The following is a 57,671-nucleotide window of genomic DNA, read 5'->3' as shown; positions in this document are numbered from 1 at the left end:
CGAGCGCCAGACAGGCATCCCCATTTGCGAGCGCATTGATATATTCCGATGAGTGGAATTTTTTAATGTAGGGGCGAATTTGCTTAAAGGCCTCTTCCACCTTCGCAAGATCTTTATCATCGGTTGATTCAGGTGGAAGCCCCAAATAGCGCAATACAATCGGGAAAGTTTCACTGGGAGAATCCACCATATAGATCCCGCAGCTCGCTAATTTTTCCGCATATTTGGGATTAAACATCAGCTCGAGCGAATCGGTCGGCGCATCGGGCACTAATGCGTTAATTTTATTCTCATCGTAGGCAATGCCCGTCGTTCCCCACATATAGGGCACGGAATATTCATTCACCCCTTCGAGCTCTTCTAGTTTATCGTGCACGTAAGGCCAGATATTTTTATAATTCGAGAGTTTTGCGGGGTCAATCTTATGCAAACGGTTTGCTTGAATCATATATTTCACCGTATATTCCGAAGGAACAACGATGTCATACCCTGAGTTTCCGGTTAAGGTTTTAGCCAATAACACCTCGTTGCTATCGAAGGTGTCATAGATCACTTTGATGCCGGTTTGTGCAGTAAATTCATCGATCAATTCGGGGTCGATATAATCGGTCCAGTTATAGACTCGAACTTCCTTTGCCGAAACTCCTGCCGTACCCACAAGAGCGGTCAAAAGTGCCGCGCTTAATAATTTCTTCATGATTATTTCCTCTCACGTGACAAAAAAACGACTAACTCCATTATAGAATTAATCGTTTTAAAAGCTTTATTCTTTTACGATTATCGCGATTGTGCGATAAATTTAGTCTAACTGCAACCTAAATATCGTGAAATATCGAGATTAGTCTGCTTTGTAGACGTCGTGGCATGATTTACATGTGCCACCAAGTTTACCAAGTTGTGGACGTAATGTTTTAAGATCCGCCGCTGCGTCAACCATCGCTGCTGCTTCGGTTTGGAACGCCGTCATTTTTTTATCGAAATCAGCACGATCTCGGTTGATTGCAGTTTTTACATTACTGCTCTCATAGGTGCCGTCGATGAAGGTTTCTGATGAAGCGATTGCCATCATATTTAAGCGCTCTGCCGCAAGTTTCGCTTTATCTGCGTCAAATGCGATATCGCCTTTTGCCATGCCTGAAAGAACGCCCATTTGACCGCTAACCACGCCAAAAATGCTTTGACGATAGTAGGTGACTTGGTCTGCGTCCACTTCTGCGTGAACAAATCCTGCTAATCCCATGCCTAACATGGCTACTAATGCTAAACGTTTCATTTTTCTATTACTCCTTTTGCTTTAAAAATACAGCGGATCACATTATATCATTTTATAAACTATAATGCCTCTCCAGACTTACGCTCAATACTCACCGTATTATCGCATAAAATTTATTTTTTGTTTCTAAAGGTTATTAAAAAGATCAGAATTGAAACAATCCCATAGCTCGCCGTTTTAAAACTAAAGCCCGCTTCGCTTTCAAGTCCAAGGCAGAAGAAAACGAGAAATACGACACCAATCATCCCAGAGATTAACCGGAGTGATTCACTGCGTCGCGCCGCTTCATATTTCTCCCACTCCCCTTCCGAGAGCACCACTTTCGCCTCTCCTTTAACCAGCTCGCGAAGCGCCACATTGGCGTTTTGCATCACCTCAGGAAATTGCTCAATCCAATTGGGGATATCCCGCTTATAGCGCATCGCAGTGGCTTTAATCCCGCGTTTTTCTTTAACAAAATTGACTAAAAACGGTTTTGCCGTCTCCCAAAGATCAAGCTCAGGATAGAGTTTTCGTCCTACACCTTCAACGGCAAAGAGCGTCTTTTGTAGGAGCATCAATTGCGGTTGCATCTCCATCTTAAACCGGCGCGCCGTCTGAAAGAGTGAGAGCAAAAAGGCCCCAAACGAGATATCTTTAAGGGGTTTATTGAAAATTGGCTCACAGAGCGAGCGAATCACCGCCTCAAAATCATTCACCGGCGTATCGGCGGGAACCCAACCGGATTCCACATGGAGTTCCGCAACGCGAAGATAATCTCGATTAAAAAAGGCTAAAAAGTTACTGGCAAGGTAGTGTTGATCACGCTCGTTGAGCGTACCGATAATGCCAAAATCGAGCGCAATGTAGGTAGGGTCTTTCGGATTGGTGACATCGACAAAGATGTTCCCGGGATGCATATCCGCATGGAAAAAACTGTGCACAAAGACTTGGGTAAAGAAGATCTCGACACTGCGTTTTGCAAGAAGGGGAATATCAACCCCAAGCGCTTTAAGCGTCTCCACTTCACCCACAGGAACACCACTAATGCGCTCCATCACCATCACATTTTTACGGGTGTAATCCCAATAAATTTCGGGCACATAGAGGATTTCAGAATCCTTAAAGTTTTGACGAAGTTGCGTGCCGTTTGCCGCTTCAATCGTTAAATCAAGCTCATTTAAAATAGTGCGTGAATACTCTTCAACCACCTCAATCGGGCGCAGTCGTTTGCCATCTTTATAGTAACGCTCAAGCAAATAAGCGAGCGTCTCCATGAGCTGAATATCACGCATGATCACTTTGCGAATATTCGGGCGCACCACTTTTACCACCACGCGCTTCCCATTTTTTAACACCGCGCCATGGACCTGAGCGATGGAAGCTGCTGCCATCGGTTCTTCTTCAAACTCTAAAAAGAGCTCTTCCACCGGCGCTTTAAGCGATGATTCAATAATCTCGCGGGCTTTTTTGCTATCAAATGGCGGCACCTGATCTTGCAGTTTAACCAGCTCATCGACAACCGCCTCATCTAAAAGGTCATACCGCGTTGAAAGGGCTTGCCCAAGCTTAATAAAGGTCGGGCCCAACGATTCAATCGCAAGGCGAATTCGCACTGGTAACGACTCATTTTTATACCCATTAAAGAGCTGCAATAACGGTTTTAAAAAACCAAAATAGCGGAGAATGGGGAGGGCAAAGAATGGGTCGTAGAGTCCATATCGAAGAAGAACCCACCAAATCTTTACCATGCGCAACCAGCGTGAAATCATGCTCTATCCTTTATTTATACTCAGATCGGCGCTTAACCTCGATCCAGTTTGAATCGGGTATCCCGAGCTTAAGCGCTTTTGACTCTCTTAATAGACAAATCCGCGATGCACCGCGACAATTCCGCCCGTTAAGTTTTTATAATCCACCTCATCAAAACCCGCTTCAAGCATCATCGCTTTAAGCTCTTCTTGGCCAGGATGCATCCGGATCGATTCCGTTAAATAACGATAGCTCGCTTCATCATCGGCGATCAATTTTCCCATTTTAGGAATGATATTAAATGAGTAGAAATCATAGAGCGATCCAAGACCGGGAACCGTTGGTTTAGAAAATTCTAGTATTACCGCTCGCCCACCGGGTTTAAGCACACGTTTCATCTCTTTGAGTGCCGCTAATTTATCGGTGACGTTGCGCAGACCAAAGCCGATAGTGACAATATCAAAAGTATTATCTTCAAAGGGAATGTGTTCGGCGTTGATCTGTTTAAATTCAACGTTTTCAACAATGCCTTTATTGATAAGGCGTTTGCGCCCCTCTTCGAGCATTGAGCTATTAATATCCGAAAGCACCACACGCCCTTTTGGCCCAACACGGCGACTTAACAAAATAGTTAAATCTCCCGTTCCGCCGGCAAGATCGAGCACTTGATCGCCCCGTTTTGCGGCTGCCAATTGCATGGTAGTGTTTTTCCATAAGCGATGAATTCCAAAACTCATCACGTCATTCATGACATTATATTTGCTCGCAACGGAGTGAAACACTTCGGCAACGCGCTCTTCTTTTTGGTCTTTATCGATGGTTTCGTATCCAAAATGGGTCTTTTCTTCAGACATAGCTCTCTTCCTTCCGCATATTTACGATATAGCTAAGTATCATAACAAAATTTGAATAATTCAGGCGATTAATCCCCGAGATTAATTGCGCAATAATTGATAGACGCCCGCCGTATCGGGCAGGCAATTAAACCAAAATTGGAACGCATAGGCCGCTTGCTCAATCAGCATTCCAATGCCATCAAACACCGCTTTCCCGCCCTTTTCAAGGAGATATTCCATAAAAACTGTGGGCTCATCGGAATACATCAGATCATACCCGATCGTATCACCCCCAATTGCGCCTTTCGGAAGCGGGGTAAACGTATTGGATAGCGAGCTACTCGTTGCATTAATGATCACATCAAAGGCTCGCTCTCCAAGCATCTCATCTTGCCACGAGGTTGCAGTTAACACACGCTGATATGTCGCATCATGAGCATAATACTCATTCACCAATTGTTCTGCCCGCGAGACGGTTCGATTCACTAACACAACCGCTTCTGGCAATTCATCTAAAATTGGTTTTAATGCGCCACGAGTTGCCCCGCCTGCACCTAAAATTAAGATCCGTTTTCCCGATAAGATCGAGCCTTTTGCTTTTAGATCGCGCACAAGTCCAATACCATCGGTATTGTGCCCCCAAAGTTTTCCATCACGAAAATGTAGAGTATTGACCGCGCCCGCAAGTTTCGCTTCACTCGTTAAATGATCGCACGCTAAGATAACCCCCTCTTTATGAGGAACGGTAACATTCGCCCCCACAATTTTCCCCGTTTCAAAGGCATGTCGCACCGTTTCAACGAGCGTTTCAGGCGGAACATCCCAAAGATCGTACTCTAGATCAATCCCATTTTCCTTACCAAACACCCCGTGAATCGCCGGTGATTTCGAGTGACTCACCGGATGTCCAAAGAGCGCTAACATCTGTGTCATATCCATTCCTACCAATTATTGTCCGCGTAAAAAGAGTTTATCGAGATCGCCCATACCAAGGGATGTCCAGGTCGGCCGGCCATGATTGCATTGATCGGCGCGATAGGTGCGCTCCATATCCCGGAGTAACGCATTCATCTCCGGCAGCGTCAAACGGCGGTGGTGACGAATCGCACTGTGGCACGCCATCGTCGATAAAATCTCATTCATATGATCTTCAATTTTTTTGCTCGAGCCATAATTTTCAAAATCAGCAAGCACATCGGCCACCAATCGCTCGATCGCTTTGGCATTCATTAGACTTGCCGGCACTTCTCGAATCACTAAACTATCGTGACTGAGCACCTCAACAAGCAATCCCAATTTTAATAATTCTTCCCCAAACTCCTCCACCATCGCAATCTCTCGCGACGAGGCTTCCATCGTTTTTGGAATCAGGAGCGCTTGCCGCACAATGGGCTCACCGGTATGAATCGCCGATTTAAACCGCTCATAAATAATCCGTTCGTGAGCGGCATGCATATCAACGAGCACTAAACCATCGCGATTTTCAGCCAAAATATAGGCCTCATGCAATTGCCCAAGCGCGTAGCCTAAAGGGGCCTCATCGGGATTAAGCTCGAGTTTTTCGCTCGTCTCATCTTCATAATCATTGAGATTCTCAGGGCGATTCCCCTCTTCAATCACTTCACCCGATTCAGGATCAAATCGTAACGACAATCCGCGATCACCCTGCAATACTTCACGCGCACCGCCAATCGCCTCATACACATTGATCGGATTTTGTGACGGCAACTCTCGGCGTGATCCGAACGACAAGCCAATCTGACGATGAGAACTGTCCTCTTCAATGGGCCCGCGCGGGCGAGAGAGCGCTATCGTTTCCGCTACTTCTTGCTCAAGATCACCAATCACCTCCGGCTTTGAGATCACATGATGGAGCGTACGAAATAAAAAGTCGTGTACCATGCGCGATTCACGAAAGCGTACCTCATGTTTTGCCGGATGGGCATTGACATCCACCGCACTCGGATCGAGCGTTAAATAGACAATAAAGGAGGGGAATTTATCCCCATACATTACATCGCGATAAGCCTGACGAATCGCGTGCGCCACAAGCCGATCTTTCACCATGCGTCCATTAACATAGACAAATTGCCAATTGGCATTATTGCGATGAAAAGTTGGTTTCGCGATCCAGCCCGAAAGCGTCAGGGTACGAGGATCGGAGTATTCATTGGGATAAAATTCTTGGCTATGCTCAAAATGAAAGCTCGCCTCTAAAAAATCTCGACTAAAAATCGCTTCAATCCGCGCTTCTTTAGAGGCCATATCATTGGCAATCAGGCTTTCAAAAACGGCGCGCCCGTTATGAATTAAGGTAAACCCAATATCAAATCGAACGAGCGCTAAGCGTTTAACGAGCTCATCAATATGCCCAAATTCGGTGCGTTCGGTGCGTAAAAACTTCCGCCGTGCGGGGACATTGTAAAAAAGATCGTGCACTTCAACGGTGGTTCCATCTAAATGCGAAGCCGGCATCGGTTCGTTCACCTCATCACGCCCCTCACCTGTCACCGTAAAAGCATAATCCGCCTCACGGGTTTTTGAGGTGATCCGAAGTCGCGAAACCGCCGCAATGCTCGGAAGTGCCTCACCACGAAAACCAAGGCTTGTCACCTCAACAAGATCATTTACCGATCGAATTTTACTCGTGGCGTGACTTGAGAGCGCAAGGCTTAAATCCTCTTGATCAATTCCGCACCCATTATCGCGCACTAAAATCTGCTCAATGCCGCCCGATTTAATATCAATGGTAATGGCGGTTGCGCCCGCATCGATACTATTTTCCACCAGCTCTTTCACAATCGATGCCGGCCGTTCCACCACCTCGCCAGCGGCAATTTGGTTAATCACATGCGGGGGGAGTTTTGCAATCTTCATCTTTTTCCATCCATAAAAAAACGCCTGACCAAGCAGGCGTCTTCTCATTATCTGATTAGTAGAGACTTGAGGTAAGTTTCTTCACTAACGGCTCAACCGGCATATTCGGTTCTTTCGGCGTAATTTCAATCAAGGTTTGATTGTTACCCTGCTCCGTTAACACCACGCTATAGGTATCATAGACCGTCGTTTTCTTGAAGAAGCCTTTCGTTTTTGCCGCGCGGAGAACAGTATAGGTTCGCGCACCACGATCAAGCTCATCGACTCTAAAGTCTGCCCCATCATCAAAGAGGTTGCCCACTTGTAACCATACTGAATTATAAGGACGATTGATGGTAAAGCGGTTATCGGCAAGGGTCTCAATATTGAGTGTGCCTTGTGCTTTCACCTCAGCCCCTTCAGTACCACCTAATTTTACCATTAAGCGTGATAAAAATTCAGCTTCAAGTTCAGGATCGCGTGGGCGCTCAACCCAAGTATGATATTGGTCATCATAACCCGACGCTTTATCTTTCAGCCCATAATGGGTGACATGCACCAATACTCGATCGCCCTCACGCTCTAAACGGAGTTTAAACTTATCACGCGTTGGCGATGAGAAGAGCTGATCGGCAATGCCCGACATCAATTTACGCAAGAATGTTTCAGGCACATCGGCGCGATTACTCATCCATTTACTCTCAAGCGTACCTGCTTCAGGGTTGGAGTTTTCCACCTCTAAACCAAGCTCTTGGAAGAGTTGTACCGATTGCGTCCAAACAAATTCAGCTGGGAGTTTCGCTGAAATCCAACGATTCTCTCCTGCACGAACGAGCTTCACATCCGCTGAATTGGGCAGAACATTGACCCCAGCCGTTTTGCTCTTACCGTGATTTTTATTGTATTCACTCAACACATTCGTTGCGTAATTTGCATCACGGGTGCGGTTTGCTAAATTAGGCGGCAACTCAAGTGGATTCGCTTGTTGTGCTTTCGTATAGTTTAAACGGTCGCGCGCTTGAATATCGCTTGTTGAACACGCTGAGAGGACAAATCCGCCCACGATCAGCGCCGTAACAATCTTAGTTTTAGACATATAAATCGATACCTATTGATTAATAATTCGGCCAATTATACCAGTAATTTGTCAAAATGATTAAATTAACGAAACTTTGCGTAACGCCTCTTCCACCGTTAGATGAAATTGCTTATCAAGCGGTACTAACGGTAAACGGATACCTGGCTGGATTTTACCCATGCGTTGCAGTGCCCATTTAACTGGAATCGGATTGGCTTGTAAGAAAAGTACGTGATGAAGCTCCGCAATCTCTTTGTCGAGCGCTAACGCTTTTTCACGATCACCTTCCAATGCTGCATGAATCATATTATGCATTTGCAGCGGCGCAATGTTTGCCGTTACTGAGATAACGCCTTTCGCACCCGCTAAAACGGACTCAGCGGCCAACCCATCTTCTCCTGAGAAAACAGCAATTTTATCACCAACACGGCGAACTAATTGCTCAACGCGTTCCAATGTGCTCGCCTCTTTAATCGCGACGATATTATCAAATTCACAGAGACGCTCAACAGTTTCAGGCAAGAGATCACAGCCACAGCGGCTTGGAACGTTATAGAGAATTTGGGGGATATCCACGGTTTCGGCAATTAAACGATAGTGCTGATAGAGCCCTTCTTGAGGTGGACGGTTATAGTATGGCGTCACTAAAAGACAGGCTTCTGCACCATCTTCTGCTGCCCAATGGGTTAAGCGAATCGCCTCTTCGGTAGAGTTTCCACCGGTTCCGGCAATAATAGGAATCCGTCCGTTAGCGAAAGCGACCATGCGCTTCACCACATCACGATGCTCATCAAAGTTGATGGTTGCCGATTCTCCGGTCGTACCGACAGCAACGATCGCATCGGTCTTGTTCTCAACGTGAAACTCAACGAGTTTTTCTAAGGTATCGTAATCGATACGGCCGTCGGGAAACATCGGGGTGACAATTGCGACTATACTTCCACTATACATAAAATGACTCCTCAAAATGATTGTCGTTTTTCAGTTAATTTCTGTTTAATTTACCTAAGTTCTTAACGTAACACAACACTTACCGGTGCGTGATCCGATGGGCGCTCATTCGCGCGAACATTGAGATAGACCTTCGTCTCCATCACCCGCGCACTCACCCGTGGGGACAAGAGCAGATGATCAATTCGGATTCCATGATTTTTATCAAAGCCTTGACTGCGGTAATCCCACCAGGTGAATTGCCCTTTTGGCTCAGCAAAAATGCGTAACCCATCGGTAAGTCCAAGCGCTAGTAATTCATTAAAGGCTGCACGCTCTTCATCGGTACATAAGATGCGATCTTTCCACGCTTTGGGGTTATGAACGTCATCATCCGTGGGGGCAATATTAAAATCCCCCAACACCACGACCGATTCATGCGCCTCAAGCTCTGTTTTTAGATAGGCTGTAAGCGCTTTTAGCCAAGCGAGTTTATAGCTGTATTTATCTGATTTAGGATCTTGCCCATTCACAACGTAGAGATTAATCACCCGAATGCCGTCGATGGTTCCCGCGATAACGCGTTTTTCATCATCTTCAAATCCGGGTAGATCATAACTCACATCGGTAATTTCAGAACGACTCACGAGCGCGACGCCATTATAAGTAGGCTGCCCATTTACCGCGACATGATACCCCGCCGCTTTAAGCTCATCATAGGGGAATTTATCGGTATCGCATTTAAGCTCTTGCAGCCCTGCGACATCGATTTTGCTCTCCTCTAGCCACTCCAGCAATTGAGGTAAACGAACCGTTATTGAATTAAGATTCCACGTTGCAATTTCCATTAAAACTCTTTTTGATCCTTATTAATTTAGTGTGATGCGCGCCAGCGTTTAGCCTTCGTGCGATGGCATCAGTTTATCATTTAATAGCTCGTAAACGGTGAATATATCTTTATCGCCACGACCTGAAAGATTGACAATTAAGGTCTGCTCTTTATCAGGGTTTTCACGCACCAGTTTAAGGGCGTACGCCAATGCATGCGATGATTCAAGCGCGGGAATAATCCCTTCATGCTCTGAAAGCTCTTGGAACGCCGATAACGCTTCCGCATCATCAATCGCCACATATTTTGCACGGCCGATCGACTGTAAATAGGCGTGTTCAGGCCCAGCTGACGGGAAATCAAGTCCCGCGGCAACGGAATAGGATTCCCCTACCTCGCCTGCATCATTAAGCATTAACGGCGCGCGCATACCAAAATAGACACCCGGAGTACCGGTTTGAATCGCCGCACCATGTTTACCCGTCTCAACGCCCAACCCACCAGGCTCAACGCCAATTAACGCAACCGATTCATCATCAACAAACTCAGTAAAGGCGCCAATCGCATTTGAACCGCCGCCCACACATGCAATCACGGCATCCGGAAGACGCCCCTCTTTTTCCATAATTTGGCGCTTCATCTCTTCGCCAATAATTTTTTGAAACTCTTTAACCATAAGGGGATAAGGATGCGGACCGGCCGCCGTTCCTAACAGGTAATGCGTCGTTTTATACTCTTTAGCATAGACGCGAAGCGCCTCATCACAGGCTGCTTTAAGGGTCGCCTCTCCGTGCGTGACCGGAATCACTTCCGCCCCCATCAGACGCATACGAAAGACGTTCGGCTTTTGACGCTCAATATCTTTTGCACCCATATAGATACGGCATTTTAAACCCAAAAGTGCGCAACCTAATGCCGTTGCGACACCGTGCTGACCTGCACCCGTCTCCGCGATAATCTCTTTTTTGCCCATGCGTTTTGCAAGGAGCACCTGCCCTAATACCTGATTGGTTTTGTGTGCACCGCCGTGTAACAGATCTTCCCGTTTGAGATAGATTTTCGCCTTCGTGCCTTCCGTTAAATTTCGGCAAAGCGTCAAAGGGGTTGGACGACCGGCATAATCAGTTAATAGCTCATAAAGCTCTTTTTGAAAGCTCTCATCGTGACGAATCTCAGCATACGCCTTCTCTAACGCCAATAACGCAACTTCCAAATCTTCCGGCACATACATTCCGCCAAACTCGCCAAAATAGGCAGGCAAACAGGTTTTAACCTCACTCACTCAACTCTCTCCTCATCATATATTTGATTTTCGCATCTCTCAGGCCGAACCGAATCGCCCATGAGAAATCAATCCATTGATCATCATAGAGTTTTAGCCATATCTCGTCAATCACTCCGCATGCATTTCGCCCGTTTAATTCAAATTTACGCTAATTTATGGGCAATTTAAGAACAATTCGGCTAAAGGTTATTCAAAGAAACGTGGCTTCTTTTATTTTCTTTATAAATCGCACCCAACTCTTCAAAAAAATTAATAAAAAAGGCGTGAAAAAGTGAGGGACAAAATCAGCGCGCCCAATGTTTGAGATTTCCCATTTTTTAGCCCTTTGAATGTTTCACGAATTGAAAGCGATGATTCACCGCTATTTATGTGGGGTTTAACTACTTTTTAATTATCTGAAAAAGAAGCTTTTTTCGCCTTTTAAAGGAATCAATACTATTTTTCTGAAAGAGTACATTTATCGAGAAAACTCCTCTATAATAGATAGCTTGATATGATTTTTACATTCTTCAAGGCAACCTGCCATTGAAGAGGCTTTTTATTGTGCTCAAGGAGAATACATGCCTGCTTATAGTATCAGCTCTGTTCTGACTAAAATAATGGATAATGAGATTAAATTTGTAGACTTACGCTTTACAGATTTACAGGGACAGCAACACCACTTTACCATTCCAGCACAGCAGGTTGACCAAGATTTTTTCGAACAGGGACGCATGTTTGACGGCTCAAGTTTTGCCGGTTGGAAGCACACAGAAAACTCCGATATGATCTTAATGCCCGATCCTAGATCCGCCATTATCGATCCTTTTCTTGAGCATAAAACCTTAATTTTAACCTGTAACGTGATCGAACCTGATACCTTAAAAAGCTATCAGCGCGACCCACGTTCTGTTGCCCTTCGCGCCGAGGAGTATCTTAAATCAACGAGCATTGCCGATATCGCAAACTTAGGCCCTGAAAATGAGTTCTTTGTTTTTGATGCGATCGAATTTAGCAATAAGCCGAACAATTTAAGCGTACGCCTTCATTCCTCTGAAAGCATGTGGGAAACCGGCCTTGAAAATGGCGGACTTGGACATCGCTCGGCGTGGCAAAAAGGGTATTCACCGCTGCCTCCCCGCGACAAACTCCACGATCTTCGCAGTGAAATGTGTGAAATGATCGAAGCGATGGGGATTAAAGTTGAGATCCATCATCGTGAAGTGGCCTCTGCAGGCCAATGTGAAATTGGTGTTGCCTTCAATTCGCTCCTTCAAAAAGCGGACGAAGTGCAAACGTTTAAATATGCAATTAAAAATACCGCGCTCCAATTTGGAAAAACCGCTACCTTTATGCCAAAACCCTATCATGGTGAAAGCGGCTCGGGAATGCACATTCACATATCGCTTGTTAAAGATGGCGTAAACCTTTTTACCGGTGATCAGTATGGTGGTCTTTCTCAAACGGCGCTCTATTTTATTGGCGGCATCATCGAGCACGCCCGCAGTTTAAATGCCTTTACCAATGCATCAACCAATAGCTATAAACGCTTAGTGCCTCATTATGAAGCACCAGTGATGCTCGCTTATTCATGCAAAAATAGAACCGCATCGATCCGCATTCCGCACATCCCCAATCCCAAAGCGCGCCGTATTGAAGTGCGCTTCCCCGACTCAACGGCCAATCCTTATTTAGCCTTTTCAGCCGTTTTAATGGCGGGCCTTGATGGGATTGAAAATAAGATTGAACCGGGCCCTGCGCTCGATAAAAACTTATACGATCTTTCTGCCGCTGAATTTTTAGCGATGCCGAAAGTCTGCGCAAACTTAGATGAAGCGCTGAAAGCGTTAGAAACCGATCATCACTATCTCTTAAAAGGCAATGTCTTTGATGAGGATATGATCCATGCTTATATCGCACTAAAACGAGATGAAGTACGTCGCGTCAATGAAACGCCCCATCCCGTTGAGTATGAGCTCTATTATTCGCTCTAGCCCTAAAATACTTAAATACACTCTTAACGCAAAAAAACCCAATGAACATTGCATCATTGGGTTTTTTATAACTTGGATTTCAAAACTTAGAAACTCTAAAATAGACGCTTGGGAGATGAGCACAAATCCTTTAGAAAGCAAAAATAAAACACTACTTAAAACCAGTAATGCTTTAATTGCCCATAGATAAAAGCATAAAATAATCGTTTGCCTAATTACCTACACTAAAAATCAAAATACCGTAGACTTACGCGTTTGTATCATTATTTATGAATAAAAACGTTTAAGCTTCCGTACTGTTGATTACTTGCTCGGCTTGAATCTTCTCATACACCTCTTCACGAAAAATTGAAATCTCCTTCGGTGCTTCAATACCGACACGAATTTGGTTTCCTTTAATCTCAAGGATTACCACTTCAATATTATCGTCAATGATGAGTTTCTCGCCAACCTTCCTTGTGAGTATCAACATGATCACAATCTCCCAATAAACATAAATTCGCCAATACCTCATTCATATAAGGCACTGATATATTAAGACAATCAAGCACTTAATAACAACGAGAGCGCTCCATTTTCCTTAACTACATGACGTAGATCACTCTTTTTTTTGCTTTAACGCTGTTTTCTTCTTTGCCTCGTTGAGTCGCCAGGCCGCTATTTTTTTATGATCCCCAGAAAACAGGACTTCGGGAACCGTTAGATTATTAATGACGCGGGGGCGCGTGTAATGTGGATGGTCCAATAAACCCTCCACACTAAACGAATCGTTTTCGTGCGACTCATGATTCGATAAAGCACCAGGGATTAATCGCACCAACCCATCGAGTACAACGGATGCCGCCAATTCTCCTCCTGAAAGGACATAATCCCCAATCGACAACTCCATGTCAATCTCTGTGTCAATAATTCTTTGATCAATCCCTTCATATCGGCCACACAAAATGACTAAATGATCCGCACCTACATGCTCGCGCAAAAAGGCTTGGGAGAGAGTTTCCCCTTGAGGCGAAAGGAAAATTCGTTTCCCTCGACTCCCGCGAAACGCGGTAATATCATCCAATGTCGCTTTAAGTGGCTCATACATCATCACCATGCCCGGCCCGCCACCAAAAGGACGCGCGTCCACCGTATGGTGACGATCCGAGGTGTAACTCCGAGGATTCCAAAACTTAATCTTAAAGAGATCATTTTGATACGCCCGCCCCACAACACCATATTCCAGCGTGGGTTCGATAATTTCTGGCAGCAGTGAAATGATATCAATCGTTAAGGTCACGCCTCATCCTCGCTCCAATCAACGATCATTTCGCCCGCATCATAATCCACATCCAATACAACCTCGCCATACGCATAGGGAATATAAGTTGGCGCACCTTTTTCGTCTTTGACTACGAGCACATCATTTGCGCCCGTTTCCATCATAGAGTCGATTTTACCGAAGATTACGCCCGATTCGTTGCGAACAGTTAACCCCATAAGGTCAACCCAATAAAACTCGCCCTCGGGGAGCTCAGGCATTTGTGAGCGATATACCGCTAGAGGTGCACCTAACAAAGATTCCACCAGATTACGATCTTCATACGCTTTAAAGAGAAAGAGGATATTTTTTCCATGCTCTCGCCCCTCTTTCACCTCAATCGTCTCCCACTCTTTACCTTTTTTAATTAAAAAGCTTGAATAGGCTAAAATCGCCTCGCGTGGACGTGTTTCAGAAAAGACTTTTACAAAGCCTCGAACCCCGTGAAAGCCGTTGACCTTCCCAATTTCTATAATTTTATCTTTTTCCATAATCCCATAAAAAAGCCACCTTGCTGAAGGGCAAAGTGGCTAATCTTATCAATTCTAATAAAAATTAAGCTTGAGCAGCTGCTTTTTTAAACTCATCTAACAATGAAGTTACACGTGAAGAAGGTTGCGCACCTACGCCTACCCAGTAATCGATACGATCTGTATCGATCGCTAAACGCTGCTCTCCACCTTTTGCGATTGGGTTGAAGTAACCTACACGCTCAATGTAACGGCTAGTAGCAGCGCGTCTGCTATCTGCCACAACGATTTGATAGAAAGGGCGTTTTTTAGAGCCTCCACGAGCTAAACGAATTGTAACCATAAAACCTGAAATCCTATATCTTCTAAAATAAATAATGAATTATTTTTTATATTGTTAGAGACACGTTTAAATATAAAAATCTATAATCCCGTAATTCTACTGCATCTAAAGTAAAATGTAAAATTAATTCCATGCAGGGCTAAAGTAATTCACCGGTGACTCGAGCGCATCCTCAAAGGTGACGAACTCATAAGCACTGGAATCTTTAACCAATTCTCGAATTAACATGTTATTCATCATATGGCCTGCTTTATAGCCAACGAATTTACCTAAAATCGGATACCCGAGCTGGTAAAGGTCGCCGACGGCATCAAGTACTTTATGACGAACAAACTCATCTTGATAACGCAATCCATCTTTGTTTAAGATGCGATAATCATCAACAACGATTGCATTATCAACACTTCCACCTAATGCAAGATTAAGCTCACGCATCTTTTCAAGATCACGCATAAAACCGAATGTGCGCGCGCGGGAAATCTCTTCAATAAAATATTGGCTGGAGAATTCACACACATGGCGCGGCGCAGTTTGATCTAATACCGGATGATTGAAATCGATGGTAAAGTCGAGCATAAAGCCATCGTGAGGGAGCAATTTTGCAAATTTATCCTCATGACGATACTCAACCGCCTTTTTAATCTTAATAAAGCGTTTTGGCGCATCCTGCTCAACGATTCCTGCTGATTGCAATAGATACACAAACGGCGCTGAACTACCATCCATGATGGGCACTTCTGGCGCACTCACTTCGATTAAAATATTATCAATTCCAAGACCGCAAAGAGCTGCCATCACATGCTCAACTGTCGAGATATTTGCCTCGGGCATCTCGTCCGTTGAGATCGTGGTTGCAAGCTGAGTGCTGACAACGGAGGTCGCGCTTACTTTAATTCCAGGAGCTCCTGAAATATCGCTACGTCTAAACACAATCCCGTGATCAGCGCCTGCAGGATAAAAGGTCAAATAGACTTTTTTCCCTGAATGGAGGCCGATCCCTGTTGATTTAATAACCTCTTTAATTGTGCGTTGTTTTAACATCTTCATCCTATTTTTAACTAACTTAAATCGATTCCTCGATTCAATTCCTGCTTGGGTCAATCCGTATCCGTTTTTCCGTAAAGCGTCTACACGATTAGTCTGATTGACGGCGTAAAAATGCAGGAATATCTAAAATATCTGTAAAGAGCTGATCTTGCGTACGGCTCTTTTCACGCGGCGCTTTTTCAACCCGCTCGGTTACGGAGGTTGTGGCACTCTCTTTGGTATTTCGGCGTGCGCGACCTGCAGGTGCATTAAAACGCCCTAAACCAGTTGCGATAATGGTTACGCGAAGCTCATCACCAAGCTCTTCATCAATGGCCGCCCCAATAATAATGGTCGGATCGTCATTGACAAACTCACGGATCATACCACCAATTTCATAATACTCACCAATGGCAAGACCAGGACCACCCGTGATGTTAACTAAGATACCTTTCGCACCTGAAAGATCGATATCATCAAGTAATGGAGATGAGATCGCCTCTTGCGTTGCTTCACGGGCACGGTTATCACCGCTTGATACCCCAACGCCCATCATGGCCATACCTTGCTGGCTCATAACGGTCTTCACGTCGTTAAAGTCGAGGTTAATCATCCCCTCTTGAACGATGCTTTCAGTGATGCCTTGAACCGCGTTATAAAGCACATTATTCGCTGCTTTAAACGCATCGATTAAACTGGCGCCTTTTCCTAATACCGTCATAAGACGTTCGTTAGGAATCGTAATGAGAGAATCCACATGATCTGCGAGCACTTTTAACCCTTCGTTAGCGGCTGCATCACGCGCTTCGAAAGCAAAAGGACGCGAAACAACGGCCACCGTTAAGATGCCAAGCTCACGCGCAATCTCTGCAATGACAGGGGCTGCACCTGTTCCGGTACCGCCTCCCATACCTGCTGCGATAAAGACCATATTCGCGCCGTCTAATACTTCGCGTAAACGATCTGAATCTTCAAGTGCCGCATTTCGTCCAACTTCAGGATCTGCTCCTGCGCCAAGGCCTTTTGTTAAATCCGCACCGAGCTGAACTAAAATTTCAGCCTTCGTCTTATTTAAAGCCTGCGCATCAGTATTCGCAGCAATGAAAGAAACGCCTTCCATTCCTGATTCAACCATATGAGTCACAGCGTTACCGCCCGCTCCACCTACACCAATGATTTTAATAATAGGTCTTTGATCAGAATAATCTTGATGCAGTTCAAATTTGGACATGTTTAACCCTCATTAAAGAATTTGTTAACTAGTATAATAGTACTTTTTTAAAAAGTTTTTTTGATAAATGAGTACATCTTACTAAAAATCCCTTGCTTTGACACGGTATTTTGGATCTTTTTTTGCCACGACTCATGATGATGGTGAAATGCTAAGAGCCCAAAGATAGCAGAATATTCAGGCCCTTCCAGTTCCTCGATATTTCCATCGATATTCCGTGCCGTCCCAACCCGTGCTGGCACCTGAAATACTCGCTCTGCCAATGCCTCAACGCCGTGCACATTCGCCGAGCCACCTGTGAGAACCACTTTCACCACTTTTGAACCATAGAGAAAGTCGATCTTTTTCGCTTCGAGCTTTTTCTTAATCATCTCGAAAATCTCGTCATAACGTGCCTCGATAATCTGCGCAAGCTCTTGACGGCGCATATTCCGACCATCGCTTTGATTTGAGATCACGGGTAATTCGATCATCTCATCGGTACTAATATGCTCCGACATGCATGATCCATATTCCACTTTAATCATCTCTGCCACATTTGATTGCAGGCGTTTTGCAAGGGCAATATCGAGCGTCACTCGATCACCTGCAAGCGGAAGCGATTCTGTGTAGATCACCGCGCCTTTCGAATAAACGGTGATATCCGTCGTTCCACTTCCCATATCGATCAAGCATACACCAAGTTCTTTTTCATCGTCGGTTAAGACTGAAAAACTTGACGCAAGTCCCTGAAATACGACGCTATCGAGATTACGCCCGCAGCTTTGAAAACAGTTGGTAATGTTTTGAATCGCATTTTCTGCCGCATCAACCACATAGACATTCGCCTCTAAACGCACCCCGGACATTCCAAGTGGATTTTTAATACCATCTTGGTTATCAATTTTATAGGTCGATGGGAGCACATGGATAACGCGCTGTTCTTTTGGCAGAGGGACTGCACCCGCTGTATCGAGCACCGCATAGAGATCGCGCTCACTCACCGCATGGCTTTTCCCGCCGCGAATCGAGGCACTTCCATGGGAGGTTTCACCGTGAATATGCTTGCCCGCAATGGTTGAAGAGAGGGAATAAATTTCACATTTTGACTCTTTCTCAATCGCTTTAATGGCTTTATTAATGGTTTTAATAAGAGGCTCAATCTCGGAAATGGTGCCCTCACGCACGCAACGAATTTTTTCAGTCGCGGAAGCGCGAATATGGAGTGTATCATCGATATACTCTCCCACTGCCGCAACTAATTTACTGCTGCCAATATCAATTCCTACTACAAATGAACGTTCTGATACATCGGTCATCTTCTAAAACCAGCCTCATTCTATTTCCTCTGCTTTTTATGAGTAATCGCAAAGGAGCTATTATTATAATGAAAATTTATCTGAGATATTCGACTAAAATCCCGTTGCAACTGCTCCGGATATTTATCGATAAAGAGTGCAAATTTTTCGTCAAACCCTTCTGTCCCGAACAGAAGCCGAACATCCTCTTTCAATAGTATAGTCCATGCTTCGCGTTCATCAAACTTTAAGCGCGATAAATGTAATCCCACTCGGTTAAGTGCCGCGTTAATCTCCAGCGCTTTTTGAACAATTTTAGCACGATTTTTATAATTTGATTCAATCGCAATAAAATCAAATTTATCGATATTCTTGGGCTTAAAAAGATTCCCCTCAAGGTCGACAAGTTGATCGTTCCACCGCGCAACAGGCTCTTCCTCAGTGATCTCAACCTCAAGCTCGTTATACCATTTTCGCTTAACGCTTGCCTCTTTAACCCATGGATTCGCTTGTAATTTTTCTTGCAATTCGCCAACATTAACCGTTAAAAAATTTTCAAACTCAAGGGCCTGACCGATAGAAACTTTCACCTCATCGACATCTAAATAGTGCAGATCATTTTTCCAGGTAATGTGAACCCGATTAATGGAAAACAGCGAACTATTTGGGCGAATATATTGCCACGCAAAAAATGGCCCAACGAGCACGAGCGCAAGCAAAAAGAGCACAAACATGAGCTTAAGGCGCTTTTTTAGATATGCAAGCGCCGCACCCCAATCGAAACTCTCTTTTAATTTAACGCCACGCCGCTCTTTTCGGCGGGCACGCCACGACTTTTTGGCGGGTTTTTCCGCTTTCGCTGCCCCCGCCTTTTTTCGTCGTTTTATCGTCTCTTCACTCGGTCTACGCATAATGCTCTATTTTAAACTCTAACTCTGCCAATCCCCTTGCCGGGTCGAGAGCTATTATAGTGAGGTTTCTAAAATCAGCCAGCATAAATCTTCAAAACTTAATCCCGCCTCTTTGGCCGCAAGAGGTACAAGCGAATGCTCGGTCATGCCGGGAACGGTATTGATTTCTAATAGCCACGGATTATTCTCTTTATCGACGACAAAATCAATGCGCCCCCACCCCGAACCATCAAGGGCGGTAAACGCATCTTCAGAGAGACGTCTAAAGAGCATCTCATCTTCCTCATCTAATCCCGATGGGCAGAAATAACGCGTATCATCACGGAGATATTTCGCCTCATAATCATAAAACGCAAGATCGGTCTCCATACGGATAATCGGAAGCGCTTTATCCCCTAAAATCGCGCAGGTATACTCGCCGTTCCCTTCAATCCAATTCTCCGCAAACACCGGCGAATCATAACCGCCCGCTTTTTCCCACGCCGCAACAAGATCGCTATCGTAATCCACGCGACTTACCCCTATGCTTGAGCCCTCTTCAGAAGGTTTAATTGCAAGCGGATAATTGAGCTCATCGCGAAGCTTTTCAACGGTTTCAAGATCGGTTAACAGATAGGAATCGAGCACCGGTAGCCCTTCTGATTTCCAGATCTGTTTAGTTTTTAATTTATTCATGCCGACACTTGAGGTTAAAACGCCGCTGCCGGTATAGGGGATTTTAAGATATTCAAGCGCGCCTTGAATCACGCCATCTTCCCCACCCCGCCCGTGAAGCGCGATAAAGACACGATCAAATCGCTCTTCAATCAAATACGAAAGAAGGTCCACTTTTTGCGTATCCACACCGTGCGCATCAATGCCTTTCGCCTGAAGCGCCGCTAAAATTGCTTCCGCCGACCAGATTGAGACCTCACGCTCTGAAGAGTCGCCACCATAGACAACCGCCACTTTCCCAAACGCTTTGGGATCGGTTACTTTTTTAACAAACATGATTTAAAACTCCTCACCTTTATAGAAATTCGCTGCAATATTACCAATATTTCCCGCGCCCATCATCACAATTAAATCATCCGGGGTCGCCACTTTTTGATATTCCGTACGAATATTATCGATCGAGCCTACAAAGAGCGGCTTTGAGCCCCCTTTTGCAATCACAGCTTTGGTAAGCGCTTCACCGGTTGCGTGCTCACGCACTTTTTCATGTACCGAGTAAACATCAGTAATTAAGACATTATCAATGCCACTTAATACCTCAACAAACTCATCAAAGAGCTCTTCGGTACGGGAATAACGGTGGGGCTGAAACGCCACTACCACGCGTTTTTCAGGATACGCCGTTGTCAGCGCATCATAGACCGCGCGAATTTCCGTTGGGTGATGACCATAATCTTCCATGACAAGGGCTTCACCACCTGCTTTAAAGCGAACTGGGCGATGCATCTGGAAGCGGCGACCAATCCCTTTAAAACGCATCAAGGCACGACGAATCGCCGGTTGTGGCACGCCTAAATCGGTGGCAATCGCAATCGCGGCCAAACTATTTAACACGCTATGACGCCCTGGAAGCGCGACTTTAAACTCACTCACGCCCGTTGGCATTTTAACGGTAAAACAGCTCATCATGCCTTCCGATTTATATTCAATCAGCTGATAATCCGCCCCTTCTGCTTCCCCATAGGTGAGGATCGGGCGATGAATGCGCGGAATTAAATTACGCACCTCTTCATCATCAAGGCAAAGTACCGCAAGCCCGTAAAATGGCAGATGATGAAGGAAATCCACAAAGGTTTGGCGTAACTTTTCAAAGTCATTGCCATAAGTGCTCATATGGTCGCGATCAATATTAGTGATGATCGCCGACATCGGATGAAGATGAAGGAATGAGGCATCCGATTCATCCGCTTCCGCGACGAGATATTGCCCAAGCCCCAAACGCGCATTGGCATTTGAGCTATTTAAACGCCCGCCAATCACATAGGTCGGGTCCATGCCCGCCTCATCTAAAATCGAGGCTAAAAGACTTGTCGTCGTGGTTTTTCCGTGGGTTCCCGCTACCGCAATTCCAAAACGAAAACGCATCAATTCACCGAGCATCATCGCGCGCGGGACAATGGGAATGTGCTCCGCTTTTGCCTGAACCACTTCCGGATTATCCTCTTTGACCGCCGTTGACGTTACCACCACATCGGCGCCACTGACATGCTCGCCATCGTGCCCAATCCAAACCAGTGCCCCAAGCTCAATTAAGTGCTCAACTACCGGCGAGGCGGCAATATCAGAGCCGGTCACTTCATATCCAAGATTAATAAGGACCTCTGCGATCCCACACATGCCCGAACCGCCAATTCCGACAAAGTGAATACGATTGATGCGACGCATGCTGTTAGGAGATAGATAAATTGTCTGATTCATGCCTATTTTATAACCTTTTGAATAATTGTTACGATCGTGTTGGTAGCCTCTTTTTTCGCTAAAGACTCACTTTTTCCCGCCATCTCAACAGCGGTTTCACGCGTAAATTGATTAATTGTGTCTGCTAGATCGGCGCTCGTTAAATCACGCTCTTGCACTAAAAATGCAGCGCCCGCTTCAAATGCACCGCGACAGTTTTCCGTCTGATGATCATCCACCGCATAGGGAAATGGCACGAAAAAGCTCGCCACATTCACCGCTAATACCTCAGCAACTGTCAGCGCACCGGCACGGCAAATCACAAGATCGGCCCACTCATACGCGGACTTCATATCATCAATAAACGCTACAGGACGATAAAGACCATCAAGCCCTGCGCTCTCTTTTAATTCTGCATAATGTTCGATCCAATTTTTGCCCACTTGATGGTAGATTTCCACCGGACGATCGATCGATCCGATGGCCTCAAAAACGATCTCATTAAGGCGCTTTGCCCCTTGAGACCCCCCGATGATCAAAAGCCGAAGCGGCGCATTGCCACGCGCAGCATAACGCTCTTGATAGGGTTTGATCTCAAGTAATTCTTTACGAACGGGATTACCCACCACTTCCACATTCGGAAGCGCAACGGGAAAGCCCGATAAGGTTTTTGTACTAAATTTCGATAAGAGTTTATTGACCATCCCCGCCACTGCATTTTGCTCGTGGATAATCACAGGAATCCCCAATAATTTTGCGGCAATGCCGCCAGGCGCCGCCGCATAACCGCCAAATCCCACCACACATTTTGGCTTCACTTTTTGTAAAAAGCGCATCGCATTCCAAACGGCGCGAGTTAATTGAAATGGGAGCTTAATCCAACCGAATACCCCATTTCCACGTAAGCCTTTAATTGGCACCGAATGGAGCGGAATTCCGGCGTTTGGCACCAGCGTCGTCTCAAGTCCATAGGCACCAAGCCAATGGATTTCGTACCCTTTTGCCTCTAAAGATTTCGCCACCGCAAGCCCCGGAAAAATATGTCCACCCGTTCCGCCGGCCATAATTACAATTGTATCAGCCATGATGTGGCACTCCTTTAAAATCTGCCGAGGAAAGCTCAACCGAAGAGAGTTCCATCTCATCAGGGGATTGTGAAATAAGCGGCTCTTTTAGACGCGCCGCTTCTTTTGCCGCAAGTGCCGCCTCTTTTTCAGCTTGCTTGGCCGCTTTCTGCGCCTCTTTTTCTCTATATTTTAAGTAATTTTGATATTGAAGTGACTGTGTGTCAATGTCTATTCTAAAAAGAATACTCACCGCAATAATCATCATAACCATGCTCGATCCGCCATAACTCACAAGCGGGAGCGTCAACCCTTTTGTGGGCAATAGTCCTAGCGTCACGCCCATATGAGTAAAGGCTTGGAGCGTCACAAGTGTCCCGATTCCATAAGCAAGATACGCCGCAAAACGAAGTTCTAAACGCTCTGCTCGATTACCAATATGATAGGCACGATTTAAAAAGAGGAGATAGAGCCCGATCAAGACCACCACGCCAAAAAAGCCTAGCTCTTCTGCGTAGATCGAAAAAATAAAGTCCGTATGCGATTCGGGCAGATAACCAAGTTTTTGCACGCTCTCACCAATGCCAACGCCGCCAAGTTTTCCGCGGCCGATAGCGATAAGCGAATTGATAAGCTGATAGCCTTGGTTATACATATCTTGCCAAGGGTCCAAAAAGACCGCGAGACGAGCTTTACGATACGGAGAACTATAGAGCGCCGCTACCATAAGCCCAAGGGTAATCGCGAGCATTAAGCCAAAGCGCCACAGTGAAACGCCGGCGATAAAAATCATCGTTAAACCGACGGCTAAAATAATCGTGGTTGACCCAAAGTCGGGCTCTAACAGCAGGAAAAACCCAAACGCACCGAGCACAAAAAGCGGCGCAACTAACGCCATCGTGGAGGTTTTAAGCGTCGCATGATGGCGATGCAAGTAACTGGCGATATAGATAATGCAGAATACTTTGGCCATCTCAGCGGGCTGGACGTTCATAAATTTCATCGGAATCCAGCGCATTGCCCCGTTAATCTCTCGCCCAATGCCGGGAATCAAGACCAATATAAGGAACACAAAAGTGAGCATAATTAAGAGCGGCGTGATACGGTACCACGTTTCAAGGGGGACTTTAAAGGTCAGATAGGCCATCAAAATACCGCCCCCGATATAGATTCCTTGGCGGATGCTGTAATGATAGATGCCGACATCGTACGAACGCGCCACATAGGCCGACGATGAGGTGACCATCAGCATGCTAATGCAGAGCAGCAATACCACCACTACCGATAGCCACGGATCAAAAGTAATCCGGATTCTTTTCTCGTCGTTCAAACTCGCCCCCTTCGTTTTATAGCGCGTTAACTAACTCAATAAAATGATCGCCACGCGCCTCAAAGCCTTTAAATTGATCAAAGCTCGCGCACGCCGGTGAGAAAAGTACCACATCGCCCGAAGTTGCTTCTTGATCAATTTTTTCCACAGCACGCGCTAGCGTTTCGACATATTCATGTGGAATTTCTTTCGGAATATGGGAAATAATAGCAGAGATCTCCGTTCCAATTAAGTAGACTTTTTTAATGGAATCATCAAGCTCAGGAGTTAAGGTAGAAAAATCCTGCCCTTTCGTCACGCCGCCTAAAATTAACCATTTCGGTTCCGCAAAGCCTGAGATCGCCGCTTCCGTTGACGGGATGTTGGTCGCTTTTGAGTCGTTATAGTAGCGAACGCCATTTTTTTCACGGGCTAAAACGCAGCGGTGTGGAAGAGGTTCATAGGTCTCTAAGCCTCGTTCGATCGCGGTGTGCGCAAGATTAAGTGCATCACAAATTGCAACGCTCGACACCATATTTAAAATATTATGAAAGCCCCCAAGACGGCTCTGCCCATAGCCCACAATCGGCATTGCTTGAGTGCGTTTAATAATCACTTTACGCGCAATATCGGCGTAATAATTGCTTTGAGGATCTTCTAGAGAAAATGTTTGGTAAGAAAACCCTGCTTTTTCGCAATATTCGATCGCCGCAGGACAATCGCTCGGAACAATGGAGATCTCTGACTGATCGAGCAGCGTCAATTTAGTATCTTGATAGGCTTTAAAATTGGGATAGCGGTCAAGATGATCGGGCGCAATGTTTAAAATTATGCCAACGCTTGCCTGTAAACTGTAAGTGGTTTCAAGCTGAAAACTTGAAAGTTCGAGGACAAATACCGGCTTTTCTACATTGGCAACGCTCTGATCTTCCTCATATTGCATCCAAAGATTTAACGCAGGCTCACCTAAATTGCCGCCCATATAGAGCGAGCGCCCAGCCTCTTTAACAATATTGCCCACCATGGTGGTCACCGTACTTTTGCCATTCGTTCCTGTAATTCCGATAATCGGATCGTCAACCAAACGTGCAAAAATCTCAATGTCGCCGCCGGTTTGCTCTTTTGGCAGACGTGCTAGCGCATTTTGAAGCGCCTCTGTTGCAAGCGGAACGCCGGGACTTATCCAGAGATAATCACATTGATCAAGCATCACTTCATCAAATCCACCAACGGCAACGCGATCGGCAATCGCTTCAATATCAGCATGATTGGGAGGGGTTTGACGGCTATCGATCGCCCAGAGGGTTTTGACACCCAATTTGCGCAATGCTTTCACCATGGAAAGCCCGGTAATACCGAATCCAACGACTAAATGCGTCGCCTCTCTCTTAATCTCAGGTGTAGCCACATTCATCCCAATCTACCTCGCAAAACGTAAAAAAGCTCTGTGCAGTACAGAGCTTTTCTATTATCTCATTTTTTAGAATCTTTTTTTAGCTTCTTTTACTTATTCTTCGTCAACTGCCGGAGCCGTTCCTGGCTGACGTTTCGCATCAAGCGCTTTCTCTTTCTGTTTCACTAAGAGACGCTCCACTTTATTAGCTAAATCATCGATCGATGCATACATATCTTCCGACACCGATTCTGCGTGGATATCTTTCGCTTTAGCAATATGTAAACTTACCTCTGCTGTTTGGCGCTTATTCTCCGTCGATAATACGATATGAACCTTAGTAATATTATCACTATGACGCTCTAATTTAGAGAAACGCTCTTCAACATAGTTACGAAGCGCTTCGGTTAATTCCAAACCATTTCCTGTTAAGCTTACATTCATAGTTATCTCCTTTATTGATATAAGATCAGGGGCTTTTAGTTTTATGCTTAGCAACCCCTGAAACGCTAAAGAATCTTTACAATTAACAATCTTTTTAAAGTATCTTCACGTTAACATGTTTTTATAAAAATTCCACCTCTTTTTATGCGCGTTGACAGCTTTCACAATAAAAAGTTGATCGCTGTGTGATTACTGTTCGAATAATAGGCGCATCGCAGTTCGGGCAAGGTTTCCCCTCCCGTCCATAAACCAATAATTCTTGCGCAAAATAACCCGGTGTTCCATCAGGTTTTGAGAAATCTTTCAGCGTTGTACCGCCCTGTTCAATCGCTTTTTCCAAGACCTTTTTGATGTTTCCTAGCAATGTTTCCTGCTCTTCTTTCGTCAGCGATCGGGCTTCCCTGTGGGGATTAATTTTAGAGAGAAAGAGCGATTCATTGGCGTAAATATTTCCAACGCCCACCACCATTTTTTGATCCATCAACACCGTTTTAATCGCCCGTTTACGACCCTTAAGTAGTCCTGAAAAATAGGCGAGATTAAACGCATCACTCAGTGGCTCTGGCGCAAGCTGATTCAAATAATCGGGCATCTCATCAATTCCATAAGTTCGCGCAAACCCAAAACGCCGAGCATCGTTATAAAAGAGCGCTTTGCCACTCTCAAGGTGGATAATGAGATGATCATGCTTACGCGGCGGGAAATCAGAATCAAAAACACTGATCGCCCCTGACATCCCTAAATGCACGACAAGCCTGTAATTATCCGTCTCAATCAAAAGGTATTTTGCCCGGCGCGATACCGTTTGTACTGTTTCTCCTTCAAGTGCATGAATCTCCTCTCCCACCGGATAGCGCAGCCGACCATTACGCACCTCAATCCGCGCAATTTTGTTCCCCAAAAGATAGGGTGAGACACCTCGCTTAACGGTTTCCACTTCTGGCAGTTCTGGCATAACGCTCCTCTTAAAATCTGTGATAAACTTAACGCTTTCAATTATACAGTAATTTTACGAGTAGCTATGCGTTTACCGATTGTTTCCATTTCCCGCCTGATGGCGCTCTTTTCCTACATTGCGCTCTTCTTTTTTCTTGTCTATCTCATCGTGGGTAACGTGATTTATCCTGAACTGCCGCGCGGTCCGCTTGTGATTGGTCTGTTAGTGCCGCTTCTATTTCCATCAAGAGGCATTTTACGCGCGCAACGCTATACACACGCCTGGACCAGCTTTCTTTCGCTCTTATATTTTGTCGTTGCGACCGATCTTTGGAGCAGTGGCGAGCATGGTGTCTCGAGCGTCATTTTTCTCTTAACAATTCTGCTCTTTTCCGGCTGCGTTCTCTATTCGCGCTATAGCCCACTCCCCTTCCGAGAAGGCCGAGTAGGATTTGGTAAACGCGCAAATTCAGAGAATACCCCTCAAAAATAACCCACCACCCAATCAATACTCTATTCCATTGAGACGCTTGCCGAATCGACCCTAATCTTTACGAATACCGATTAAGGCAGACGGCGAGCGTAACGCTTTGTCACAAAGACCATCAATCCGCTCACGCCCAATAAGATTAAAATCCACATGCCATCGCCCAATTTAGCGTAGGCAGTTAATCCCGTCATTGGCTGAAATTCTCCGACTAATGCATCGGTTTCAAACTGAGGCAATACGCCCAATATTTTCCCTTGATGATCGATTATTGCAGTCACGCCGGTATTCGTGGCCCGAATCATAGGACGCGCCAATTCAATGCTACGCGCACGAGCGATTTGCAGATGTTGCCACGGGCCAATCGATTCGCCAAACCACGCATCATTACTCACATTAATTAAAAATTCGCTCTGCCCCGCTTGATAGCGGAGCATATCGCCAAAAACGGCCTCATAACAGATCGAAGCGCTCCCTTTTGCCTCAGTCGAACGGAACTGAAACGGCGCTTGCTCTTTTTGCCCCGCCTCAAGGTCGCTATAGGGAATCTCTACCCAATCATTAAAATGACTTAAAATCCCGCGAAACGGAATATATTCGCCAAATGGAAGCAGTCGATATTTTTCATAAAAATGATCCGTTTGATCACTCTTTCCATAATGCACCAGCCCATTCCGAAAGCGTTCCTTTAACCGGTCTCCGGTAAAAATCCCGCTGATAATATCGGCATTATCGAGCTCCGCTAACCGGTGAAAATGCGCACTCACACCATCGCGCCCATCATAAACAATCGGAATCGCTGTCTCCGGCATCACAATGAGATCGACGCGATCGGACACTTTGGCAATAAGGTCAAAATAGGTGTCGAGCGTGTGATAGATAAAATCGTCATGAAACTTCGCGTCTTGAGAAATATTCCCCTGCAATAACCCCGCGCGAACCGGCTTCCCACTCGGCTCAATCGGCTCACCAATCCACTCATAGGTAATCCCGACAATTCCTGCGAGCAATAAACCATAGAGAAGCGGAAAGCGGAGAAGTGTTTCGCATCCAGAAAGCTGAACCTGACGCGCGAGCACGATCTTCATTGCAAACTGTAAAACAAACAGAACAAGAATCCCCGCCACAAAATAGACCCAAAAACTGCTTAAAAGGGCTCCCATCGTTGAAAATAGAAACGGCGCAAAGGGCATCTCCGTCAAACTGTATCCTAGCGCAAGCCACGGAAAGCCAGTAAAGAGATGCGCACGCACTAATTCAAGCAAAACGCCCACAACCGGAAAGAGAAAGCCATAAGTCATTACTAAACCGAGCTTGCTTCGCCCCACAATCCACGCCAGCACGCCGTAATAGAGCGCAAGATAGAGCGCAAGGAGCATCGCCATCCCCATCGATAGCCCAAGCGACGCGCCCCCAAATTGATGCAGACTAATATGAACCCATGCAATCCCAAACGCGAAAAAGCCAAAACCAAAGCCACTGCCGAGCATAAAGGCACGTTTACCCTGCTCACCGCGAAGCAGCAGTAAAAAGAGCGCAAGCAACACCGGCACGCCATAGCCCCAATTAAAGGGGGCAAATCCAAGCGTCATTAAGCCGCCCAAACCAAGGGCCACCAAGAGTTTTAAGAAAAAGAGTCGCTTTGGCATTCAATGCTCCTGTAGGAAATAGAAAAGAGCCTGCAGGCTACGCTAGCCCAAGCTCACGGTAAATTTCATTCACTATGATACGATATTTCCCCGCCGGCAACGTATCGCCATAAAAAAGATTAGGATTTTTACCGGGATCGATAACGTGCGTATGTTTGCGATTGGTGAGATAACTGATGGTGAGATCATATTTCGGATCGCGCAAAATCAGACAGCCCGTCCAACCGGTATGCCCATAGGCCTCGCTTGAGGCATAATCGCCGCACATATAGCCCATATCCGCCCCATTAAGACGCCAACCGACGCCAAAGGTCGAATCGAGCCTATTCGGCGTTAAAAACTGCTCAATGACGCGATTGGAGAAATAATCATTATTGCCCCGCATAAGCGCCATCAATTTTAACAGCGCATCGCTATTAGCAAAAAGACCCGCGTGCCCTGAAATCCCATCCATGCAGTGAAAGCCTTTTTCATCCTGCACCTCACCATAGATCACCTCTTGACGAATATTGGGAAAGTCGATCACACCATCCCGACGATTCCCCGCAAGCTCTGTCGCGGCAATGTTATCGCGCATCGCTGCATTTTCAAGTGGCCGGTAATCGATGGAATCCTCAATCCCAAGCGGTGTCCAAAAAGTTTTTTTCAAATAATGCTGCAGTGACTCCCCGGCAATCCGCTCAAACAGAAATGTCAGCAGCATAAAATCCACATCGGAATAGAGCGCTGTCGTTTTTGGCGGATGCACGAGAGGCGTGAGCAAGAGTTTTTGTAAAAACTGAGACCGATCCTGACAATAGAGCGTTTCACTGTAGGTAGGATCGTAAAAAAGGGGATTCGGTCCAAATCCGGCGCTGTGAGTTAAAAGGTCATAGAGCGTAATCGCCTCTTTTTCTCTCGGGAGGATAAGCCCCTGCTCTCTCTCTTCTGTAAGTAGATCAAAAAGCGAGCAATCAAGATTGCATTTCCCCTTTGTCAGGAGCGATTGATAGCCAAATGCCAGACTAAATACCTTCGTGAGCGATGCGATATCGTAATGCGTCATTAAATTTGCACAATTATTAGCCGGAATGAAGGTTCGATGCCCGAAGGCCTTTTGGTAGATTCTGCTACTTTTGTGCTCAATTGCGATTTGAGCACTCGGAAATCCGTCTTTTATCGAATCTTTGATGATTTTTTCTAAATTTGCGAAACCCATCTGTTTTAGCCTATTTTGCACCGGTCGAGCTCTTCATAATAAGCGACAAAAAAGACCAAACCTAGCACTTGCGCAATCTTTGAGCGAAAATAGATTTGACCAAACGGCGAAAAAGCTGTTTAATACTCTACATCAACAGCGGCTCGATAGCTCAGTCGGTAGAGCAGCGGATTGAAAATCCGCGTGTCGGCAGTTCGATTCTGCCTCGAGCCACCACCTTTAAAAAGCACTATTCCACACGGTCTAGTGCTTTTTTCTTATCTATCGAAAATACCCCCTCCTTCCTTGATCTTAGCCAACCTTTCCCCTCTTATCGCCACTCCAAACAGTCTCATTTGATATTAATCAATTTATTAATCCTTGAATTTGGCATGATTCCTTTAGAAGCCAAGGGGTTGAAGAGCTTGACAAGTTCTAGCCCTATAGCAAAAAGTTCGAATTGATCCTTCACATTCAAATAGGAGAACTCATATGGTCGCGTCGAGTGATTTTCTGGTAGTAGTAGCAAGCGCATTAGGATTAGTCTTTATGTTCGGTATGGCCGGATTCCTGACTTACTTCTTCCTTAAAAAAGCAAAAGAAGAAGAGGAACGTAAAAGTAAATAATTTTTCCGCATCTGTGATCATCGATCTCTTGAGCTAAAAGCTGTGCATGATAACTACACTTAGCCTGCACCCCTCTCGCTTTTAAAGCTCACAATCTATTTTCCCCTCGTATCATGATTCACCAGTGCACCGCTTGTAAAATGTATATGTATATTGCTTAAATAACTTAAATGGGCGTTCTGCCAAAAAAGCCTTCGAGACACGTTAAAAAGTTTCGAAGGCTTTTTTTATGTTCCTTCCATTTCCCCTACCTCTGACCCCAGCCTCTCTCTTTTCTACCTCGTTCTGAGCCGTCTCAGAGCTTTTTACGCGCACAAAAAAAGGAGAGCTACTCACTCTCCTTTATAAACAATTTAACGCGTCACAGCGCTTAGATTCGCGGTGAAGGCTTTTATAGACTCTAAGTAGAGACTATTCGTCTTTTAAACTAGCCTCATAGGCATCCCACGCCGCCCATTCATCGTCTACTTCGCTCACTTCCGTTGGATCCGCTAGAAAATAGACCCAGCGTCCCTTTTCGATCGCTTCAATCTCAAGGAGACGCTCCGCCACTTTTTTCGGCACGATGGGAAAATCATATCCATCCCGATCATTACGGCAGATCGCAAGCTTTCCTTCCGCGAGCATTTTGCTCTGCTCAGGCGTGACAGTGACAAAACGCACCTTTTTCCCATCAGAGCTAAAGTTAAAGCGCTCAGAGCTCTCAGAACGCTTATCCTTCGCATTATCGACGCGTTCAGTATCGATTAGGCGTCTTGCTTCAATTCGAGCCGCTTTACGCGCCTCATCTTCCCGAATCTCACGATTTTTCTCACGATCCATCGCGCGCTTCGCTTCATCAAATGCTTTTAGCTCTTCCTGACGTCTCTTCTTCTCGGTCTCAAGCTCTGCCCGCACCGACTTATCTCGATGGGATTGGTGCTTGCGACGCTTCTTATCCGAAACGATCTTTTTTGCCTTATCTTTTGAAATAAGACCCGCTTTGAGTAATTGATCCTGAAGTGACACCTTATCAATCCTTTATGTTACTAGTATAAAATTCGGCACTTAAGTGTACCATCGATCTCTTTCATCGCTTCATAGAGCTTGAGCGCCGCATCTTCACAGCCTGATACATCAAGTACGACATACCCCATCTCAGCGGAAGTTTGGAGGTATTGCGCATTGATATTTAAATCAAGTTTTGAAACATGCTGATTCACCTCATGCAAAATGCCTGGGCGGTTTTTATGCACGTGTAAAATACGATTGCTGCCTGGCTGTTTTGGAAGCGATACTTCGGGGAAGTTCACCGCTGAAAGCGTTGATCCATTATCTGAATAGAGCACGAGTTTCGAGGCCACTTCAATCCCGATATTTTTCTGCGCTTCAACCGTTGATCCCCCAATGTGCGGGGTTAAAATTACGTTTTGTAATTTACGTAGCGGTGAGATAAATTCATCGTTATTGGATTTTGGCTCAACGGGGAATACGTCGATCGCCGCCCCTGAGATATGCCCTTTTTCGATAAATTCCGCAAGCGCATCAAGGTCAACGACCGTTCCACGCGATGCGTTAATTAAGACCGAGCTCTGCTTCATAAACGCAAGGCGTTCACGGCTCATTAAGTTTTTCGTGGTCGCATCTTCAGGAACGTGAAGCGTCACAATATCCGACTCTTCAAGAAGGCGATTTAATGAGCTCGCAGGTTGAGCATTTCCGAGCGCTAATTTCGATTCGATATCGTAATAGATTACATGCATACCGAAGCTTTCCGCTAAGATCCCCACCTGCGTACCGATGTGACCGTACCCGATGATACCCAAGGTTTTACCGCGCACCTCGAAGGAGTCTTTCGCTGATTTCATCCAGCCGCCTTCATGACACATGTAGTTTTTGTAAGGAATACCACGTTTGAGCATGATCATCTCAGCGATCACAAGTTCAGCCACCGAGCGAGTGTTGGAGTACGGCGCGTTAAATACCGGAATCGCACGGCGCTCCGCTTCCACTAAATTCACTTGGTTGGTTCCAATACAGAAACAGCCCACCGCCATCAATTTCTCAGCGTGTGCAAGCACCTCTTCCGTTAACTGAGTACGCGAGCGAATCCCTAGAATGTGCGCGTCTTTGATCGCTTCGAGAAGCTCTGCGCCTTCAAGCGCTTTCGGGTGATATTCGATGTTCGAGTAGCCCTCTTTTTCAAAATATTTTACCGCTTCTTGATGCACACCTTCTAATAATACAACCTTAATTTCGCTCTTAGGGAATGATGTTTTTTTCATTGTAACTCTAATCCTTACTTCGTTAACTCAGTCGTCATATATGCTTTTAGATCTTCAATGCTGTTATCGAGCACTTTGAAGCGTTGAGGTAGCGACTCAATTGCCTCAACTAATGAAAGATCAAAGGGCGCGTTGGGAATCGCCGTTTTAATCGTTTCATAAAACTTTATTGGTTTAGCTGTCTCAAGACAGACTTGGGTCGTGCCATCTAAATATTGCGCGCCCACATAGACCCCATCGGCCGTATGCGGATCAATGAGCTCACCTGAATCTTTATAGATACGGCGAATCGTCTCTAAACGGTTCTCATGATCGCTCTCACCCGACTCAATATTCCAAGCAGTGCGATCTGCCCAAAGCGCATCTTCGGTCAAATCAAAATAGCCTTGCTCGTCAATGGCGTCCCAAAGCGCTTTCGTTTTTTCGGCACCCGCAATCAGATAGATAAAGCGCTCAAAGTTACTTGCTTTCGCGATATCCATCGAGGGACTTGAGGTGAGATGCACCTCTTTTGAAGCGCGCGGTTTATAGATCCCCGTTTTGAAAAACTCATCGAGGACATTATTTTCATTGGTGGCTAGAATCAATTTACGGATCGGAAGCCCCATATGACGCGCCATAATTCCCGCAAAAATATTGCCAAAGTTCCCCGATGGAATGACAAAATCAACCGGCTCACCGATCGACTCAGCATTCATGAAATAGCCACGGAAATAGTAGATAATTTGCGCCAAAATACGGGCAAAGTTAATGGAGTTGACCGCGCCGAGTTTATTGTCGGCTTTAAAGGTCGCATCGTTATTGAGCGCTTTAACTAAATCTTGGCAATCATCAAACACGCCTTTGACTGCGATATTGAAGATATTCTCATCTTGAACGGAATACATCTGCGCCGTTTGGAAGGCACTCATTCGCTCAAAAGGACTTAACATAAAGACGTTAATGCGATTTTTACCTTTCATCGCATGGATCGCGCTTGAACCCGTATCGCCCGAGGTTGCTCCTAAAATATTGAGGGTTTTATTCTCGCGCTCTAAAACATAGGGGAAAAGCTCGCCCAAAAACTGCATCGCCATATCTTTAAAGGCAAAGGTTGGGCCGTTTGAGATCTCAAGAACGCGTACCTCGCCCCCAATTGATTTATTGGTGATGATGGAATCGGTCCCGAAATTTTCTTTATTGTAGGCACGATCCATCAATCCTTTTAGATCATCCGCGGGAATATCGGTGCAATAGAGCGATGCAATCTCAAATGCTAAATCAGCATAGCGCAATGAGCTCCATACCTGTAAGGTTTCGCCATCAATGCTTGGAATGGTTTCTGGCATCGACAAACCGCCGTCAACGCATAATCCCTCTAAAACAACATCACAAAAACTCTTCGGCTCGGCGCCACCACGGGTGCTGATATATTTCATGCTAATCACTTATCCTCTATTAATCCCTTGAATGATTCGTCTCATACGAATCTAAATCGATATAACCATGGGGAATCCACTCATCTCCCACAAGCACCGCCGTGACAAAGCCAAAACGATGTTTTACCGGGAGCCAGTAGACCGCTCTCTCATCCAACTTATTCTTATCAATATACGCTGTTAGCGCACTTTTTAAAAGCGTGTCATCCATCTCTTGATAGCTCACTTTTCGTGCAGAAATAGTCTCTTTAAACTCTTCAATCGGGGTGTAATATTCAGGAACATTACTCACATCAAGCCCCGATACTGTCAAATCAAAGAGCGTATCACTTGAGATCGATGCTAAATCCACCGCGCCATAGACAGGCCCTGTCAATGATAGGCGATCAAACGGCGCTTGATCCCCAAGCATTTCAGGCTCAATTTCATTGGCAACATAGACATCATAGCGATCTTGCGCAAACACGATAAATACCGGGCGCGACTCATAGAGTACCCATAGCCCATACCCCATAAAGGCGAGCTGAAAGGCTAAAATCGTCGTCGCATCGACAATGCGCTCTTTAAGGCTTTTATGAGATTTATAAACAATTCCCATACAAAGTGGGCCGACGATCAGGTCGATAATCACAATCTTAATAAAAAGATCATACCCGCCCAGTGCTTTTGACCAAATGCTCGGATACCAGAGCGTTAAAATCACCAGCGCAAAGAGTGAAACCAGCAGAATACTAAAGAGGAAATGAATTCCAAATGCTTTGAAATTGAACTTCATTTTAGCTAATCCTTTATCGCGTCATAAAGTGTCTAATTTTACACTAAACCCTCTAAAAAAATAAGCATCCGTTCAATATTGAACCGACTTTCTATAGAAAAGCTCTATATATTGCCCGTTTAAGGGAATCATAATTCAATCGGGCTCAAGCAAAATTATGGGTTTTGCTAGTGATTCTCAAAAAATCCTCGTACAATATGAGCCATTCTACCTGCGCCATTCGTGCGCATTGACGATCGTTCGATCCATTCAGACTACGACACCACACAAAAAAGGAACCGTATGAAAAAGCCTGCGACTGAATATCAAAAAGGGATATTACTCGTCATCGCCTGTTACACCATTTGGGGAAGCTTTCCGCTCTATTGGTATCCGCTACAGGGGATGGATGCCTATCAAATTATGGCGCAGCGCGTTCTCTGGTCGTTCCTATTTCTGCTTGGCGTTGTCACCTTTACCGGACAGATTAAAGTAGTGCTCCATGGGCTCACCAATCGGCGAATTTTCGTCACCTTTTTAGGCGCCTCCTTCTTTATCTTTTTTAACTGGCTCACCTACCTCTGGGCGATCAGCAATAATCACGTGCTCGATGCGAGCCTTGGGTACTATATGAATCCCCTTGTGAGTATTTTTCTCGGGCGAATTTTCTTAAAAGAGTATCTCAGTCGCCCGCAATATATCGCCATCGGCATTGCAACGCTTGGCGTGCTTTGGCTTGCGATTTTAGGCAAATCCATTCCAATTGTTGCGATTATTCTTGCCACATCCTTTGGGTTTTACGGACTGATTAAACGGGTCGCGTCACTGCCAACCATTCCCGGGCTCACGCTGGAAACGCTCTTTATGATGCCCTACTCGATCGTCTATCTTGCAATCGTCATCAACAAAGGCGAACTGCAACTCTTTAATCTCGATACCATTCCCCTACTGGTTCTGCTCTTTTCAGGGGCGGTGACCACCATTCCGCTTGTCCTATTTTCCGAAGGCGCGCGCCGAATCCCGCTCTCACTTGTGGGAATTTTTCAATATATCTCGCCCACCTTCCAACTGTTAATGGGAATTTTCCTCTTTAAAGAGACTTTTTCGACGAACCGCTTTGTTGGCTTTGCGCTGGTGTGGGTGGCGATTGCGGTATTTCTCTATGGCGAATGGCGTAAAAAACACCCAAAAGGCGGAAAAGCTACCCTATAAACAATCTACCGCTTATTAAAAAGCCCGCTCTTAAAAAAGATGCGGGCTTTTTATTGTGCTGATCGATCTTATCTCAATGACTCAATCGAGTAATGATTCAATTATATAAATCGATCCGGCTCTTTTAAGGTTTGCAGTTTAAGGCCACTTAGATGTATGAGCGCAAAGTACCCCGCAACCGCCACAACAACCACACCCATCATCACACCAAAGCGCATCATTAATCCTGCCTCAAACCAAAAAGCGCTGAACGATGCGACCCACATTAATCCCGCAATTAAAAGTAAATTCGCCGGTAAAATCGCTAAACTTCTAAAGCGCATCAGCCCACTGAAGTTGTGAATGCCTTGGGAGACAATCCCCATCATGAGTAATCCTGCATTGACCCACGCCGCAATGGCTGACGAAAGCGCAAGCCCCGCATGCTGAAGATGCTGTACCAAGATAAATTGCAAAATAATATTGGTGGCGATCGCAATGAGACTATATTTGACCGGCGTTTTCGTGTCTTGCCGTGAGAAAAATACCGGCGCTAACACTCGAATCAAAAAGAAGGCGGGAATACTGAGCGCGTAGGTCACCAAACTGCGAGAGGCCATCATCACATCATTAACGGTAAAAGCGCCACGCATAAAGAGAAGCGCAAGGAGGGGTTCGGCCAAAATCACAAGCGCAATTGTCGCGGGTAAACCGATCACAAGCGCAAGGGTTAAACCCCAATCAATCGTCTGCCCGAGGCTTTTATAATCCTCTTTCGCATTGAGCTGTGACAGGCGCGGAAGTACCACCGTACCAAGCGCAACGGCAAAAGTCCCAATGGCAAACTCAACCAAACGATCAGAATAATAGAGCCAGGTAATGCTCCCTGTTTCCAGACGAGAGGCGAGCTGAGTATTGATCAAAATATTGATCTGACTGCTCGAGGAACCAATAATCGCTGGGATCATCAAAAACATCACCGTGCGCACGCCTTTCGATTTAAATGCCACTCGCGGACGAGCAATAAGACCCTCCCGATAAACCGCATAAAATACCGTGAGTAACTGCACAATCCCCGCTAAAAAGACCGCATATCCGAGCACATAGATTGGCTCATCGGCAAGCGAGCTTAAAAACGCTCCGCCAATTAAACAGATATTGAGCAAAATGGGCACGCCTGCCGGCACCGCAAACTTATCGAGCGCATTGAGCGTACTTGAATACATCGCCGTCATACAGATAAAAAAGAGATATGGGAGCATCCATTTAAGCAGATTATTGGTGATCTCAAACACGTACGCATCGCTCATAAAGCCCGATGCAAAGAGCATCACCACAAGCGGAGAAGCAAGCACGCCCACCACCGCAATCAGCAATAAAACAATCCCGAGCGTCCCACTAATCTCCGCTAAAAAAAGCTTTAATTCCGCGCGCTCTTTTTTAATGCGATATTCACTAAAGACCGGCACAAAGGCTTGGTTAAACGCCCCCTCCCCAAAAAAACGGCGAAAGAGATTCGGGATCCGAAACGCGACACTAAAGGCATCCATATAGAGCGACGCGCCGAAAAAGCTCGCAAAGACAATGTCGCGCACAAGCCCCATAATGCGAGAGAGAAAGGTAAACGCGCTCACGGTAAAGAGTGAGCGAAAGAGAGATTTTTTCATACTGAATTGATATCTTTAGCGTGGATCTATCCTGACGCCAACCGAGCGACAATCAGGCATATAAAACAATAACGCCCTATTTTATCCTAAAGCGCCCCGCTTCGCCGAATCGATCACACAAAAGTCTGATATCGCCCGCCGATTTTTGCCAAAATCAATTTGGGAATCCTTTTTCAAGTGCCCATAAAAAAGCCTTGAACCCACGAGCGTCGCGGATCAAGGCTTCTGTTATACATTTTATCGGCTGATTGAATCAATCAAACCATTTTGAAAACTTACTTATTTACGCTCGCTGAGCTCTTCCATTTTCGCACGAAGTTTTTGACCCGCGCGGAAAGTGACTACACGACGTGCAGAAATTGGAATCTCTTCCCCAGTTTTTGGGTTACGACCAGGACGTTCAGCTTTATCACGTAATTCAAAGCTTCCGAAACCTGATAATTTTACAGGCTCACCCGAGGCGAGTGATTCACGAATTTCTTCGAAAAATGCTTCAACAAACTCTTTTGCGTCTTCGCGTTGAGCGTTAAAGTTGTGATATAAATTTTCAGTTAAATCGGCTTTTGTTACCGTTGTCATAATAAAATCCTTTTAATAGACAAATATTAAATTAAACCTATTGACGCAATTGAACGTCTAATTTTCCTAAATCATTCAAGATCGATTCAATTATAGTATCGATTTCTGAATCTTTGAGATTTTCTTTAAGATTTTGAAATACTAGGCTATATGCCACATTTCTCGTCTCATTGACTTCCCCTTTTTCAGCCCCTTGGTAATGGTCAAACAAGTTGACCGAACGAAGAAGTGGCTGACCGCTCTGCATCATTGAATCCACAAGATTTGCGTGCGACACGTTATTGGGAACCACTAACGCTAAGTCACGACGTGAACTTGGGAATTTCGACAACTCACTAAAGGTTGGTGTTGCAGACACTTTAAGTGCGTTAAAGTTTAGCTCAAAAACAAAAACATCGGTATTTAAATCGAGTGCTTTTGAGACTGTTGGATGAAGTTTACCCAAATATCCTACAACGGTTCCTGCATTTGTCAAGATTTGTGCAGATTGACCGGGGTGTAAGATGCTGTTTTCAGAGGCTTCAAAACGAAAATCCTGAACCCCTGTACGATTTAACAGCGCTTCAACATCGCCTTTAAGATCGAAGAAATCCAGTTTACGCGCAGGCTCGCCCCACTGTTTCTCAAAGGCTTCCCCACAGATCGCGCCAGCTAAATGAAGCTCTTGCTCCACATTTTCAAGCGTGCCGTTATAGGTTAAGCCCGATTCAAAGAAACGTAGACGGGTATGTTGACGTTTTAAGTTATGCTCCATCGCTCCTAAAACCCCCGGAAGAAGCGTAGTACGCATCACCGATAGATCACTTGAGATCGGGTTTTTAAGTGCAATCGGCGTACTGCCCGGCGCTAAAATTTCTTGCCATTTCGGGCTTACGAAACTCATCGCAATCACTTCATGATAATCGCGCGCCACTAAAATATTTTTAAAATCTTTTAACGGCACTTCATTTTCAGGCACACGGCGCATCGAGATTTTCGATTGCATATCAAAACAGACCGGCACATCGTTATAACCGCTTAAACGCGCGATCTCTTCAATGAGGTCTTCTTCAATTTCGATATCAAAGCGATAGCTTGGTGCCGTAAAAATAAGATAGTCATCGGCCACCTCAGACAGATCGCCAATTCGCTCTAAATAAGTAACAATCTCTTCTTTTGAGAACGCTTTACCAATGATTTTTTCAACGCGCGCAAAACGCACCTTGATCGGATTGCGTTTAGGCAGCGCATCGATCGCTTCAAAACGGCTAATTTTACCCGCTTTACCGCCGGCAAATTCCACTAAAAGCGCAGTGGCACGTTCAAGGGCTTTTTCCGCTAAGGCAAAATCAACGCCACGCTCAAAACGGTGCGATGCATCGGTATGAAGACCGTAGTTACGCGCACGTCCTGCGATGGTCACGGGATTAAACCACGCTGATTCTAAGAATACATCCGTTGTCTCATCACCGCATTCGCTGTTTTTACCGCCCATAATTCCGGCAATCGCCACAACTTTTTTCTCATCGGCAATCACTAAGGTATCGTCTTTAAGTTCGGCTTTATCATCATTGATCAGCGTTAAGGTTTCCCCAGCTTTCGCACGACGAACAGTGATATCCCCTTCAAGCTTATTAACATCAAAGGCGTGAAGCGGTTGACCAAGCTCTAAAAGAACGTAGTTCGTTACATCGACTAAAATTCCGTGCGGACGAATGCCACAACGACGTAGACGCTCACTCATCCAAAGCGGCGTTTCTGCATTTGGATTAAGATCGCGGACGATTCGACCAATGTAGCGCGGGCAATCATTGTCATTCTCAACAGTGATATTTTTCACCTCATCAAATGATACCTCTACCGGCGTAATCTCTTTTTGAATGATGGACTGTGCTGAGATCGCTGCAACATCGCGCGCGATCCCTAAAATGCTGAGGCAATCACCGCGGTTGGGCGTTAAATCCACATCCACAATACGATCGTCTAAATCATACAATTCTCTAAAGCAAGTGCCGACTTTTACCGCAGGATCAAGCGCCATTAAACCTGAACCATCTTCGTCAACGCCTAGCTCTTTTGATGAGCAGAGCATCCCATTTGATGGAACGCCACGAAGTTTTGCCGCTTTAATTTTAAAGCCGCCCGGAAGCACGGCTCCCACAACTGCCGTTGGTACTTTCATTCCAACCGCTACGTTTGGCGCACCGCACACAATTTGAAGAAGCTCATCTTCGCCCACATCGACCGTCGTCACACGGAGACGGTCTGCGTCAGGATGCGGCTCAACGGTTTTAACTTCACCCACCACCACTTGAGTAAATTCGGGCGCAGCCAGCTCTTCCGCTTCGACTTCTAACCCCGCCATTGTGAGGCGATCGGCTAATTGATCTGGAAGGGTGGCAACCCACTCTTTTAACCAAGAAACTGATATTTTCATATTTTTGCCTATATATTTTTGTCGTTAAAGGAGATTAATCGAAAAGGATCATCTATCTAAATTGCGTTAAGAAGCGCATGTCGTTCTCATAGTAGAGACGCAGGTCATTGACGCCATAACGGAGCATTGCTAAACGCTCAATCCCCATACCAAATGCAAAGCCTTGGTACGCTTCAGGATCGATATTTACTGCTTTAAAGACATTGGGATGAACCATACCGCAGCCTAAAACTTCTAACCAACCGGTATTTTTACAGACGCGACAACCATCGCCGTTACAGATCACACATTCAATATCCACTTCCGCTGAGGGTTCTGTGAATGGGAAGAATGAGGGTCTGAAGCGAAGTTTAAGATCTTTCTCAAAGAAAGCCTGCATAAACTCCGTTAAAATTCCTTTTAAACTCGCAAACGTCACATCTTTATTGACCACTAAGCCTTCCACTTGATGGAACATCGGGCTGTGGGTTACGTCGGAGTCACAGCGATAGACGCGACCATATCCGATCATTTGAATCGGCGGTTTTTGCTCTTCCATCACGTGAATTTGAGTGTTTGAGGTGTGCGTTCTAAGAAGCATGTGATCATCAAAATAGAACGTATCGAACATCGCACGCGCAGGGTGATGCTCGGGAATATTGAGCGCCTCAAAGTTATAAAAATCGCTCTCAATTTCAGGCCCTTGAACAATATCAAATCCTAAGGATCCAAAAAATTCATGAATACGCATCATGGTGCGGGTGATCGGGTGAAGCGATCCGATCTCACTGCGGCGACCGGGTTGCGTGATATCAACCGTCTCCGCTTTCAGTTTTTCGTTTAATTCAGCGGTTTCTAACGCTTGCTTTTTCGCTTCTAATGCATCGATAAGCGCTGTACGAACGCGATTGATCTCGGCCCCGCGTGTTTTACGCTCTGATGGATCGAGTTTTCCGAGTTCAGCCATAAGTCCGCTAATTTTACCTTTACGACCAAAATTAGCGACGCGAATCTCCTCGATGGTTTTAAGCGAGTCAGCGGCGTTAATCTCACCGAGTGTGCTCTCTAATATATTATCTAAATTCATTCATCAACTACCTATCAAAAGTAACCACAAATCAACCACAAATAAAAAAGGAAAAGAAGCATAGTGCACCTTTTCCTTTCTAATAATACGGCTATAAAACCTAAAAGGTTTAAGCTAGTGCTGCTTTAGCTTGGTTTGCTAAAACCTCAAAGCCCGCCTTATCATGAACAGCCATGTCCGCAAGAACTTTACGGTCAATTTCGATGTTCGCTTTCTTAAGACCGTTGATGAAACGGCTGTATGAAAGACCACATTCGCGTGCTGCCGCATTAATACGTACGATCCAAAGTGAACGGAAGTTACGTTTGTTTTGACGGCGGTCACGATATGCGTATTGACCTGCTTTGATTACTGCTTGATGTGCTGCACGGATTGTACGTGAGCGTGCACCATAGTAACCTTTTGCTTTCTTTAAAATCTTTTTGTGACGTGCTTTGGTAATAGTACCACGTTTAACTCTTGCCATTTCTTACTTCTCCTCAACTTATGCGTACGGCATTAATCTGCTAATTGACTTTTTGTCCGCAGCGGAAACCAATTTATCTGCACGTAAATGTCTTTTACGTTTAGTTGATTTCTTTGTGAGGATATGACTTCTGTGTGAAGAATGGCGCTTAAAGTTACCGCCGCCATTTTTGGCAAAGCGCTTTTTCGCACTACTATTCGTTTTTAATTTTGGCATAATAATCCACTCGCATTCAAAATTACATTAATAAAAATTTGGGTTATTTAGTTGGCGCTAGAACCATCACCATTTGACGTCCTTCAAGACGCGGGCGCTGTTCAACGACACCATACTCTTTAAGATCTTCTTCTACGCGTAGAAGAAGTTCCATACCCAACTCTTGGTGAGCCATTTCACGCCCTCTAAAACGAAGCGTTACTTTTGCTTTATCACCATCTTTTAGGAAACGTATCAGGTTGCGTAGTTTTACCTGATAATCCCCTTCATCCGTCGCAGGACGGAATTTTACTTCTTTGATCTGTGTTTGACGCTGGCGTTTACGTGCTTCAGCGGCCTTTTTCTGCTGCTCGAACTTGAATTTACCATAGTTCATAATGCGGCATACGGGCGGTCTCGCGTTGGGCGACACCTCCACTAAATCAAGCCCATCATTATAAGCCATGTCGAGCGCATCTGCAAGACTTACGATGCCTTTTTGTTCGCCCGCTTCATCAATTAAGCGTACTTCACGTGATGAGATTGCTTCATTGATTCGGTGTTCGTTTTGATTACTGATAACTCATTTCTCCTATTGGTTAATGTTAATCATCAAAGTTACGTTAAATTTATAATAATCTCTAATTATACTGATTCTTGTTTAAATATTCTACAAATTCATTAATCTGCATGGTACTTAAATCTTGACCTTCACGTGTACGAACCGCCACTAAGCCGAGCTCATCCTCGCGCGCACCCACCACAACGATGTATGGAATGCGGCCTACGGTTGCTTCACGAATCTTATAACCGATCTTTTCATTACGGGTATCAAGCTTAACGCGGAAGCCTCGATTTCGAAGTGTTTCTGCCACTTGCGTTGCATACTCATCTTGATGATTGGTGATGGTGGTCACAATCACTTGTTCAGGCGCGAGCCAGAGCGGGAATGATCCTGCGTGATGCTCAATCAAGATCCCGATGAAACGCTCAAAAGAACCTAAAATTGCGCGGTGAAGCATAACCGGTGTTTTACGGGTATTGTCTTCATCCACAAAACTTGCGCCAAGGCGCTCAGGAAGTACGAAGTCTAACTGAATCGTACCCACTTGCCATGAACGGCCGATCGCATCTTTGATGTGATATTCCACTTTAGGACCATAAAACGCCCCTTCGCCTGGAAGCTCTTCCCAAGCGATGCCTGCAGCGTTTAATGCACTGCGTAGACCTGATTCTGCGTGGTTCCAGATCTCATCGGATCCTGCACGCTGCTCTGGGCGAAGCGATAATTTAATGCTGATATCAGTAAAGCCGAAATGTTTGTAAACGCTCATTGCAAACGCATGGAAACGGCGGACTTCATCAACGATCTGATCATCACGACAGAAGATATGCGCATCATCTTGAACGAATCCGCGTACGCGCATTAATCCGTGAAGTGCTCCTGATGGCTCGTTACGATGGCACGATCCAAACTCCGCTAAACGTAGCGGTAAGTCACGATAGGAGTGAAGACCATGATTAAATACTTCAATGTGACATGGGCAGTTCATCGGTTTTACCGCGTAATCACGATTTTCAGACGCGGTGGTGAACATATTCTCTTTATAGTTTGCCCAGTGCCCTGAACGCTCCCAAAGTGAACGGTCCGCAATCATGGGTGTGCGAATTTCAAGGTAACCCTCTTCTTTTTGACGCTCACGCATATATTGCTCAACCACTTGCCAAATGGTCCAACCTTTCGGATGCCAGAACACCATACCTGGTGCTTCTTCTTGTAAATGGAAGAGATTTTGCGCACGACCAATACGGCGATGGTCACGTTTTACCGCTTCTTCAACGCGTTTTAGATGCTCTTTTAATTCTTTATCACTATTAAATGCTACCGCGTAGATACGGGTTAACATTTTATTGTTTGAATCCCCGCGCCAATACGCTCCGGCAACGTTCGTTAACGCAAAGGCGATGTTCGCTTTTTTCACATTGGGAAGATGCGGACCAAAGCAGAGGTCCATAAAGATATCCTCGCCATTATTGCCTTGACGATAGAGCGAGATTTCCGTTTGATCTTCTGGCGCACGCTCAATGATATCGGCTTTGTAGATTTCGCCTTTATTGAGGAAATAATCGATCGCGGCTTGTCGCTCCCACATTTCGCGGGTGACATCTAAACCTTCTTTAATGATCTCACGCATGCGCTTTTCAATCGCAGGAAGATCTTCAGGAACGATCGGCTCTTCAAAATCCACGTCATAATAAAACCCGTGCTCAATCGTTGGTCCGATCGCAAGTTTTGCCGTCGGATAGAGATCTTTGACTGCCCGCGCTAAAATTTGAGCGGCTAACGTATGACGAATAATATCAAGACCCGCTTCGTCTCGTCCCGTCAGTACACGGAAATCCACATCGGTCGTAATGGTGTGTGATAAATCCTTATCCACGCCGTCCACTACAATCCCGACCGCTGCTTTCGCAAGGCCTGGCCCAATATCATTCACAATATCAAAACCAGTGACATCACCGTCGTATTTACGCTCACTACCATCTGGTAATTTAACTATAGGCATTCAATTACTCCAATCATCAAATTTGCTTATTTCTTATTTAAATGCAGCCAAACCTTAATTATAGAGCCAACTGCTTTAGATCACAAACCCAATATTGTGCTTATTTATAGAGAATAAACGATAAATGATCGCAAGCCGTGATACGCTTAACTATTCACTCAACTCTATGTATAAAGTCATCTCTTCGAACTAAAGCCTAGGTTCTTTACCTAAATCACTACATATTTTATAAAAATTATATTAGAATATAGAAATAATTTCGTTGAAATGTTAACTTACTCAAGATTAACAGTATGAAAATCATAATTTTTTAGGAGATAAGAAAGCTGTGCGTTTCAATTATAAAACTCTACTAGGAATCGGTCTTTCTACGCTGCTTTTGTCTAGCGTACAAGCCAAAGAAATCCCCTTGGATAATCCCCTCCCTGCGAACTTTGTGCCTAGCGCAGAAATCGGCCTCGAGCTTGCTAGAACCACCTGTGGAACTTGTCACGGCCTTCAAGGAGATGGAATTATTCGCGACAAAGAAGGCAATCCTCGTTTAAATAAAGCGGGCGAGCCAATGTCAATGGGCCCAACCTTCCCACGTCTAGCAGGACAACATCCTGAATATATCCTCCAGCAGTTACGTTCACTACAGATTTCTCACATGGATCCTGAGCGTGCAAAAAAAGAGGGAATCTACCGCGTTGAAGTGCAAATGATGCCATACGTATCAATGCCAATGATGGGCGGTAAAATGCTCGACTCTGAAATGGCAGCACACATCGCTGCATGGTTCTCATCACAAAAACCTGTGCTTGCCGATGCAGCAAAAACTCCTAGCAACGAATTTGAAACACGCATCGACTACCTCTATCGTGGTGGTGACGTTAACCGTAACATCCCCGCGTGTTCATCATGCCATAGCCCATCAGGAATGGGGAACGGCCCTGCAAAATATCCAATGATCGCAGGCCAATATGCGCAATACACCGAAAAACAACTCTTCGCATTTAAAAATAGCCGCGCTGAAAAAGCGGTTCGTAGCAACGACCCAGAGCGCATGATGCGCGATATCGCCGAGCGCTTAACTGATGAAGAGATTAAAGGGTTAGCAAAATATATTGAAACTCTCCAAATCAAACGCCCAACGATTCGTCAAGCGAACAACTAAATCGCCCTTGAATCCATTGGACGCTTCGCTTTAATTGAGAGCGCTAGCTATGCGAACAATCTATAAATCCCCTATTTGAACGATAATCCTAAAAGGTCGTATACTGTTCAACTAGGGGTTTTTATTTTCCCCTCCGTAATAACTAAAAGAGGATCGAACTGACTATGAAACGACTACTATTTTCGTTTGTTGCACTTTTAACCTTAGTGACGCAAGTCGCAACGGCTCAATCGACCGATGCCACCTTGTACGAAACCCTTTCAAACAAAGCCCCCCTTCTTGAAGGTGAAGCGAATAAAGTGGAAGTGGTCTTGGTATTTTCCTACACCTGTGGCACCTGCTATCGCTTAGACCCCTATATCGAAAAATGGGCGAAAGTGAATGAAGAGAAGGTCAATTATGTTCGCCTTCCCTATCCCGGGCCACGCACCAGTGAGCTCTACGCAAAAACCTATTATGCCTTTGAAGCAATGGATAAAGTTGAGCCCTATCACTCTGCATTTTTTGACGCGATCTTCAACGACAATCAGCGCTTTATCAAAAAAGAAGCCATTGCCGATTATTTCGCCAAAAAATATGACATGGACAAAAAAGCGTTCTTAGCGGGCTACGATTCATTTGCTACCAATCTTAAATTTAAGCGCTCTGCGGAATATATGAGTAAATATTATCGCGTTAACTACACCCCTGCGGTGATTGTAAACGGTGAATATGTTCTCGATATCGAAAAAGCGAATCGCTTAAATAATGCGAATGTCTCACCGTTTGATCAATTTATTATGGTACTTGATGGTCTCGTAAAACAGCTCTCCGAGAAAGACGCTGATACCAACAGTGACACTAACGCTAACGCTGACGAAAAATAACGTTTTACCAGTGAAACATCAAAGGGATGGGATTTAACACCGTCCCTTTTTTATTTCAATTTTTTGAGCCCTTTTGTTCAGGCGCGCCATTCTGTACAATGGTAAATCGCTTTTTAATTTTCGAAAACGAGGCCTTATGACATCATCTCTCTTTTTTGAGCCGAACTTCGATCCTGTCATGCTGAAGATCGGTCCGCTCGCCATTCATTGGTACGGATTTATGTACATTCTCGCGCTCTTTGTGATTATTGCTGTCGGGTCATATCGCGCAAAGCAACCTGATTCCGGCTGGAAAAAGAGCGAAGTGAGCGATCTAGCCTTCTATCTCTTTTTAGGCGCGGTGCTTGGCGGACGTATTGGCTACACGCTTTTTTATCAATTTGAGACCTTTATTCACAACCCGCTCTACCTGCTTGGCATTACTGAAAATGGATTGTCATGGGCAGGCATGAGCTTTCATGGCGGGCTGTTAGGGGTGATTATTGCCGCCCTTTTCGCAACGCGGAAATTTAAAAAATCCTTTGCCGAGATTGCCGATTTTATCGCCCCGCTTGCGCCGATTGGCTTGTTGCTTGGCCGGTTAGGCAACTTTATTAATAGTGAATTATGGGGAAAGCCCACCGATCAAACTTGGGGATTTCTCTTTCACACTGCGCCCGATTATCTCTACGGAATCTATCGCCACCCATCGATGCTCTATGAGGCGGCCTTAGAAGGTTTTGCTCTCTTTCTTATTTTATGGATCTACACCCGTAGACCGCGCCCGGCGTTCGCGCCTTCCGCACTCTTTTTAATGGGCTATGGCATTTTCCGTTTTATCGTGGAATTTTACCGCGAACCCGATGCCCATCTTGGCTATCTTGCCGGCGATTGGCTCACTATGGGCATGATTCTCTGCATCCCGATGATTCTCGGCGGTGCGCTTCTATTTATCTATGCATATCGAGGAAAACACGATGCAGCAATATCTTGATCTTATCAAAAAAGTGCGCGACGAAGGGACCTTCAAGGACGATCGCACCGGAACTGGCACCTATTCGATCTTTGGTCATCAGATGCGCTTCAACCTGCAAGAGGGTTTTCCCCTTGTTACCACGAAAAAACTTCATCTGCGCTCCATTATTTATGAGCTATTATGGTTTTTAAACGGCGATACCAACGTGCAATATCTCCAAGATAATGGCGTACGGATCTGGAATGAATGGGCTGACGAAGCGGGGAACTTAGGCCCGGTGTACGGCGCGCAGTGGCGCAGCTGGCCTACCCGTGATGGAAAAACGATCGACCAGATCGCCAATCTCATTCACGAGATAAAACACACCCCCGATTCCCGCCGCCTTATTGTCAGTGCGTGGAATGTGGGCGAGCTTGCTAATATGGCGCTTCCACCGTGCCATCTTCTGTTTCAATTTTACGTTGCCGATGGCAAACTCTCGTGCCAACTCTATCAACGCTCTGCCGATCTCTTTTTGGGCGTGCCCTTTAATATCGCGAGCTACTCACTCTTAACCCATATGGTCGCCCATGTGACTGGCTTAGAGGTGGGTGATTTTATCTGGACCGGGGGCGATTGCCATCTCTATAGCAATCATTTAGAGCAGGTGGATCTTCAGCTCTCTCGCTCACCCCGCGCGCTGCCGAAACTTAAAATCGATACGCAAGCGACCGATATTTTTAGCTTTGAATTTGAGGATTTTGTCATCGAAGAGTACGATCCTCACCCTGCCATTCGCGCTCAAGTAGCCGTATAAATCATCATGATCGACGAAAATAATCTTGTACACGCCTACACCGATGGCGCCTGCAGTGGAAACCCTGGCCCAGGCGGTTGGGGCGTTCTATTAAAATATCGAGGGCATGAAAAAGAGCTCTCAGGCTTTGCCCCTGAAACCACCAACAATCGCATGGAACTTATGGCCGCCATTATGGCGCTCGAAGCGCTCAATCGCCCTTGTCATGTGGCTCTTTCTACCGATTCCCGCTACGTTCAGCAAGGCATCTTAAATTGGGTGCAAAACTGGATTAAAAAGGGCTGGAAAACGGCGAGCAATAAACCGGTGAGCAATCAAGATCTATGGCAACGCCTATTAGAGGCCGAAAAACGCCATCTATCGGTGGATTGGCGCTGGGTTAAAGGCCATGCTGGCCATCCTGAAAATGAACGGGCCGACGATCTCGCGACCGGCGCAATCGCACAAGCTCGTAGCGAACAATAGCGAAAAAAGGAGAGATTCATGAGTAGACAAATTGTGCTCGATACGGAAACCACAGGGTTTGATCACGCAACTGGTGATCGTATTGTGGAGATCGGTTGCATCGAGATGATCGACCGCCAAATCACCGACAATCATTACCATGTCTATATTAATCCTGAGCGAGATATGCCGGAAGAGGCGTTTAAAGTTCATGGGTTGAGCGATGAGTTTTTACGCGACAAGCCTCTCTTTGAAGCGGTTGGACAATCCTTTCTAGATTACGTCAATGGAGATGAACTGATCATTCATAACGCCGCGTTTGACGTGGGATTCCTCGATTTTGAGCTTGAGCGCATGGGCCTTCCGCCAGTGAGTAAAACCTCGAGCGTTATCGATACCTTAATTATGGCGCGCGATATGTATCCCGGGCAACGTAATACTCTTGACGCACTCTGTCGCCGTTTAGATGTGAACAACTCCAATCGTGTGCTTCACGGCGCTCTGATTGACTCGGAGCTTCTCGCGCAAGTCTATCTAAAGATGACGGGCGGTCAGGAATCGCTGTTGCTCTTTGATGATGGTAGCCAAAAAGAGAGCGATGCCGATGAGGATCTTTTAATGGCAACGGCGAAAAAGGTTTCCGGCGGTACACGAGTGATCTACGCCAACACTGAAGAGCTTGCAGCCCACGAAGCCTTTTTTAATAAAGATTAATACTCCCACATTTAAAACATGCTCACACAAAAACGCCCCGATTGACTCGAGGCGTTTTTTTATTAACTAAACCTTAATTTATTTAAGATACTTCTCCGGAACGATGATGGTGCGGACATGATCTTTATGGCGTTTATAATTGGGGTTATAAAACTCAATCGACGGCTGTTCAATGGAGAATTCACTCACAATCGCTGAGAGTTGCGTCGGCTTTAACACTTCAATTTTCACCAATTTAGAGACATTACGGCGTGGGACTTTTAAACGACTCTCTTCTTGCGCTAAACGCGATAGTGCGAGCACTTTGGGAATATAGGCTTGGGTAATTCGCGGAAGGGAGAGTGACCAAAAGTCGGTTTTTTTACCCTCCCTTTCATTGCGTTTCATGGCACGAAGCACCCGCCCTTCTCCGGCGTTATAGGCGGCAATCGCCAGTAACCAATCCCCATCAAAGCGGTTATGCAGATATTCTAAATAATTGAGCGCCCCTTGCGTTGAACGCTCGATATCGTAACGCCCATCAAAGACCCGCGTTACAGGAACGCCAAAGGTTTTCGCCGTTGCTTCACCCATCTGCCATAAACCGACGTGCGTACCACGATTTGATGCATTGGGGCGATAACTGCTCTCAACGAGCGGAATAAAGGCCAGCTCAAGTGGCATGCCACGGGATTTCACTTCATTTAAGACGTAATTAAAGATCACTAAACGATCTTCGTCTAAATGACTAAAGATGGAGACGCTATGTTTGCGATAATTCTCCATATGACTTTTAACATGACGATGCTCACGCTCTTCTAACGAGAGTCCATCTGCTAAAATATCGGTCAGCAATAGAGGCGCTTTATCACGCCCACCCGCGTAAACCATCTGCGGGATGACGGCCATCACAATAAAGAGAATAAATAACAGTGATTGCCGAATCGATCTAATGCTATAATGACACTTTGGCAAAAATAGATTCATTGAAAAAACAATTTGTAGTAATTAATCAGTCATTATAGCAATACCCAATGAATTTATTAATAAAATTCCATTATCAATTCAATTAATTTAATGGACAACTCGGTGTAAATATAGCAAAATCCGATTATGCAAAAGACAAATCATTCACTGCTCTTAATCAACGGGCCGAACTTAAACCTTCTGGGAATGCGAGAACCCGAGACCTACGGTAACGATACTCTTGCGTCCATCGAATCCCGTTTGACCGATCTTTCAGTGCGTAATAATTATTCAATTTTATGCATGCAGAGCAACCGTGAATATGAAATTATTGAGGCGATTCACCAAGCGAAACAGGACGGTGTTCGCGCAATTATTATCAACCCTGGTGCCTTTACTCATACCAGCATCGCCATTCGAGATGCATTTTTAGGCACCGATATCCCCTTCGTCGAAATTCATATCTCCAATATTTATCAACGTGAGCCCTTCCGACACCGCTCCTATCTTTCCGATATTGCAGCGGGCGTTATTATTGGTTGTGGCACATTTGGATATGAACTCGCACTCATGAAGGCGATCGATTTAATCAAAGAATAGTTCGTTACAATACGGTACAATTACAGAGTCAATTTTAAGGAGTAGACTGTTTATGGATATCAAAAAAATACAAAAACTCATTGAATTATTAGACGATTCAAGCGTCGCAGAGATCGAAATCACGGAAGGTGAAGAATCTCTCCGCATCAGCCGTACCCCTAAAGAGGGCACCTTTGTTCAAGGGAACATGCCCCAAATGATGATGCCGCAAATGATGATGCAACAGATGCCTCAAATGCAAGCACCTCAAGCAGCTCCACAATCCGCGCCTGCTGCAGATGTAGCGGCCGATCCCGATGCACTTCCTGCGGGGAAAGTGATCCGTTCACCAATGGTTGGAACGTTCTACACCGCAGCATCTCCTACCTCAGACCCATTCACCGGCGTTGGTCAAGACGTTAAAGTGGGCGATGTGGTTTGTATCGTAGAAGCGATGAAAATGTTTAACCAAATCGAGAGCGAAATCTCAGGTAAAGTGGCTCAGATCTTAGTTGCGAACGGCGAACCCGTTGAATACGATCAACCACTTATGATCCTTGAATAAGGAGCGTATCGATGCTTAAAAAAGTTCTGATTGCGAATCGCGGTGAAATCGCGCTTCGTATCCTAAGAGCCTGTAAGGAGCTCGGCATCAAAACTGTTGCCGTCCACTCCACAGGCGATAAAGATCTCAAACATGTGCGTTTAGCCGACGAATCTGTCTGTATCGGCCCATCGTCACCGGTTGAGAGCTATCTTAATATTCCTCGCATTATTTCTGCCGCGGAACTGACCGAAAGTGATGGAATTCACCCCGGTTATGGCTTCCTTGCAGAAGATGCCAATTTTGCCGAACAAGTGGAAACCTCTGGGTTTGTCTTTATCGGCCCTCGCCCTGAAACAATCCGCATTATGGGTGATAAAGTTTCAGCGAAAAAAGCGATGATCGAATCCGGCGTTCCTTGCGTTCCCGGGTCTGAAGAAGCGCTTGGCGATAATGATAAAGAGAACCTCAAACTCGCTGAAGAAGTGGGTTATCCGGTGATTATCAAAGCCTCCGGCGGAGGTGGCGGACGCGGTATGCGTGTCGTTCACTCAAAAGAAGAGCTCATTAAATCGATCTCTTTAACCAAATCGGAAGCGAAAGCGGCGTTCAACAATGACATGGTTTACATGGAAAAATACCTTGAAAACCCCCGTCACGTTGAGATTCAAGTCTTAGCCGATGGTCAAGGAAATGCGATCTATCTCGGTGAGCGTGACTGTTCATTGCAACGTCGTCACCAAAAAGTGCTTGAAGAAGCCACAGCGCCTGGCATCACTCAAGAAGAGCGTGAACGCATTGGTGAAGCGTGCGTTGAAGCGTGTAAGCGCATCAATTATCGCGGTGCGGGAACCTTTGAATTCCTCTATGAAAATGGCGAATTCTACTTCATCGAGATGAATACTCGTATCCAAGTTGAGCACCCAGTAACGGAAATGTTAACCGGTGTCGACCTTGTGCGTGAACAGCTTAAAATTGCGAGCGGTCAAAAACTCTCAATTTCACAAGAAGATATTCACTTCACAGGGCATGCGATCGAGTGCCGTATCAATGCGGAAGATCCGAACACTTTTATCCCTTCACCGGGTTTAATCACCACTTATCATCCCCCAGGCGGTCCTGGAATTCGTATCGATACCCACATCTATGCGGGCTATACAGTTCCTCCGTTCTATGATTCGATGATCGCAAAAATTATTGCGCACGGCCCTACCCGTGAGATGGCGATTGCTCGTCTTAAAAACGCGCTCAATGAGCTCGTAATCGAAGGGATTAAAACAAACGCTGATCTTCACTTACGCATTTTAGAAGATAAAAAATTCTTAGAGGGTGGCGTAAATATCCACTACCTCGAAAAAATGCTTAAAAACTAAGATCGCATTTAATAGCGTTTAGCATTTAGTAAGCGTAAACAGAAAAACCCCAAGTTGACTCAAGTTCACTTGGGGTTTTCTTTTATCCCTACATTTTTATTACGTCATTTTTAACGCATCATGCTGGGCCAGATTAATTTAAGATCTCATCGACCATCATCTCAATGTGGCGTGGATCTTCATTGAGGCACGGCACAAAGTGATAGGCATCACCGCCGGCATTCATAAATTCCTCATAGTTTTCATCGGCCATCTCTTCGATCGTCTCTAAACAGTCCGCGCTAAATCCGGGGCAGAACACCGCAATTTTTTTGATGCCTTTTTTCGGCGCTTCATTAAAATATTCTGCCGCATAGGGTTGAAGCCATTCTGCACTTCCAAATCGGGATTGGAAGACCGTTTCAAATCGGTCGAGCGATTCCCCTAACTCCGCCGCAATGAGCTTTGTGGTTTCCATACATTGATCAAAATACGGGTCACCAAGATCATAGGTTGCTTTTGGCATGCCATGATAGGAGAAAACAATCTTATCGAGCGTATCGAAGCTATCGCCTAGGGTTTCACGAATGCGCTCGGCACAAGCTTGAATGTAAAGCGGATTTTTATAGTACGCGCCCATCACTCGAATCGCGGGGAAATAGCGCTTCTCTTTTAACACCTCGCCTACTTTATCCATTACCGTTGCAGTGGTTGCTGCTGAATATTGCGGATAGAGCGGAAATAGCACAATTTCATCGACGTTCGCTTCAATCATTTTTGTAATACCTTGATCGATGGACGGCTCCCCGTAACGCATCGCAATATCGACCACATAATTGTCTGGAAGTAGCTCGCGCACTTTATTCGCTTGATGCTGAGTAATATAGAGAAGCGGTGAGCCTTCATCGGTCCAAACGGTTTGATACTTGGCCGCCGACTTTTTAGGCCTTACTTGAAGGATAATGCCGTACAAGATGGGATACCATTTCCATTTGGGCTCCTCGATAACGCGCGGATCACTCAAAAACTCTGCTAAATAGCGCTTTAAGGCAGGCGCTGTTGGTGCATCGGGGGTTCCGAGATTAACTAAAAGCACTCCGACTTTTTTTCGACTGTCCATATAATCCTTCTAAATCCTTCTGATTGGGTCTGTTATTTTAGGCAAGAAAAAAGGCTATACAATATTATATAGCCTTTCTACTGATTTGCGAATTGTTCTTATTTATCGAACTCTTTCGCCTTATTTTTAACAAGGATTAACCTAAAAGTGCTTTAACTGCATCCGCTTCTTCGCGAAGTTCTTTTTCAGTTGCATCCATTTTCGCTTGTGAGTATTCGTCAATCTCTAACCCTTGAACGATCTCATAGCCACCATCTTTACATACGCATGGGTATGAATAGATGATGCCTTCTTCAACGCCGTATGAACCATCTGCAGGAACCGCCATGCTCACCCAGTCACCTTCTTGTGTGCCAAGTGCCCATGAGCGCATATGATCGATCGCTGAAGAGGCGGCTGATGCTGCTGATGATGCACCACGCGCTGCGATAATCGCTGCACCACGTTGTTGAACTTGTGGGATATAGCTATCTTGATACCATTCGCGGTCAACGAGCGAAAGTGCAGGTTTACCGTTTACAGTGGTTTTTGAAAGGTCAGGATATTGTGTCGATGAGTGGTTACCCCAGATGATAAGATTTTTAATATCATTGATGTGGGTTCCAGTTTTCTCAGCTAAGAGGCTTAAACCACGGTTATGGTCTAAACGAGTCATCGCAGTGAATTGTCTTGGGTTTAAATCCGGAGCATTTTTCATCGCGATTAGTGCGTTGGTGTTCGCTGGGTTACCGACCACTAATACTTTAACGTCACGGCTTGCGTGATCGTTAAGCGCTTTACCTTGAGGGCCAAAGATTGCGCCGTTGGCTTCTAAAAGATCTTTACGCTCCATTCCTGGACCGCGTGGACGCGCACCCACTAACATTGCGTAGTCTGCGTCTTTAAATGCAACGTTTAAATCGTCCGTTGCAATCACATCTTGTACAAGTGGGAATGCACAGTCATTGATCTCCATTACCACACCTTTTAACGCTTCAAGCGCAGGGGTAATTTCTAATAACTGTAGAATTACAGGTTGGTCAGGACCGAGCATATCACCTGCTGCAATTCTGAAGGCCATCGCATAACCAATATTCCCAGCGGCACCGGTAATCGTGACTCTTACTGGCTTTTTCATTCCTTTCTCCTTTCTGTCGTTTCAGTATAATTAACCTACATGCGAGATACATGTTATAAAATTCATTATACGCTAATCATAAAAGCTTTTTAATAGCGATCCTACCTTTATACCCCTATTGCACGAAAAAAGGTAGTAAAAATGTAGGATAAATTCTGGCCGTTAGCGAATCTTCAACGATGCGAGCCCAATCAGGACTAAAATCACCGTTAAAATCCAAAAACGAACGATCACCCTCGGTTCAGGCCACCCTTTTAATTCAAAGTGATGATGGATCGGCGCCATGCGGAACACGCGTTTCCCGCGAGTTTTATATGAGATCACTTGAATCATCACCGACAAGGTCTCTATCACAAAGAGCCCCGACATGATGAAAAAGACGAGCTCTTGACGCACAATCACCGCAATCACCCCAAGCGTTGCCCCAAGGGATAGCGCACCCACATCGCCCATAAAGACTTGTGCAGGATAGGTGTTAAACCATAAAAATCCAAGGCCCGCACCCACCATCGCAGCGCAGATAATAACCATCTCACCGCCATTTTCTACATAAGGAAGCGCAAGGTAAGCCGCGTAGACTGAGTGCCCCGCGACATAACTGAAAATCGCAAGCGCGCCAGCGATCATAATGGTCGGCATAATCGCAAGCCCATCGAGCCCGTCGGTCATATTAACCGCATTACTCGCCCCCACAATCACTAAATAGACAAAGGGAATAAACGCAATTCCAAGTGGAATCGCTAAGTTTTTAAAATAAGGAATGAGGAGCGCCGTATCTTGCGGGGTTTTCGCGGTAAAATAGAGTGCACAGGTGGCAATCAGCCCAAAGAGACTTAGATAGAGATATTTCTCTTTCGCCGTTAGCCCGAGCGATTGTTTTTTCACCACCTTACGGTAATCATCTAAAAAGCCCACCCAACCAAAACTCACCAGAACAAAGAGCACAATCCAGACATTAAAACTGGTTAGATCGCCCCATAACAGCGTGCTCACCAAAATACTAAAAATGATGAGAAGTCCACCCATGGTCGGCGTCCCTTGCTTTGAAAGATGGGATTCGGGCCCATCGGTACGGACAAATTGCCCAATCTGCAGGCGTTGTAGATAACGGATGAAAGCGGGGCCCAAAAAGAGACTTAAGATCAGTGCTGTCAACGCCGCCATAATTGCGCGCATTGAGATATATTGAAAGAGACGCAACGCGCCCCACGATTCTGAGAGATATGAGAGTAATGCGTAAAGCATGGGAATCCTTAAACCAACTAAATAGAGACGATTAACGCTTTAACAGCGCATTAATAACAAGAGGCATATTCATACTATTTGAACCTTTAAATAGCACTTCAAGCGCCTCCCCTGAATAATCATTGAGCGCCGCTTGTAGCGCATTAAAGAGCGAATCGTGCGAGTTATAATGCGCCGCACCCTCACCAAAGGCAAGCGTCATATGTTTGGAAAGATCGCCCAAGGTGAAAAGTCTGGTTACGCCCGCGTCTTTCGCGTAAACACCGCACTCTTTATGGAGCTTAATCTCATCACTGCCAAGCTCACGCATATCCCCTAACACCACCCAACGATCGGGGGATTTAAGGGCATTAATCCCCGCTTTCAGCGAATTGGGATTGGCATTATAGGCATCATTAATTAAGGTGATGTGATCGCGATAGGCAATGG

General features: G+C 45.4%; 57 protein-coding genes and 1 tRNA gene (2 of these 58 running past the window's edge). 14 read left to right on the top strand and 44 right to left on the bottom strand.

From position 1 onward, the window contains the following. The 10 genes from OXI21_RS05985 to trpB all read right to left on the bottom strand — a co-directional run. On the bottom strand, positions 1 to 697 hold the 5' portion of the coding sequence (locus OXI21_RS05985) for a polyamine ABC transporter substrate-binding protein (protein WP_279618650.1). It extends 383 nt beyond the left edge of the window; the window shows 697 of its 1,080 coding nt (coding positions 1–697); it begins with the start codon at positions 695 to 697; its stop codon lies beyond the left edge, outside the window. Between the two features lie 141 nt (positions 698 to 838). Then, positions 839 to 1,273 carry a cytochrome c gene (locus tag OXI21_RS05980; protein WP_279618649.1) on the bottom strand — a complete coding sequence of 145 codons (435 nt, stop codon included), beginning with the start codon at positions 1,271 to 1,273 and terminating at the stop codon, positions 839 to 841. A 113-nt stretch (positions 1,274 to 1,386) separates the two neighbouring features. Further along, entirely contained in the window at positions 1,387 to 3,024 is a 1,638-nt protein-coding gene (gene ubiB / locus OXI21_RS05975) for a ubiquinone biosynthesis regulatory protein kinase UbiB (protein WP_279618648.1), read from the bottom strand. A gap of 87 nt (positions 3,025 to 3,111) precedes the next feature. Next, on the bottom strand, positions 3,112 to 3,858 hold the full coding sequence (gene ubiE / locus OXI21_RS05970; protein WP_279618647.1) for a bifunctional demethylmenaquinone methyltransferase/2-methoxy-6-polyprenyl-1,4-benzoquinol methylase UbiE: 747 nt from the start codon (positions 3,856 to 3,858) through the stop codon (positions 3,112 to 3,114). Positions 3,859 to 3,939: 81 nt separating this feature from the next. Next, positions 3,940 to 4,773 (bottom strand): shikimate dehydrogenase, encoded by an 834-nt coding sequence (aroE, locus tag OXI21_RS05965; protein WP_279618646.1) that lies wholly within the window; start codon positions 4,771 to 4,773, stop codon positions 3,940 to 3,942. Between the two features lie 15 nt (positions 4,774 to 4,788). Then, complete coding sequence (gene mutL, locus OXI21_RS05960; RefSeq protein WP_279618645.1) at positions 4,789 to 6,717, bottom strand: DNA mismatch repair endonuclease MutL; 1,929 nt, start codon at positions 6,715 to 6,717, stop codon at positions 4,789 to 4,791. A gap of 55 nt (positions 6,718 to 6,772) precedes the next feature. Next, a complete protein-coding gene (gene bamC / locus OXI21_RS05955; protein WP_279618644.1) occupies positions 6,773 to 7,792 on the bottom strand; it encodes an outer membrane protein assembly factor BamC in 1,020 nt (339 codons plus the stop codon). 60 nt (positions 7,793 to 7,852) lie between these two features. Then, a complete protein-coding gene (gene dapA / locus OXI21_RS05950) occupies positions 7,853 to 8,725 on the bottom strand; it encodes a 4-hydroxy-tetrahydrodipicolinate synthase (RefSeq protein ID WP_279618643.1) in 873 nt (290 codons plus the stop codon). Positions 8,726 to 8,787: 62 nt separating this feature from the next. Next, a complete protein-coding gene (gene xth, locus OXI21_RS05945; RefSeq protein ID WP_279618642.1) occupies positions 8,788 to 9,552 on the bottom strand; it encodes an exodeoxyribonuclease III in 765 nt (254 codons plus the stop codon). Between the two features lie 48 nt (positions 9,553 to 9,600). Next, positions 9,601 to 10,815, bottom strand: a complete 1,215-nt coding sequence (trpB, locus tag OXI21_RS05940) for a tryptophan synthase subunit beta (RefSeq protein ID WP_279618641.1) — start codon at positions 10,813 to 10,815, stop codon at positions 9,601 to 9,603. Between the two features lie 563 nt (positions 10,816 to 11,378). Here trpB and glnA point away from each other — a divergent pair. Next, a complete protein-coding gene (gene glnA, locus OXI21_RS05935; RefSeq protein ID WP_279618640.1) occupies positions 11,379 to 12,791 on the top strand; it encodes a type I glutamate--ammonia ligase in 1,413 nt (470 codons plus the stop codon). Positions 12,792 to 13,074: 283 nt separating this feature from the next. Here glnA and csrA read toward each other — a convergent pair whose 3' ends face one another. The 15 genes from csrA to mutM all read right to left on the bottom strand — a co-directional run bounded on the left by csrA (position 13,075) and on the right by mutM (position 26,905). Continuing rightward, positions 13,075 to 13,263 (bottom strand): carbon storage regulator CsrA, encoded by a 189-nt coding sequence (gene csrA, locus OXI21_RS05930; RefSeq protein ID WP_279618639.1) that lies wholly within the window; start codon positions 13,261 to 13,263, stop codon positions 13,075 to 13,077. A gap of 126 nt (positions 13,264 to 13,389) precedes the next feature. After that, positions 13,390 to 14,070 (bottom strand): tRNA (guanosine(37)-N1)-methyltransferase TrmD, encoded by a 681-nt coding sequence (gene trmD / locus OXI21_RS05925; protein WP_279618638.1) that lies wholly within the window; start codon positions 14,068 to 14,070, stop codon positions 13,390 to 13,392. Then, positions 14,067 to 14,582, bottom strand: coding sequence for a ribosome maturation factor RimM (rimM, locus tag OXI21_RS05920; protein WP_279618637.1), 516 nt, complete (start codon positions 14,580 to 14,582; stop codon positions 14,067 to 14,069). Before rimM ends, trmD begins: the two co-directional genes overlap by 4 nt. A 64-nt stretch (positions 14,583 to 14,646) precedes the next feature. Next, entirely contained in the window at positions 14,647 to 14,904 is a 258-nt protein-coding gene (gene rpsP, locus OXI21_RS05915; protein WP_279618636.1) for a 30S ribosomal protein S16, read from the bottom strand. Positions 14,905 to 15,027: 123 nt separating this feature from the next. Continuing rightward, a complete protein-coding gene (lpxC, locus tag OXI21_RS05910; RefSeq protein ID WP_279618635.1) occupies positions 15,028 to 15,945 on the bottom strand; it encodes a UDP-3-O-acyl-N-acetylglucosamine deacetylase in 918 nt (305 codons plus the stop codon). A gap of 94 nt (positions 15,946 to 16,039) precedes the next feature. Further along, positions 16,040 to 17,161 carry a cell division protein FtsZ gene (ftsZ, locus tag OXI21_RS05905; protein ID WP_279618634.1) on the bottom strand — a complete coding sequence of 374 codons (1,122 nt, stop codon included), beginning with the start codon at positions 17,159 to 17,161 and terminating at the stop codon, positions 16,040 to 16,042. A gap of 47 nt (positions 17,162 to 17,208) precedes the next feature. Next, entirely contained in the window at positions 17,209 to 18,459 is a 1,251-nt protein-coding gene (gene ftsA / locus OXI21_RS05900; RefSeq protein WP_279618633.1) for a cell division protein FtsA, read from the bottom strand. 20 nt (positions 18,460 to 18,479) lie between these two features. Further along, positions 18,480 to 19,349, bottom strand: coding sequence for an FtsQ-type POTRA domain-containing protein (locus OXI21_RS05895; RefSeq protein ID WP_279618632.1), 870 nt, complete (start codon positions 19,347 to 19,349; stop codon positions 18,480 to 18,482). Positions 19,350 to 19,403: 54 nt separating this feature from the next. Beyond that, entirely contained in the window at positions 19,404 to 20,339 is a 936-nt protein-coding gene (locus OXI21_RS05890) for a D-alanine--D-alanine ligase (protein WP_279618631.1), read from the bottom strand. A 3-nt stretch (positions 20,340 to 20,342) separates the two neighbouring features. After that, complete coding sequence (gene murC, locus OXI21_RS05885; RefSeq protein ID WP_279618630.1) at positions 20,343 to 21,761, bottom strand: UDP-N-acetylmuramate--L-alanine ligase; 1,419 nt, start codon at positions 21,759 to 21,761, stop codon at positions 20,343 to 20,345. 2 nt (positions 21,762 to 21,763) lie between these two features. Beyond that, positions 21,764 to 22,825 carry an undecaprenyldiphospho-muramoylpentapeptide beta-N-acetylglucosaminyltransferase gene (gene murG, locus OXI21_RS05880; RefSeq protein WP_279618629.1) on the bottom strand — a complete coding sequence of 354 codons (1,062 nt, stop codon included), beginning with the start codon at positions 22,823 to 22,825 and terminating at the stop codon, positions 21,764 to 21,766. Further along, entirely contained in the window at positions 22,818 to 24,134 is a 1,317-nt protein-coding gene (gene ftsW, locus OXI21_RS05875; RefSeq protein WP_279618628.1) for a putative lipid II flippase FtsW, read from the bottom strand. The genes murG and ftsW overlap by 8 nt, the downstream gene beginning before the upstream one ends. Before the next feature lie 16 nt (positions 24,135 to 24,150). Next, entirely contained in the window at positions 24,151 to 25,527 is a 1,377-nt protein-coding gene (murD, locus tag OXI21_RS05870; RefSeq protein WP_279618627.1) for a UDP-N-acetylmuramoyl-L-alanine--D-glutamate ligase, read from the bottom strand. A 93-nt stretch (positions 25,528 to 25,620) separates the two neighbouring features. Next, positions 25,621 to 25,950, bottom strand: coding sequence for a ribosome-associated translation inhibitor RaiA (gene raiA / locus OXI21_RS05865; protein WP_279618626.1), 330 nt, complete (start codon positions 25,948 to 25,950; stop codon positions 25,621 to 25,623). A 142-nt stretch (positions 25,951 to 26,092) separates the two neighbouring features. Continuing rightward, positions 26,093 to 26,905 (bottom strand): bifunctional DNA-formamidopyrimidine glycosylase/DNA-(apurinic or apyrimidinic site) lyase, encoded by an 813-nt coding sequence (gene mutM, locus OXI21_RS05860; RefSeq protein ID WP_279618625.1) that lies wholly within the window; start codon positions 26,903 to 26,905, stop codon positions 26,093 to 26,095. 66 nt (positions 26,906 to 26,971) lie between these two features. Between mutM and OXI21_RS05855 the strand changes: the two genes are divergently transcribed. After that, positions 26,972 to 27,379, top strand: coding sequence for a DUF2069 domain-containing protein (locus OXI21_RS05855; RefSeq protein ID WP_279618624.1), 408 nt, complete (start codon positions 26,972 to 26,974; stop codon positions 27,377 to 27,379). 71 nt (positions 27,380 to 27,450) lie between these two features. On the opposite strand, the gene lnt is transcribed toward OXI21_RS05855, so the two are convergent. Beyond that, positions 27,451 to 29,022, bottom strand: a complete 1,572-nt coding sequence (lnt, locus tag OXI21_RS05850) for an apolipoprotein N-acyltransferase (protein WP_279618623.1) — start codon at positions 29,020 to 29,022, stop codon at positions 27,451 to 27,453. 37 nt (positions 29,023 to 29,059) lie between these two features. Continuing rightward, positions 29,060 to 30,220, bottom strand: a complete 1,161-nt coding sequence (locus tag OXI21_RS05845; RefSeq protein ID WP_279619408.1) for a serine hydrolase — start codon at positions 30,218 to 30,220, stop codon at positions 29,060 to 29,062. A gap of 140 nt (positions 30,221 to 30,360) precedes the next feature. On the opposite strand from OXI21_RS05845, the gene OXI21_RS05840 reads away from it, so the two are divergent. Further along, positions 30,361 to 30,436 (top strand) — tRNA-Phe (locus OXI21_RS05840). A gap of 255 nt (positions 30,437 to 30,691) precedes the next feature. After that, positions 30,692 to 30,826 carry a DUF3149 domain-containing protein gene (locus OXI21_RS05835; protein WP_279618622.1) on the top strand — a complete coding sequence of 45 codons (135 nt, stop codon included), beginning with the start codon at positions 30,692 to 30,694 and terminating at the stop codon, positions 30,824 to 30,826. 411 nt (positions 30,827 to 31,237) lie between these two features. Here OXI21_RS05835 and OXI21_RS05830 read toward each other — a convergent pair whose 3' ends face one another. From OXI21_RS05830 to OXI21_RS05815, 4 genes are read right to left on the bottom strand one after another with little or no spacing between them, the layout of a single operon-like run. Then, positions 31,238 to 31,834 carry a DUF2058 family protein gene (locus tag OXI21_RS05830; protein WP_279618621.1) on the bottom strand — a complete coding sequence of 199 codons (597 nt, stop codon included), beginning with the start codon at positions 31,832 to 31,834 and terminating at the stop codon, positions 31,238 to 31,240. Between the two features lie 20 nt (positions 31,835 to 31,854). Continuing rightward, complete coding sequence (serA, locus tag OXI21_RS05825) at positions 31,855 to 33,090, bottom strand: phosphoglycerate dehydrogenase (protein WP_279618620.1); 1,236 nt, start codon at positions 33,088 to 33,090, stop codon at positions 31,855 to 31,857. A gap of 14 nt (positions 33,091 to 33,104) precedes the next feature. Further along, the gene (gene thrC / locus OXI21_RS05820) at positions 33,105 to 34,508 is read right to left on the bottom strand and encodes a threonine synthase (protein ID WP_279618619.1); all 1,404 of its coding nucleotides are present in this window, start codon (positions 34,506 to 34,508) and stop codon (positions 33,105 to 33,107) included. Positions 34,509 to 34,527: 19 nt separating this feature from the next. Beyond that, on the bottom strand, positions 34,528 to 35,283 hold the full coding sequence (locus OXI21_RS05815) for a hypothetical protein (RefSeq protein WP_279618618.1): 756 nt from the start codon (positions 35,281 to 35,283) through the stop codon (positions 34,528 to 34,530). Between the two features lie 282 nt (positions 35,284 to 35,565). Here OXI21_RS05815 and rarD point away from each other — a divergent pair, with 282 nt between their 5' ends. Beyond that, positions 35,566 to 36,474 carry an EamA family transporter RarD gene (rarD, locus tag OXI21_RS05810; RefSeq protein WP_279618617.1) on the top strand — a complete coding sequence of 303 codons (909 nt, stop codon included), beginning with the start codon at positions 35,566 to 35,568 and terminating at the stop codon, positions 36,472 to 36,474. Positions 36,475 to 36,575: 101 nt separating this feature from the next. On the opposite strand, the gene murJ is transcribed toward rarD, so the two are convergent. The 8 genes from murJ to thrS form a co-directional block, all read right to left on the bottom strand. After that, positions 36,576 to 38,120: a murein biosynthesis integral membrane protein MurJ gene (gene murJ / locus OXI21_RS05805; protein ID WP_279618616.1), complete on the bottom strand. Its 1,545-nt coding sequence runs from the start codon at positions 38,118 to 38,120 to the stop codon at positions 36,576 to 36,578. Positions 38,121 to 38,399: 279 nt separating this feature from the next. Then, complete coding sequence (locus OXI21_RS05800; protein WP_279618615.1) at positions 38,400 to 38,699, bottom strand: integration host factor subunit alpha; 300 nt, start codon at positions 38,697 to 38,699, stop codon at positions 38,400 to 38,402. A 37-nt stretch (positions 38,700 to 38,736) separates the two neighbouring features. After that, positions 38,737 to 41,115: a phenylalanine--tRNA ligase subunit beta gene (gene pheT / locus OXI21_RS05795; RefSeq protein ID WP_279618614.1), complete on the bottom strand. Its 2,379-nt coding sequence runs from the start codon at positions 41,113 to 41,115 to the stop codon at positions 38,737 to 38,739. Between the two features lie 52 nt (positions 41,116 to 41,167). Further along, complete coding sequence (pheS, locus tag OXI21_RS05790; RefSeq protein ID WP_279618613.1) at positions 41,168 to 42,181, bottom strand: phenylalanine--tRNA ligase subunit alpha; 1,014 nt, start codon at positions 42,179 to 42,181, stop codon at positions 41,168 to 41,170. 109 nt (positions 42,182 to 42,290) lie between these two features. Further along, a complete protein-coding gene (gene rplT / locus OXI21_RS05785) occupies positions 42,291 to 42,647 on the bottom strand; it encodes a 50S ribosomal protein L20 (RefSeq protein WP_279618612.1) in 357 nt (118 codons plus the stop codon). Positions 42,648 to 42,665: 18 nt separating this feature from the next. Continuing rightward, positions 42,666 to 42,863 (bottom strand): 50S ribosomal protein L35, encoded by a 198-nt coding sequence (gene rpmI / locus OXI21_RS05780; protein ID WP_279618611.1) that lies wholly within the window; start codon positions 42,861 to 42,863, stop codon positions 42,666 to 42,668. A 43-nt stretch (positions 42,864 to 42,906) separates the two neighbouring features. Beyond that, positions 42,907 to 43,422 (bottom strand): translation initiation factor IF-3, encoded by a 516-nt coding sequence (gene infC, locus OXI21_RS05775; RefSeq protein ID WP_279619407.1) that lies wholly within the window; start codon positions 43,420 to 43,422, stop codon positions 42,907 to 42,909. A gap of 61 nt (positions 43,423 to 43,483) precedes the next feature. Then, positions 43,484 to 45,409 (bottom strand): threonine--tRNA ligase, encoded by a 1,926-nt coding sequence (thrS, locus tag OXI21_RS05770; protein WP_279618610.1) that lies wholly within the window; start codon positions 45,407 to 45,409, stop codon positions 43,484 to 43,486. 409 nt (positions 45,410 to 45,818) lie between these two features. On the opposite strand from thrS, the gene OXI21_RS05765 reads away from it, so the two are divergent. The 6 genes from OXI21_RS05765 to dnaQ all read left to right on the top strand — a co-directional run bounded on the left by OXI21_RS05765 (position 45,819) and on the right by dnaQ (position 50,340). Next, positions 45,819 to 46,565, top strand: a complete 747-nt coding sequence (locus tag OXI21_RS05765) for a c-type cytochrome (protein ID WP_279618609.1) — start codon at positions 45,819 to 45,821, stop codon at positions 46,563 to 46,565. 164 nt (positions 46,566 to 46,729) lie between these two features. Next, complete coding sequence (locus OXI21_RS05760; protein WP_279618608.1) at positions 46,730 to 47,431, top strand: thiol:disulfide interchange protein DsbA/DsbL; 702 nt, start codon at positions 46,730 to 46,732, stop codon at positions 47,429 to 47,431. A 136-nt stretch (positions 47,432 to 47,567) separates the two neighbouring features. Further along, the gene (gene lgt / locus OXI21_RS05755) at positions 47,568 to 48,404 is read left to right on the top strand and encodes a prolipoprotein diacylglyceryl transferase (RefSeq protein WP_279618607.1); all 837 of its coding nucleotides are present in this window, start codon (positions 47,568 to 47,570) and stop codon (positions 48,402 to 48,404) included. Next, positions 48,388 to 49,182 carry a thymidylate synthase gene (locus OXI21_RS05750; RefSeq protein WP_279618606.1) on the top strand — a complete coding sequence of 265 codons (795 nt, stop codon included), beginning with the start codon at positions 48,388 to 48,390 and terminating at the stop codon, positions 49,180 to 49,182. The genes lgt and OXI21_RS05750 overlap by 17 nt, the downstream gene beginning before the upstream one ends. Positions 49,183 to 49,188: 6 nt before the next feature. Further along, a complete protein-coding gene (gene rnhA, locus OXI21_RS05745; RefSeq protein WP_279618605.1) occupies positions 49,189 to 49,647 on the top strand; it encodes a ribonuclease HI in 459 nt (152 codons plus the stop codon). Between the two features lie 18 nt (positions 49,648 to 49,665). Continuing rightward, positions 49,666 to 50,340, top strand: a complete 675-nt coding sequence (gene dnaQ / locus OXI21_RS05740; protein ID WP_279618604.1) for a DNA polymerase III subunit epsilon — start codon at positions 49,666 to 49,668, stop codon at positions 50,338 to 50,340. A gap of 78 nt (positions 50,341 to 50,418) precedes the next feature. Here the strand turns inward: dnaQ and OXI21_RS05735 are convergent, their stop codons facing one another. Continuing rightward, the gene (locus OXI21_RS05735) at positions 50,419 to 51,210 is read right to left on the bottom strand and encodes a transglycosylase SLT domain-containing protein (protein WP_279618603.1); all 792 of its coding nucleotides are present in this window, start codon (positions 51,208 to 51,210) and stop codon (positions 50,419 to 50,421) included. 222 nt (positions 51,211 to 51,432) lie between these two features. Here OXI21_RS05735 and aroQ point away from each other — a divergent pair, with 222 nt between their 5' ends. Genes aroQ through accC form a run of 3 tightly spaced genes read left to right on the top strand, consistent with a single transcriptional unit; the run spans position 51,433 to position 53,781 of the window. Beyond that, positions 51,433 to 51,885, top strand: a complete 453-nt coding sequence (gene aroQ, locus OXI21_RS05730; RefSeq protein WP_279618602.1) for a type II 3-dehydroquinate dehydratase — start codon at positions 51,433 to 51,435, stop codon at positions 51,883 to 51,885. Between the two features lie 52 nt (positions 51,886 to 51,937). After that, positions 51,938 to 52,429 (top strand): acetyl-CoA carboxylase biotin carboxyl carrier protein, encoded by a 492-nt coding sequence (gene accB / locus OXI21_RS05725; protein WP_279618601.1) that lies wholly within the window; start codon positions 51,938 to 51,940, stop codon positions 52,427 to 52,429. 11 nt (positions 52,430 to 52,440) lie between these two features. Further along, positions 52,441 to 53,781: an acetyl-CoA carboxylase biotin carboxylase subunit gene (accC, locus tag OXI21_RS05720; RefSeq protein WP_279618600.1), complete on the top strand. Its 1,341-nt coding sequence runs from the start codon at positions 52,441 to 52,443 to the stop codon at positions 53,779 to 53,781. A 133-nt stretch (positions 53,782 to 53,914) separates the two neighbouring features. Here accC and hemH read toward each other — a convergent pair whose 3' ends face one another. The 4 genes from hemH to murF form a co-directional block, all read right to left on the bottom strand. Continuing rightward, on the bottom strand, positions 53,915 to 54,880 hold the full coding sequence (hemH, locus tag OXI21_RS05715; protein ID WP_279618599.1) for a ferrochelatase: 966 nt from the start codon (positions 54,878 to 54,880) through the stop codon (positions 53,915 to 53,917). 136 nt (positions 54,881 to 55,016) lie between these two features. After that, a complete protein-coding gene (locus tag OXI21_RS05710; protein ID WP_279618598.1) occupies positions 55,017 to 55,997 on the bottom strand; it encodes a malate dehydrogenase in 981 nt (326 codons plus the stop codon). Between the two features lie 162 nt (positions 55,998 to 56,159). Beyond that, positions 56,160 to 57,242, bottom strand: a complete 1,083-nt coding sequence (mraY, locus tag OXI21_RS05705) for a phospho-N-acetylmuramoyl-pentapeptide-transferase (RefSeq protein WP_279618597.1) — start codon at positions 57,240 to 57,242, stop codon at positions 56,160 to 56,162. A 31-nt stretch (positions 57,243 to 57,273) separates the two neighbouring features. Continuing rightward, a protein-coding gene (murF, locus tag OXI21_RS05700; RefSeq protein WP_279618596.1) for a UDP-N-acetylmuramoyl-tripeptide--D-alanyl-D-alanine ligase crosses the window boundary here: on the bottom strand, positions 57,274 to 57,671 show its end. The gene runs 940 nt beyond the window's last position; only the last 398 of its 1,338 coding nucleotides appear in the window; its start codon lies off the right edge, out of view; its stop codon occupies positions 57,274 to 57,276.

Origin of the sequence: Ignatzschineria sp. RMDPL8A (assembly GCF_029815055.1) — a bacterium.
GTDB lineage: Bacteria > Pseudomonadota > Gammaproteobacteria > Cardiobacteriales > Wohlfahrtiimonadaceae > CALZBJ01.
The sequence above is the reverse complement of the archived record's forward strand: the minus strand, read 5'-3'. Positions and strand labels throughout refer to the sequence as shown.

What these genes read in the sequence shown, in the direction of transcription:
- OXI21_RS05980 (WP_279618649.1), bottom strand. Translation starts at nt 1,273, where the DNA reads ATGAAACGTTTAGCATTAGTAGCCATGTTAGGCATGGGATTAGCAGGA.
- ubiB (WP_279618648.1), bottom strand. Translation starts at nt 3,024, where the DNA reads ATGATTTCACGCTGGTTGCGCATGGTAAAGATTTGGTGGGTTCTTCTT.
- ubiE (WP_279618647.1), bottom strand. Translation starts at nt 3,858, where the DNA reads ATGTCTGAAGAAAAGACCCATTTTGGATACGAAACCATCGATAAAGAC.
- aroE (WP_279618646.1), bottom strand. Translation starts at nt 4,773, where the DNA reads ATGACACAGATGTTAGCGCTCTTTGGACATCCGGTGAGTCACTCGAAA.
- mutL (WP_279618645.1), bottom strand. Translation starts at nt 6,717, where the DNA reads ATGAAGATTGCAAAACTCCCCCCGCATGTGATTAACCAAATTGCCGCT.
- bamC (WP_279618644.1), bottom strand. Translation starts at nt 7,792, where the DNA reads ATGTCTAAAACTAAGATTGTTACGGCGCTGATCGTGGGCGGATTTGTC.
- dapA (WP_279618643.1), bottom strand. Translation starts at nt 8,725, where the DNA reads ATGTATAGTGGAAGTATAGTCGCAATTGTCACCCCGATGTTTCCCGAC.
- xth (WP_279618642.1), bottom strand. Translation starts at nt 9,552, where the DNA reads ATGGAAATTGCAACGTGGAATCTTAATTCAATAACGGTTCGTTTACCT.
- glnA (WP_279618640.1), top strand. Translation starts at nt 11,379, where the DNA reads ATGCCTGCTTATAGTATCAGCTCTGTTCTGACTAAAATAATGGATAAT.
- csrA (WP_279618639.1), bottom strand. Translation starts at nt 13,263, where the DNA reads ATGTTGATACTCACAAGGAAGGTTGGCGAGAAACTCATCATTGACGAT.
- rimM (WP_279618637.1), bottom strand. Translation starts at nt 14,582, where the DNA reads ATGGAAAAAGATAAAATTATAGAAATTGGGAAGGTCAACGGCTTTCAC.
- rpsP (WP_279618636.1), bottom strand. Translation starts at nt 14,904, where the DNA reads ATGGTTACAATTCGTTTAGCTCGTGGAGGCTCTAAAAAACGCCCTTTC.
- lpxC (WP_279618635.1), bottom strand. Translation starts at nt 15,945, where the DNA reads ATGTTAAAACAACGCACAATTAAAGAGGTTATTAAATCAACAGGGATC.
- ftsZ (WP_279618634.1), bottom strand. Translation starts at nt 17,161, where the DNA reads ATGTCCAAATTTGAACTGCATCAAGATTATTCTGATCAAAGACCTATT.
- ftsA (WP_279618633.1), bottom strand. Translation starts at nt 18,459, where the DNA reads ATGACCGATGTATCAGAACGTTCATTTGTAGTAGGAATTGATATTGGC.
- OXI21_RS05895 (WP_279618632.1), bottom strand. Translation starts at nt 19,349, where the DNA reads ATGCGTAGACCGAGTGAAGAGACGATAAAACGACGAAAAAAGGCGGGG.
- OXI21_RS05890 (WP_279618631.1), bottom strand. Translation starts at nt 20,339, where the DNA reads ATGTTTGTTAAAAAAGTAACCGATCCCAAAGCGTTTGGGAAAGTGGCG.
- murC (WP_279618630.1), bottom strand. Translation starts at nt 21,761, where the DNA reads ATGAATCAGACAATTTATCTATCTCCTAACAGCATGCGTCGCATCAAT.
- murG (WP_279618629.1), bottom strand. Translation starts at nt 22,825, where the DNA reads ATGGCTGATACAATTGTAATTATGGCCGGCGGAACGGGTGGACATATT.
- murD (WP_279618627.1), bottom strand. Translation starts at nt 25,527, where the DNA reads ATGAATGTGGCTACACCTGAGATTAAGAGAGAGGCGACGCATTTAGTC.
- raiA (WP_279618626.1), bottom strand. Translation starts at nt 25,950, where the DNA reads ATGAATGTAAGCTTAACAGGAAATGGTTTGGAATTAACCGAAGCGCTT.
- mutM (WP_279618625.1), bottom strand. Translation starts at nt 26,905, where the DNA reads ATGCCAGAACTGCCAGAAGTGGAAACCGTTAAGCGAGGTGTCTCACCC.
- OXI21_RS05855 (WP_279618624.1), top strand. Translation starts at nt 26,972, where the DNA reads ATGCGTTTACCGATTGTTTCCATTTCCCGCCTGATGGCGCTCTTTTCC.
- lnt (WP_279618623.1), bottom strand. Translation starts at nt 29,022, where the DNA reads ATGCCAAAGCGACTCTTTTTCTTAAAACTCTTGGTGGCCCTTGGTTTG.
- OXI21_RS05845 (WP_279619408.1), bottom strand. Translation starts at nt 30,220, where the DNA reads ATGGGTTTCGCAAATTTAGAAAAAATCATCAAAGATTCGATAAAAGAC.
- OXI21_RS05835 (WP_279618622.1), top strand. Translation starts at nt 30,692, where the DNA reads ATGGTCGCGTCGAGTGATTTTCTGGTAGTAGTAGCAAGCGCATTAGGA.
- serA (WP_279618620.1), bottom strand. Translation starts at nt 33,090, where the DNA reads ATGAAAAAAACATCATTCCCTAAGAGCGAAATTAAGGTTGTATTATTA.
- thrC (WP_279618619.1), bottom strand. Translation starts at nt 34,508, where the DNA reads ATGAAATATATCAGCACCCGTGGTGGCGCCGAGCCGAAGAGTTTTTGT.
- OXI21_RS05815 (WP_279618618.1), bottom strand. Translation starts at nt 35,283, where the DNA reads ATGAAGTTCAATTTCAAAGCATTTGGAATTCATTTCCTCTTTAGTATT.
- rarD (WP_279618617.1), top strand. Translation starts at nt 35,566, where the DNA reads ATGAAAAAGCCTGCGACTGAATATCAAAAAGGGATATTACTCGTCATC.
- murJ (WP_279618616.1), bottom strand. Translation starts at nt 38,120, where the DNA reads ATGAAAAAATCTCTCTTTCGCTCACTCTTTACCGTGAGCGCGTTTACC.
- OXI21_RS05800 (WP_279618615.1), bottom strand. Translation starts at nt 38,699, where the DNA reads ATGACAACGGTAACAAAAGCCGATTTAACTGAAAATTTATATCACAAC.
- pheT (WP_279618614.1), bottom strand. Translation starts at nt 41,115, where the DNA reads ATGAAAATATCAGTTTCTTGGTTAAAAGAGTGGGTTGCCACCCTTCCA.
- pheS (WP_279618613.1), bottom strand. Translation starts at nt 42,181, where the DNA reads ATGAATTTAGATAATATATTAGAGAGCACACTCGGTGAGATTAACGCC.
- rplT (WP_279618612.1), bottom strand. Translation starts at nt 42,647, where the DNA reads ATGGCAAGAGTTAAACGTGGTACTATTACCAAAGCACGTCACAAAAAG.
- rpmI (WP_279618611.1), bottom strand. Translation starts at nt 42,863, where the DNA reads ATGCCAAAATTAAAAACGAATAGTAGTGCGAAAAAGCGCTTTGCCAAA.
- thrS (WP_279618610.1), bottom strand. Translation starts at nt 45,409, where the DNA reads ATGCCTATAGTTAAATTACCAGATGGTAGTGAGCGTAAATACGACGGT.
- OXI21_RS05760 (WP_279618608.1), top strand. Translation starts at nt 46,730, where the DNA reads ATGAAACGACTACTATTTTCGTTTGTTGCACTTTTAACCTTAGTGACG.
- lgt (WP_279618607.1), top strand. Translation starts at nt 47,568, where the DNA reads ATGACATCATCTCTCTTTTTTGAGCCGAACTTCGATCCTGTCATGCTG.
- OXI21_RS05750 (WP_279618606.1), top strand. Translation starts at nt 48,388, where the DNA reads ATGCAGCAATATCTTGATCTTATCAAAAAAGTGCGCGACGAAGGGACC.
- rnhA (WP_279618605.1), top strand. Translation starts at nt 49,189, where the DNA reads ATGATCGACGAAAATAATCTTGTACACGCCTACACCGATGGCGCCTGC.
- dnaQ (WP_279618604.1), top strand. Translation starts at nt 49,666, where the DNA reads ATGAGTAGACAAATTGTGCTCGATACGGAAACCACAGGGTTTGATCAC.
- OXI21_RS05735 (WP_279618603.1), bottom strand. Translation starts at nt 51,210, where the DNA reads ATGGTTTACGCGGGTGGGCGTGATAAAGCGCCTCTATTGCTGACCGAT.
- aroQ (WP_279618602.1), top strand. Translation starts at nt 51,433, where the DNA reads ATGCAAAAGACAAATCATTCACTGCTCTTAATCAACGGGCCGAACTTA.
- accB (WP_279618601.1), top strand. Translation starts at nt 51,938, where the DNA reads ATGGATATCAAAAAAATACAAAAACTCATTGAATTATTAGACGATTCA.
- accC (WP_279618600.1), top strand. Translation starts at nt 52,441, where the DNA reads ATGCTTAAAAAAGTTCTGATTGCGAATCGCGGTGAAATCGCGCTTCGT.
- hemH (WP_279618599.1), bottom strand. Translation starts at nt 54,880, where the DNA reads ATGGACAGTCGAAAAAAAGTCGGAGTGCTTTTAGTTAATCTCGGAACC.
- OXI21_RS05710 (WP_279618598.1), bottom strand. Translation starts at nt 55,997, where the DNA reads ATGAAAAAGCCAGTAAGAGTCACGATTACCGGTGCCGCTGGGAATATT.
- mraY (WP_279618597.1), bottom strand. Translation starts at nt 57,242, where the DNA reads ATGCTTTACGCATTACTCTCATATCTCTCAGAATCGTGGGGCGCGTTG.